The sequence below is a fragment of the Phormidium tenue FACHB-1052 genome (assembly GCF_014696675.1).
Lineage (GTDB): Bacteria > Cyanobacteriota > Cyanobacteriia > Phormidesmidales > Phormidesmidaceae > Nodosilinea > Nodosilinea tenuis_A.
Genome location: NZ_JACJQN010000003.1, coordinates 1 through 57,671, shown reverse-complemented (window position 1 = coordinate 57,671; position 57,671 = coordinate 1). Strand labels below are relative to the sequence as shown.

Here is a 57,671-nt window from a genome sequence, read left to right as displayed (position 1 = left end):
GCCCTATGCGGGGCTAGTGCCCGATCTAGAACTGCCCTGGCCGTTTTTGCTGCTCGGGCCGCTCGGCTCTCCCAAAGCTTAGCGCCCTGGGGTTAAACACCACGGACACAGCCAAAAAACGCAAAAAGAAAGTTGATTATAAAGATGAACGGACTGATGAAACCCTACAGGCGCTAAGCTTTCGACAGATTCATCCTAAGAATTGGCAATGCCTCAGTTCCACTGCCCGCTTTTCAATAGCTTCAATTAACACCCCTCTTTTGCTCGGCTTAAAGTGATAAAAAAGGGGTATTTTGTAACCGGCATGCACCGGCATTTTTACCATGGTCGCCAAACGCATTTTGATTATTGACGACGAAGCCGACGTGCGAGAGATTGCCAAAGCGAGCCTAGAAATTACCAAAAACTGGGAGGTCAAAACTGCCGCCTCGGGAGAAGAAGGGGCAGCTTTGGCGGCCACTTACCATCCCGATGCCATTTTGCTCGATGTGATCATGCCTAAGGTTGACGGTCTAGCCACCCTGCTCAAACTCAGTGAAAATGCCGAAACTCGCCAAATCCCAGTGATTTTACTGACGGCTACCCTGCGACTGGCCACGCAGCAGTCCTTCGTGGCGGCGGGGGCGAGAGCAGTGCTGATCAAGCCTTTCGACCCCGGCCTACTGGGGGGACAAATTGAGTCTGTTCTGGGCTGGCAGTAGGGCCACAGTCATCGGTGCAGGGTGTTCACATAGCTGTCACTTTTGTTTTCTATTCTAAAGAAGACGTCTTGCCAGCAGCCCCGCTATGCTCCCCCTGATTGTGGTCGAGGAATTTATCTCGTCCTTTAAATTTTGGAATCAGGGCATCCACGACGGCATGTTCTACCGAAATGACTTTTACGTTAGCTTGCAGCAACTCCCCCTAGCTGACCGGCTCCAGGCCTATCGCCAAGCTACTCAGGAAAGTAATAAAGGATTTAAGGTCTGCATCACCGTGTCAAAGACCCACTACACAATCTGGGTTGAGCTGCGATCGCAACTCGCCTAGCCCCCGCCCCGTTTGCTCCACTGGCCTAGCCCCCAATGCCCTACCCCACTACCCTTTCTAAACCGCTAAGCATCTTCCATGGCGTATTCCAACTCGGCCCGGCCCAGTGAGGATTTGTGTTCGATTGCCGACTGCTCAACCCACCCCTTTGACGACATTTCGCTGCTCATTTGTCATGAGCTGCGCACTCCCCTCGCCTCGATTCAGGGGGCGCTCAAGCTCTTGGGGTATCAGCAGTCGGGGTCGCTCTCCGACGATGGTCAACGGCTGCTGGCGATCGCCATCAACAACGCCGATCGCCTCAACCGGCTAGCCAACGCCTTAGAGAACCAGCCCACCCCCCTGCTGACGCTGCTGTCGGGTGCCGAGCTAGAGCTGCTTCAGCTCGAAAACGACCTGCACCAGGCGGTGGATCAGCAGGAACTCTATCTGGCCTACCAGCCAATTGTGTCGATTGAGCACAACCAGATCATCGGCTTTGAGGCCCTGGCTCGCTGGCGGCACGGCCAGCGGGGCATCATCTCGCCAGAGGTCTTCATTCCCCTGGCCGAAAAGGCTGGTCTAATCGACAGCCTAGGGCTGTTTTTGCTCGACCAGGCCTGCGGCCAACTGCGCCAGTGGCAGATCCAGTTTCCGGCGGTGACGCCCCTCAGCGTTAGCGTCAATCTCTCAGCGGTGCAGCTGCGCCATCCCCAGCTGGTGGAAAACATTCGCCACATCCTTGAGCGCCACCACATTGCCCCCCACAGCCTCAAGCTCGAAGTCACCGAGAGCGCGCTGATTGAGAACAAAGATCTGGCTCTTAAGGCCCTAGTCGAACTGCACCAGCTAGGCATACAGCTCTACATCGACGATTTTGGCACCGGCTATTCGTCCCTGGGGCGGCTGCAAGATCTGCCCTTCGACACCCTCAAGATCGATCGCTCGTTTATTCGCAACAAAAACTGGGCCATGAGCGAGGCCATCTTTATGCTGGCCGAGCGGCTGCGGCTCGATGTGATTGTCGAAGGGGTGGAAACCCTCGACGACCTAGTCGTGCTTAAGGATCTGGGCTATAAAAAAATGCAGGGCTACTACTTCTCAAGACCAATCGACAGCGCGGGAATTGCCTGCCTGCTGATGCGCCAGCTGCTAGACGGCCAGCTGCGGTTTGCCCCAGAGCCATCGTCAGAGCTATCGTCGGTGTCCTAGGGCCTGCCTGCCCTCCTCACCCGGCCAGGAAACGCAGTCTATCACTGGTGCCCTACGTCATGATGACCCATACCCATGAGCCTCAATGCCAGGGGCGGGAGGACGATTCTCCTCACCTGGCTCTGTTAATTCAAGACGGCCAGCGCCGCCAGATTATGCCGTTGGGCAAACCGTTTTACTCAATCGGTCGCGATCGCACCAAAGATATTCGCCTGGTGTCGGAGGGCGTCTCTGGCCACCACGCCAGCCTGGTGTGGCTTGACCACGGCTATATCATTCACAGCGACGATGGGGCTGACGGCCTCAGCTATCAGCGGCTGACGATCAACGGCACCCCAGTGCAAGATAGCCCCCTCCGCCCCGGCGACGCCATTGGCTTTTGCCAGGGGGTGCGCGCCCGGCTGATCACCGTGCGATCGATCGCTGGGGCGGCTCCGCCCCGCTGTCTGCTGCCGACGGTGCCGGCGCTTGCCCCTGGTATCGGCCTGCTGAGGCACTTTCCTGACCTGATGGTTCAATTTGATGCCGATGGCTCCATTCTCGATGTCAAGCCCTCTGTGGATCCTGACCTCAGCCCGCTGTCCCTTGGCGCAGCGGGTCAGTCGATTGTGGACTGCTTTGGGTCGAGTTTTGCTGCCAAGCTATTTAGCTACGGTCAGATGGCCAGCCGCACCCAGTCGCTGCAATGCTTTGAGGCTGAGGTAACCGTAGGGCAGCGGCAGATTTTTTGCGAAGCCCGGCTGCTGCCCAATGAACACGGCCACCCGATCGCCATTATTCGCAATGTCACCGAGCGCAAGCAGATAGAGCTGGAGCTGCGATCGGGGGCGATTCACGACCCCCTGACTAGCCTGCCCAATCGCCGCTTTTTTATGGAAAAGGCGGCCCAGGCGATCGCCCTCAAAGGCACCAGCATTGCCTATAGTTTTGCGGTGCTATTTATTGATCTAGACGACTTTAAAGTAGTCAACGACAGCCTGGGTCACCGGGTGGGCGACCAGCTACTGGTGGAAATTGCCCTTCAGCTCAAAGCCTGCCTGCGCCCCCAAGACACCGTGGCCCGTCTAGGGGGCGACGAGTTTGCCATTTTGCTGCACGAGATGGCGTCGATCGACGCTGCCGTGGCGGTAGCCAACCGGATTCAGCAGGCCCTAGCCCTGCCGCTGCTGCCCGACCATCCCGAGGTGTCTTCGAGCGCCAGCATTGGCATCACCCTGGGCACCGAGGGCGATGACAGCGTAGAGGTTCTGCTCAACCATGCTGACCGGGCGATGTATCGGGCCAAAGCCCTAGGCGGGTCGAGGTACGCAGTGTTTGATGCGGCTGTTGATCCCACTTGATGGCGGTCAGTCGCAGCCCTAGCAAAAGAAAAAAATAAATGGTTCCTTGGATGCTTTTTTAGAACCCACTAATGCCGTATTAAAAACAGAGAGACCTCATCAATACGCAATTCATAGCAGAGATAAATCATGACCACGAATGTACTTGGCTACGCCGCAAAGTCTGCTACAGAAGACCTAGCCCCCTATCGCTTCACCCGACGCGAGCCTCGCGCAGACGATGTAGCGATCGAAATTCTCTACTGTGGCGTCTGTCACTCCGATTTGCATACGGCCCGCAACGACTGGGGCGGCACTGAATATCCGGTGGTGCCCGGCCATGAAATTATTGGTCGCGTGGTCAGCGTAGGGGCAGAGGTGACACGCTTTAAACTGGGCGATCATGTCGGAGTCGGCTGTATGGTCGATTCTTGCCAGCACTGTGCCGCCTGCGGCGACGGCTTAGAACAATATTGCCAAGAGTCACCAGTCTTTACCTATAACAGTAAAGACCGCCACGATCAGATGCCCACCTTCGGCGGTTACTCCGAAAACATCGTCGCATCGGAGAAATTTGTGCTGAGCATTCCCGACGGGCTGGATCTCAAAGGAGCCGCGCCGCTGCTGTGCGCTGGCATCACCACCTGGTCGCCCCTGCGTCACTGGCAGGTGGGTGAGGGCAGTCGGGTAGCGGTTGTGGGTCTCGGCGGTTTAGGGCACATGGCGCTGAAATTGGCCAAGGGGCTGGGTGCGAACGTCACGCTGTTTACCCGTTCCCCCGGCAAGGATGAGGATGCTCGGCGGCTCGGCGCAGACAACATCGTGATCTCTACCGACGATGCACAAATGGAAGCCGTAAAGGGAGAGTTTGACCTGATCATTGATACCGTACCCACTGAGCACGATCTCAACCCCTATCTGCCTACCCTGGCGCTGGACGGCACGCTGGTGCTGGTCGGGTTTCTGGGGAATTTGATGCCTACGCTGAATACGGTGCCGCTGATTATGGGGCGTAAATCGGTGGCCGGGTCGCTGATTGGCGGCATTGCTGAAACCCAGGAGATGCTCGATTTTTGTGGTGAACAGGGCATCACGTCAGATGTTGAAGTGATCAACATCCAGAATATTAATGAAGCCTATGGACGCATGTTAAAAAGCGATGTGAAATATCGCTTCGTGATTGATATGGCTTCTCTGAAGGATTGAGCAGTTTCCAACATCATGGGCTCAAGAATCGGCAGCCGTCTGACGACAGGCTGCCATGGGCAGCTCAGCCTAGCCAATGAGCCTGGAGCTGAGCGCCTTTTTGGGCCGCACTAAAAACTTCAGCTCCGGCAGAGTTTGGGCTATTTTGCCCCAGCACTGGCGGCAGCCAAAATTTGGGGTAGGCCAATTTCGCTACACACTTCGTAGAACGAGGTTACGGGTGGGGTCTCAAACAGGTGGGCAATTTTGCCCAAGGTCTTTTGATAGACTTCGCTTTGGTTATCGCCCATATCCTCAATGCTGTCCCAGAGAATGATAGCGATGCCGCGATCGCTGCCCGGTTCTTGCAGCAGATAGGCTCCTTGGAAGCCCTTGGTGTAGGTCGATACCGCCTTTTCGTAGAGCTGGCGGGCTTCGCTAAAACAGCCGGGTTTAAATTCCCCGATAGCTACGTAAGCGTATTTGTGGCGCAAAAAATCGTCAAAGTCAGTCATAGATGGAATCAATCCTCGGTCTCATCGTAGATCTAGTGTCGATCAGATGTTGACACCCAACCCTTTTTCTTACCTAGGCTTTAGATTCTGTTACCGATCTTCTAACAGACGCTGCCCCCACGCTTTGAGCGCTAGCCCTAGCTCTACCCGAGCCCGTTGCCAGCTCTGCATTAGCCGCTGCCCCCAGCCCTTAGCTTTGGGCAACGTCACCACGATCGCTCCGCCTTGATAGGCTACCTGCACCTGGCGATCGAGCACTCGCTCGGGCAGTGGCACCGTTTGCTGAAAATAGTTGATCCCCAGGCTTTGGATTAACGGGCTGCGATAGCCCGACTGCCGCTGGCCAGAAAAGGTGAGCGACTTGCTGGTAGCCCGCACCTGTACAGCCTGGGGCTCTACCCCCGGCAAAAAGGCGGTTACCACCAGAGCGTTGGCGGTGTCTTCAATCTCGATGGAGGGGAGCTGGACTCGACCCGAGGCAGAAAGCCCCAGGGGCATCAGGGCGGCGGCGATCGCCTGCATTTGGGCTTGGGCCGCACCCAGGCTCCACATGGCCTGCGCGTTTGGGGGTTGAGACGATGATTGCCAAGTGACCATAGCCCTAACTCTCTGTTTTCTATACTTAAATCATCGCGGCCAGCCCGCTATTCCGCAGGGAGGAAAGCCCCCTGTCTGAAGGTGGTATAACCGCCATGCTCTGCTACTCAATGTCCGCGATCGCCACCGTCCCGATGCGCAAAATTATCCACGTTGACATGGACGCCTTCTACGCCTTCGTAGAACAGCGAGACTTTCCCCAGTATCGAGGTAAGCCCCTGGTGGTGGGTGGTCGTCCTGAGCAGCGGGGGGCCGTTGCGGCGGCCAGCTACGAGGCCCGCCAGTACGGCATTCACTCGGCCATGCCCGCCCGCATCGCCCAGCAGCGCTGCCCAGAGCTGATCTTTGCCTGCCCCCGCTTTGACGTTTACAAAGCGGTTTCTCAGCAAATTCAAGCTATCTTTCGCCACTACACCGACCTGGTCGAGCCGCTGTCCCTCGACGAAGCTTATTTAGATGTCACCATCAACGCCCTAGCGGAACCCTCGGCCCTGGTGCTGGCCCGCGCCATCAAAGCCGACATCCAGACCACCACCCAGCTCACGGCTTCCGCTGGAGTATCGGTCAACAAGTTTCTCGCCAAAATGGCCAGCGGCCAAAACAAACCCGACGGTCTGACGCTGATTTTGCCCGACCAGGCCGCAGCCTTTGTTGCCGCGCTGCCCATCGAAAAGTTTCACGGCATTGGCTCTGTCACCGCCCGCAAGATGCACACTCTAGGCATTGCCACCGGGGCTGACCTGTGCCAGTGGGCCGAGGCCGACCTGGTGCAGCACTTTGGCAAGGTGGGGCGTTTTTACTACCGCGTCGCCCAGGGCGAGGACGATCGCCCCGTCAACCCCAACCGCATTCGCAAATCGATCGGGGCCGAGCGATCGTTTTCGCCCGACCTGACCAATCTGGCAGATATGACCGCAGCGCTAGAGCGCATTGCCACCGAGGTAATCAGCCGCCTGCAAGAACAGCGCCGCCGAGGCCACACCCTCACCCTCAAGGTCAAGTACGCCAACTACCGGCAGATTACTCGCAGCCGCACCTTTGTTGCCGCCATTGGCGCTGAGTCACCCCTTTTTTCCTGGGCAGAAGAGATGCTGTTGGCCCACTGCGATCGCGATCGGCCCGTGCGCCTGCTGGGGCTGACTCTTTCTAACCTGGAGCTGATGGATGAACCCACCCACGTACAGTTGTCGTTGGAGGTTTGAAAAAGTAGGGAGTTGCACCAACCGTACTTTCCCACTCGTTGCTGAAATGAGAGATGAATGGACTTATGAAACCCTATTGGGGTTTAGCTTTCGACAATAGATTCATCCCGCCATGGGGACAGTTACACATTGCCACTTAAAATTGACGATCGGCATAAAAAATCACTCTTTCGTTGTAGTTAAGACTAGCCAACCGATCGCAAAACTTTTTGCGTGCCATAGTTTTGCCAAGACTGGGCAGAGAACTTCGAAATTTCCCCCAGGTTTTCATATTAAAGGTAACTAGACGATCAGGATGGGGCATGGGAACTACTGTTAAGCCAGTCAGCCCCGCTTGACGGGCTATCTCATCGATTTCTTCAAGCACAACATCACGCTCAATCCAACTGGGATCATGAGCTTTTTGCTGTTTGAGAAAGGCAATGGTGTCGGCTGATTTGCTATGTTTGGCACCCGGTTCTACAAAAATAGCACGCCCTCCTGGGGCAAGGATACGAAAAAATTCCTCAAAAACTTTAGGATAACTATGCATATGGTGCAGGGTGTCATAGCATAGCAGGTTGCTAAAGCTGCAATCATCAAATGGCATCTGATGGCCGTCACCATGCTCAAAACCAATCTGGTGACTGGTTAGGCGTTGGTCGGCGGCAATGCGCATCCTCAAGCAGGATTCTAAATCGCCATGAATATCAAACGCGACAACTTTTTTGCCCATGCGCGCCAAAAACTCTGTGATCCATCCTGATCCAGCCCCAAAATCTAGTACAGGCAAGTCAGGACAATTGGGAGTTATACAAGCTGCAAGAACAGCAAAGTCAAATATCATTCGAGGCAGAGAGCGCGGCGCTCCAAAGGGTTCGGTAACGGCGGGATTAGTTATGGCACTGATGTCTGCTTCGGCAGCAAAATGTCGCGGTTCAAGCCACTGAATCATAGGATGACCTAGTTCCCAGTTGGTGATTTTGAAATGTTGAAATTAGCATTGAAGTCTAAGCTTAATGCTTCCGTTTTTTCTATTTCAGTCTACAGTGCCGTAGTTGGCAGACTCCATAATGCTTAACACAGCATTTCAACCACTGTAGAACTGCCCTTTTGCTACGCGATAAAGTCATTTCTTAGGTCTAACGCTCCGTGTAAAAAACCACCCTATCGTTGTAGTTTAGGTGGGCTAAATGGTCACAGAACCTTTCACGCGCCATAGTTTTTTCAGGGCTAGGTGTAACCCCCCGAAATTGACTCCAGGTTTCTATATCAAAGGTGACTAGGTTATCGGGGTGGGGAATGGGCACTATCGTTAGACCAGTCAGGCCAGCTTGGCGGGCTATCTCGTCGATTTCTTCGAGCACGACATCACGCTCAATCCAAGTAGGGTCGTGGGCTTTTTGCTGTTCGAGAAAGGCAATAGTATCGGGGGATTGGCTATGTCTGGCACCTGGCTCTACAAAAATAGCCCGCCCTCCTGGAGCAAGAACGCGGAAAAATTCTCCAAAAACCTTAGGATAACTGTGCATGTGGTGCAGGGTGTCGTAGCACAGCAGGTTGCTAAAACTGCGATCGGCAAACGGCATTTGGTGACCATCTCCCTGTTCAAAGCCAATATGCTGACTAATCAAGCGTCGATCCGCATCGATTCGATTGCGCAGGCAAATCTCTAAGTTACTATGAATATCAAAAGCGACGACTCGCTTACCCATACGCCCCAAAAGTTCGGTGATCCATCCTGTTCCAGCACCAAAGTCTAGCAAGGGTAATTCGGGGTTTTTGGGAGTTATGCAAGCGGTGAGAATAGCAAAGTCAAAAAGCATTCGAGGCAGAGAGCGGGGCGCTCCAAAGGGCTCTATGACAGAGGGGGCTGCCATGGTCTTACTTTCGGCCTCGGTGGCAAATGTTCGTTCTTCAAACCACTGAATCATAGGATGGCTTTACCCAAGTTATCTACGTTTAAGTCTGAGTTCAATTTATCCTACTTGAACTCAAGGATCGGACGGCAAGCAAAGTTAGATGAAGGATTGAGTCACTGCTGCGGTAGATGATACAGCACTAATAGTACTGTCTACAGGAATATTTTTCTATAAAATGTAACCAAGGGCTGAAAGCACTAGTATAAAATCTAAGGTGACTCATTGCTCTATCTTGTTATGCCTAGCTCAAGCTTATGTCGCACTAATTCTGCTGCCCATGCCTAGATAGCTGATGCTTAGCTGTAGCTGACAGGGATTTTATTCAACTTAACACTGTGCCGATATACAGTTGTGAAGTAAAGTCTTGTGGGGGTTACTCGATAGCGATCAGATGCTGCTTTTGACGGTTACAGCAATGAGTAGTGGCAATAAAACAAGCCTGCGGCTTAAGCCACAGGCTGTGAAGAAGAGACACTTCGCTTTAGGCAATGTGCACAATTAGGGCGATCGCTAATCGCGCTGGTCGCGGTTGTAGTTAATTAGTTCGCCGATGGTGACCATGCCATCACCATTGCGATCGGCGGCAAGGTCGTTGAGGTGGGTCTGACCGGCATGGGCTGCCGAAACCATGGCTAGGGTGGACAGCACAATCATCAAACCAGATAGGTAGCGTTTCATAGGGTTCTCCTTAGCAAAGGGGTTAGCTTTGCTTGCTTGTGGTCTACGGCTTCTATAGTGCCGAGGCCAGCTGAGAGCCAAATAAATGTCGCCTAAAATACTCTTAGTGCCGCCTGAGAAAGAAATTAAACGGCTTTCACTGGCTAGTCTTTTTGCCCTAAACCCTGCCAGAGCACAGCTTCGCTGGGTATTACCAAACTTTGGCCTGAGGTCTCGGCCTGCTCGATCGCAACCAGGGTCGTGGCGGTGCCGACAAAGACAGACGCCGCGAGGACGGCGGCCACGGTGGTAAGCACCTCTAAACGGTGAAGGGCGATCGCAGCTTGAGGATCTTGAAATCTCATCAGAGGGCACGGCAAGGAAATTATTTGATCTAATTCTACTGTTTTTGCCGTCTTTTGTATCTGAATATACAGAAAAATATCGGAAGTCTTTCTTTGGAGTCGTTCTGCGCGGTTGCAATAACTGCATTGCGGCAGCGCGGAAAAGCCATCAGCGCGGGTGTTTTGTAAGCACTTACACAGAGCATCTATAGGTTCACGATTAATCTTTGCCTATGAAAAAGATTTATTTGTCGGCAACCCTTTTCTCGGTGATTTCAGCTTGCTGAGCTTAGGCTTGCCCGCGTTTAAGTTTTTCCAATGCCGACGAAAGTTCCCAGCTTTTTTACCCGTTAGCGCGTTTGTGAATAGATCTTTGGCCATGGGGCTGAGTCTGCGATCGCGCTCGTTTGCCGCTGACTCAATGCGGTCAAATCGGGTTTCTGGGGCAATCATCTATCTGGAGTTAAGTAGTTATGGCTGGATTGTGGTCCTTTAGCGGCAGGTACAAAATCCTGCACATGACGTGGTTCGCATTCTTTTTGACCTTTGTGGTTTGGTTTAACTTTGCGCCCTTGGCTACGGCCATCAAGGCCGACCTGGGGCTGAGCGACCCACAAATGCGCACCATCGCCATCTGCAACGTGGCGCTGACGGTGCCCGCCCGCATCATCGTCGGCATGGTGCTCGATCGCTTTGGGCCACGCATCACCTACTCCTGTCTGCTGATCTATACGGCGATTCCCTGCCTGGCCTTTGCCCTGGCTCAAACCTTTGAGCAGATGGTCTACTCCCGCCTGGCGCTGAGCATTGTCGGCTGCGGCTTTGTGATCGGCATTCGCATGGTAGCCGAGTGGTTTGAAGACAACGAAATTGGCCTGGCCGAGGGCATCTACGGCGGCTGGGGCAACTTTGGCTCGGCAGGGGCGGCTTTTACGCTACCGTCGATTGCGGCGGCGCTGGGCTTTTTAACCGCTGGCCAGGTGAACTGGCGACTGGCGATCGCCCTCACGGGCATCGCCGCTGCCTGCTATGGCGTGGTCTACTACTTCAATGTCACCGATACGCCGCCGGGCAAGGTCTACCAACGCCCCTCCAGCAGCGCCGGGATGGAAGTCACCAGCCAGCGCGATTTTTGGCTTTTGCTAGCGACGAATATTCCGTTGGTGGGGGTGCTGGGACTGATTGCCTGGCGTCTGACCAAGGTTGACTTTATTGGCAGTCAGGCGCTGGTGGTAATTGGGGTGCTTTTAGTTGGGCTGTACCTGTTTCAGGCTTACAACATTTGGCAGGCCAACAAGCCCTTGATGACCGGTGCAAAGCGCTACCCTCCCGAAGCACGCTACAAGTTTTCCCAGGTGTTTAACCTTGAAATGGCCTATGTGGCCTGCTTTGGCTCTGAGCTAGCGGTAGTGTCGATGCTGCCCACCTACTTTGAGCGCGGCTTTGGGCTCACCGTCGCCGTCGCTGGTGCGGTCGCTGGCATGTACGCCTTTATGAACCTGGTAGCGAGACCGGGCGGCGGTTTGATTTCCGACAAACTGGGCAGCCGCAAGCTGACTCTGGTGGTGACCATCGCCGGTACGGGCGTGGGCTACCTGCTGTTCAGCATGTTTGGTCAGGGCGTGCCAATCCTCTTTGTGGTGCTGATGACCATGGTGGCGTCGTTCTTTGTGATGGCCGCTGAGGGGGCCACCTTTGCCATTGTGCCGCTGGTGAAACCCCGCATTACGGGGCAGATTGCGGGCAACGTAGGAGCCTATGGCAACGTCGGGGCAGTGGTCTATCTGACGGTGTACAGCCTTTTGCCCCAGGGGGTGGCGGGCGACAAGCTGTTCTTTCAGATGCTGGGCTGTGTGGCACTGATCGTCGCCTTTTTGAATGCCTTCACCCTAAAGGAGGTGGTCGGCTCCCACGCCGAGCAGGGAGTACCGATGCCCGCAGGCGTGCCGGTGGAGCAGGGCGATTTCCCTCTAGGGACGCTGCGCGATCGCCTGTAGTTTCTACGAAGGAAAATCGCACCCCGTCCCATATTCGTGAGGTCAGGCCATGACGACATCTATGAATTTTGAGGGCGCGACTGCTGAAGAAACCGCCCCCCGCGACCTCGACTACGCCCAAACCATGCTGGCTGCCGCCGCCATCGGCATTGTCGGTGGCATGGTGGCTACCACGTACTACCTGGTGCTAGAGGGGTTTATGCACCTGGTGTGGCACACCCTGCCCGATCAGCTTGAACCCTTTTTTACCGAGAGCTTCCCCGCCACCAACTACGTGTGGATTGTGGCCAGCGTGGGCGGTCTGCTGGTGGGGCTGACGTTGTATCTGATGGGCCTGCCCGGTGAGGTTTCCTTTGTAGTCGAGAAGGTGCATGACCCCGGTCGTATTGACATCAAGCAGAGTCCGGCAATGGTGGTGGCCTCGCTGTTTTCGATAGTGGCGGGGGGCAGTGCCGGGCCAGAGGCTCCGCTGGTGCAGGTCAACGGCAGCGTTGGCGGCTGGATGGCCCAAAAGCTGGGGTTAACGCTGCGCACCACGCGGATCTTCACCTTTTGCGGCATGGCGGCGGCGCTGGGAGCTTTCTTTGGCGCACCCCTGGGCGGGGCGCTGTTCGCGCTAGAAATTCCCCATCGGCGGGGGCTAGAGTATTACGAGGCGCTGATTCCGGCGACTCTGGCGGCGATTCTCAGCTTTGTGGTATTTCGCCTGACCACAGGGCTTTCCATCGGCGGCATGTATCATTTCACCTCGATACCACCGCTGACGCTGATCAATTTGGCGGAGGGGGCGGTGTTGGGGGCGATCGGGGCGGCGGTAGCGGCGCTGTTTGTGCTGGTGTTTCGCGCGGTGGGCTGGCTGACGCGCCCTCTGGAGCACCGCACGATTTTGCTAGCTACCCTGGGGGCCTTTCCATTGGTCTAATTGCCCTGGTGTTTCCCCAAACTTTGTTCTTTGGCGAGCGCGAAATCGAAACCATTATTGAAACCGGCTCGACCTTTGGCATTACCATGCTGCTGCTGATTGGCCTGGCGAAGATGCTGGCGATTAGCTGCACGCTGCACTCAGGGTTTCGCGGTGGGTTTATCTTTCCGCTGTTTTACATCGGGGCGGCGGTGGGGCTGGCGATCGCCCTCGGCTTTCCGCAGGTGCACCCCACCATTGGCATGGTCTGCATGATGGCGGCGGTGAATGTGGCAATCACCAAAACCCCGATCAGCACCACCGTCATTCTCAGCGTGCTGTCGGATACGGCGATGGTGCCGGTGATTGTGATCGCCAGCCTGACCAGCTTTTTGCTGACGATTAATTTGAATATGATCAAGACCCAGCGGGCTCGCCCTTTGGCTGACGGGGGCGATCGCGATCCAGAGAGGGCCGCGCCGCAGCTCCAGCCCCAGACATGACCGGCTAGCTGTAGGGGCTAGTTCGCTAGTTCAAAGAAGCAATAAGTTCCTCAAATCTCGACTCAACTGGAGTCGAATCCCTTTCATAAATGCCCGATCAGCCTTGAGCGAGCCGTTGCAAGCCAGGACGCCATAGGGTCGGCAATTCTCAGGATGCTCGTGCCGATCTCAGCTCAACAGCTCATACTTACCGCCCCGGTTCAGCGCATTTTGGTAGGCAGGGCGGGCATGGATGCGCTCTAGGAAGGCCATGAGTTTAGGCCGACTGGCATTTAGCCCCGCCCGCGTCGCGGCGGCTTCGAGCGGGAAGCTGATCTGAATATCGGCGGCGGTGAAGTCTGCCCCGGCAAACCAGGGGCTTTTGCCCAGCTCTGCCTCCATAAAATCGAGGTGCTGGGTGATCTGGGGGAGAATGAACGAGTCTTTGACCCGGCCAACGATGCCTCGGGCAATCGGCTTGGCAAAGAAGGGCATCGGGCTTTGCTCAATGCGATCGAAGATCAGCTTGAGCAGCAGCGGCGGCATGGCTGACCCCTCGGCGTAGTGCAGCCAGTAGGTGTAGCGCAGTCGCTCTGGGCTGCCCAGGGGGGGGATCAGCCGCCCATCCCCGTAGCGATCGACCAAATATTCGACGATCGCCCCCGACTCGGCCAGGGTCAAGTCGCCATCGGTGAGCACTGGCGATTTGCCCAGCGGATGCACCTGCCGCAGCGAGTCTGGGGCCAGCATGGTCTTTGGGTCACGCTCGTAGCGCTTCACATCGTAGGGCAGGCCCAGTTCTTCGAGCAGCCAGAGCACCCGCTGCGATCGCGAGTTATTTAAGTGGTGGACGGTAATCATTATGCTCTCCTGGGGTGAATCCTCAAGCCATCGTATCTAGGCCCTTGATTTTAGCGACCTGTCTATTTATAGCTAAGCCAGCGATCGCTCTGCTAAGCGCTACAAAACTGGTTTTCAATCAAACAAACCCTCGACGGTCTGGCGAAAGACAATCAGGGCGTGGGTCTCTTGATAGGGCTTTAGCTCGTCTAGCAGCTGGTCAGAAAGAGCCGAGCTGACGATGGTTTTGATTTCGATATTGGTGTTGTAGCCCGCAATATCGCCCATGCGTCTGCCGTGGCTGCCCGCCCCTTTGGCCGGCACAATCGTGTAACCCGACACCTCAAGTTGACTGAGCAGGTGAATCAGGCGCTCTTGCAGAACCGCCTCGCCAATCATGGTGACGAGGGTGCCTTTGGCTAGAGAAGATGACATAGAGACCTCCAAGGAATTGATCAAAAAGCTAAAAAAAGACTTGAGCATGCTGGTCGGTTGGAGAGAGCAACCGTGGCCTCCAATCGACGAATCAGTGGGGCACGAAGCCGTTGGCCTCGACCGGAGTGGCCTGCACCTGGTCGAGCAGATGGTGCAGGGTTTGGCCTTCGATCGCCTCAGTTTCCAGCAGTTGCAGGGTGATTGTCTCCATCAGCTCGCGGTTGTGACGAATCACCGCCAAGGCCTGCTGGTGGGCGGTTTCGACAATGGCTTTGACCTCGCGATCGATCGCCTGGGCGGTTTCTTCGCTGATCGGGCGGCGGCCACTGGCCATGCCCCCGTCGAGAAACATCGGGCGCGCCCCCTGCTGGTAGGCCAATGGCCCCAGCACCTGGCTCATGCCAAAGGCCGTGACCATTTGCTCCGCCAGATCGGTGGCCCGCTGTAAATCGTTAGAGGCCCCAGTGGTAATGCTGTTAAAGACAATTTCCTCCGCCGATCGCCCCCCCAGCAGCGTGGCAATCTGTCCCCGCAATTCCGCTTCATCCATCAAAAAGCGGTCTTCAGTGGGCAACTGTAGGGTGTAGCCCAGGGCCGCCATCCCCCGCGACACAATGGAGATTTTTTCGACCTTGCCGCTGCCCGGCATGAGGGAACCCACCAAGGCGTGGCCGACCTCGTGGTAAGCAACGATCTTTTTCTCTTTGTCGTTGAGCACCCGGCTTTTTTTCTCTAGCCCCGCGACGACGCGCTCGATCGCCTCGGCAAAGTCGGTCTGGGCGACCGCGTCACGATAGTTGCGGGCGGCCAGCAATGCCGCTTCGTTGACCAGGTTGGCCAGGTCGGCTCCAGCAAAGCCGGGGGTGCGGGTGGCGATCGCCTTCAAATCCACATCATCCCCCAGCTTCACCGTCTGGGCGTGGATATTGAGAATGGCCTCGCGCCCCGATAGGGCGGGGCGATCGACTAGCACCTGCCGATCAAACCGACCGGGGCGCAACAGCGCCGGGTCAAGGATCTCAGGCCGGTTGGTGGCCGCCAGCACAATCACCGTGGCATCCTCGGCGGCAAAGCCGTCCATCTCAGAGAGCAATTGATTCAGGGTCTGTTCGCGCTCATCGTTGCCGCCGTACATGCCGTTGCTGCTGCGCGACTTGCCGATCGCATCCAATTCATCGATAAACACAATGCAGGGGGCCTGTTGCTTCGCCTGCTCAAACAGGTCGCGCACCCGCGATGAGCCCACCCCCACAAACATTTCCACAAACTCAGAGCCCGAGATGCTAAAGAAGGGCACCCCCGCCTCGCCAGCAACGGCCTTGGCTAGCAGCGTCTTGCCCGTGCCTGGTGGCCCCACCAGCAGCACCCCCTTGGGAATGCGCGCCCCAATCTGGGTATAGCGTCCCGGCGTTTTGAGAAAGTCGACGATCTCTACCAGCTCGGTTTTGGCCTCGTCTACCCCGGCCACATCGGCAAAGGTGATTTTGGCGGCTTCGCCTTCGACGTAGACCTTGGCCTTGCTCTTGCCGATCGACAGCATGCCCTGGGGGCCACCGCCACCGCTGCCCCGACGGATAAAGAACTGCCAAATACCGACAAAAATCAGCGGCGGAATTACCCAGCTCAACAGGCTGCCCACCCAGCGATTTTTGGAGGGCGGCGTGGCGGCAAACTCGACGCCGTTGTCTTGCAGAGTGGTCGGCAGGCTCAGATCAAAAATTGGGGTGGTGGTGAAGACTTGCCCGGTCTCCTCCTCACCCCCGGGCTTGAGCTGGTACTGAATCTGGTTTTGGCCCACCTGCACCCGCGCTACCTCACCCTCCTGCACCTGGTGAATAAACAGGCTGTAGGGCACCCCCGGAATCTGCGGCCCCAGCAGGGCGGGCAAGATAAAGCTGGCCGCCAAAAACACGACGCCCACAATCAGAAAAATATTGTTGAAGAGCCGAAATTTAGGTTGAGTCGGCTTATCTTTAATCGGCATTGGTATGATTTATCCGTATCAATGGAGAACGTTTTTGAAATCGTGATGGGATGGTTGATTAAAGGATTGAGTTGATGACGTACGACACCAATCTTTAATCGTCAAAAAAAATCTCATCGCCCCAGAGGTTTGAGCAATGAGAAGGTGTGTGCAAGGGTTGTCAGCCGCGTACTATCGGCCTGAATAGTGAGCGACAGGGCCGTCAGAAAGTCAGCGATCGCCGATTGCCCCATTCACTATTTTGCCTGAAGGATTGTCAGCTCTGGCGATCGCAACTTTTCTCGCAACGAAGCATCCACCAAAATAAGAACCCTTTAGCCTGACCAGGCTTAATCGTATTTTTTAGGCTCTTTTTTAGGCTTTTTAGTGCCGTCAGCATCGGCCTTGGGCTTCTTGACTTCTTTATTGCCTTTCTTTTCCTTACCCATGGTTGTACCCCTTTAAGGATCTGCAAAAAATATCTGTTGTTATCAGCAGATTGGCCCAATAGCACTACTCATCGGTTCTAGATGGTGGGCCAACCATCGGCACCGTTCTGGAGTTCTTAATCGTTAAAGCTTTATAGGCATGCCGATTGGCGAGCCTCGCAACGGGTAGCGCTGTCGCTAAGATTACTTCCATTGTAGTGGGGATTGGTCAGCCTTGACCGATTGACCGTCAATCTACAGGTCTGACGGGTTGACCCAAACCGCCATTTCGGTCAAATTTAGCGGCCCATACTGGGTGGCCAGCGCTACGTCAGCAGCATCGCGACCGTAGGCAATGACAATGCGGTTGCCCTTGGGGGTGGTTTGGGTGGCGTCAAAGGTATACCAGCGATCGCCTACGTAGGCCTCAAACCAGGCGTGCAGATCCATCGGCTCGAGCTGGTGCAGATAGCCCACCACCATGCGGGCCGGAATCGTCAAACTGCGGCACAGAGCCAGGCCCAAATGCACAAAATCGCGGCACACCCCCACGCGATGCTTTTCGGTTTCGATCGCCGAGGTCGAGGCATCGCTGGTGTCATAGCGGTACTCAATGTGGGTGTGAATCCAGTGGCGAATCGCCTCGACCTGGTTGTAGCCGGGGGCGCTGTCGGCCACGATGTCGTGGGCTAAATCGGCCATCAGGTCAGACTGGCAGTAGCGGCTGGGCAACAAAAACTGAAGCGCATAGTCGGGCAGGTTTTGCACGGGCACAAACTCGGCACCAAACTGCACATCAATGGCGTCGGCGACCTCGACGGTAGAGGTGCTGCGCACCCGCAGCCGCCCGACCGGGGCGAGCAGCCGTTGACCCAGGTTGCCGTAGCTATCGACGTAGTTGATCACGGGCACATTGGGTTCGAGCTCTAGGTTGTCTTGAATCATGTGCTGGGCGGCCCCACCGCGCGGGCGCAGCATGAGGATGAGTGGCGAAGGCTCAGTGGTCTCGAACAAAAGCTCACATCCGGCGGTTAGTCGCATCAGATTTTCCGGTAGCAGTGCAGTACAGGGCAGTTTGACGCCAGCGAAGGGCTTAGGATCGGGCGATCGCTGGCGGGCTAGCCATAGAGTATGGAGAAGTTTTCCCGTTCTGGCCCACCGGCCCACCGGTTATTCTCTGCATATTCTGGCGAAATCGAGCAGGTATTTAGTTTAGGCTGAGCCGCACGGGAGTGCAGTTGTTACCCTAAATTCAAGCACCCTTAATTCGCTCAGTGGGAGAGTAAGCGCTATTAAACTACAGGCCAGGTTCCGCTCCCAAATCTCTAGTCTCCGTGCTCGCCTAGTGTTGCTGGTGCTTCTGGCCGTAATTCCAGCATTGGGGCTGATTCTCTATACGGCAGCGGTGCAGCGTCGCACTGCCGCCGTAGAGGCGCAGGAAAATTTGTTGCGGCTAACTAAATTTGCGGCGGCCCACCAGCGGCAGACCAGTGAAGGGGCTCGGCAAATGCTGATCGCGCTTTCCCAAATACCTGACCTGCGCGAGGGCGATGCAGAGGCCTGTAATCAGCTCTTGGCCAATTTGCTCGAACAGTACAGAACCTATGTGGCCTTGGCCGTTGCCAACCAGGCAGGCTACACCATCTGTAGTACATCCACGCCAACTCAGCCGGTATATATTGGCGATCGCCCGTACTTTCAGCTCGCCCGCGACACCCGCGACTTTGCCATTGGCAACTATCAGATTGGGCGGATTACAAAACAGGCCGACCTTAGTTTTGGCTATCCCATTCTAGATGCTACTGGGCAGGTGAAGGCGGTGGTAATGGCCGCGCTCGATTTGACCTGGCTCGATCAGCTGGCCGCCACCGTGAACCTGCCGCCGGGTGCAATCATGACTATCACCGATCGCAACGGAACTGTGCTGGGGCGCTACCCAACTTCCTCAAGCTGGGTGGGTGTATCGCTGCCAGATTCGCCCGTGACCCAAATCATGCTGGAGCAACGAGAGGGTACGGCAGTGGCCCGAGGTCTCGATGGCGTCGAGCGGCTCTACGGGTTTACAACCCTAGGCGATAGCGCCGCCGATCAGGCGGTACATATTCGCATTGGGGTGCCCAAAAGCCTTGTTGTGGCCGAAAGCAACCGGCTGCTGGCGCAAAACCTGTTTGCTCTAGCCGGGGTAACGGCGCTAGCCCTGGCCGCCGCCTGGGTTGGAGGCGATGTTTTTCTGACGCGCAAGATCAAGTCTCTGGTGCAGACCGCTCACCAGCTTCAGCAGGGCAACCTGGGGACTCGCACCGAGCTGTCTTACCAGTTTGGGGAGCTGGGGCAGCTGGCGCGGGCGTTTGATGAGATGGCCACAGCCCTTGAGGCGCGAGAACAGGCGATCGCGGCGCTCAACCAAGACCTGCAAACCCTCTTTGAGGTGATTCCGATTGGGGTTTTAATGGCTCAAGACGCCGAGTTTAGGCAGGTTAGAGCTAACCCGGCCTTTGCCCAAATTTTAGGGCTTGACCCCAAGGAAAATGTGTCTTACACCCCCGTTGAGACCCCACCGCCACCCTACAAACTCTTTAGAGAAGACCGCGAACTCGCCCCCAACGAATTTCCTCTGCGCTACGCGGCAATTCACAACACAGAAGTCAAAGGCACTGAAGTCGACATTGTGCGAGGCGACGGCAGCCGGTTTAGTCTATTCGGCTATGCCAAACCCCTGCTCAATCCCCAGGGTCAGGTGCGGGGGTCGGTGGCGGCTTTTTTAGACATTAGCGATCGCAAACAGGCCGAACTTGAACGAGAACAACTCCTGCATCAGCTAGAGGCCAGTCTGGGCCAGCTTGAAGCCGTCATCAACAGCATGACCGAGGGCCTGGCCATCGCCGACCCCGAGGGCCGCATTGTGACGTTTAACCCCACGGCGCTGACCCTGTATGGCTACGACAGCGTCGAGCAGGTGCAGCAGACCCTGCCCGAGTTTGCAGACCTATTTGAGACCCGAGATTTGCAGGGCTGCCCCATTCCCCCAGAGGATTGGCCGATGGCCAGGGCGTTGCAGGGTGAAACCTTTGGCGATTATGAAATTCGGGTGCATCGTCGCGATACCGGCAAGACCTGGATTGGCAGCCACAACGGCACCCCAGTGCAGGATAAGCAAGGCCGCATCATTTTGGCGATTGTCACCGTACGCGACATCACGGCCCAGCGTCAGGCCCAGGTTGAGCTAACCCGCAGCCTGGCCGCCGAGCAAGCCGCTCGGGCCGAGGCGGAGGCGGCCAACCAGATCAAAGACGAGTTTCTGGCGGTGCTCTCCCACGAGCTGAGGTCGCCGCTTAACCCCATCTTGGGCTGGTCAAAAATTCTCCAGCAGCAGCGGCACGACCTGGCCACCCAAACCCGTGCCCTCCAGACCATTGAGCGCAACGCCAAGCTGCAAACCCAGCTGATTGACGACCTGCTCGACATCTCAAAAATTTTGCAGGGTAAACTCAGCCTGGAGGCCGCACCGGTTAATCTGCAATTTGTCATTGAGGCTGCCCTGGAAACGGTGCGGCTAGCGGCTGAAGCTAAAGCGATCGCCATTCAGGTTGACTATAGTCAAGGGGCGCATGTCTTTGGAGATGCCGGTCGCCTACAGCAAGTGGTTGGGAATTTGCTCTCTAACGCGGTGAAGTTTACCCCTAGCGGGGGACGGGTGGCCGTCACCCTACAGCGTGCATCGGCTGCGAGTGCTGAATCTGGCCCCTCAGAAACCCCGACCCCACTTCAGAACTATGCTCAAATTACGGTCACCGATACTGGCAAGGGCCTGACTGACGAGGTGCGGCCCTATATTTTCGAGCGCTTTCGTCAGGCCGATAGCAAAACGACTCGCCAGTTTGGTGGGCTGGGGCTGGGGCTAGCGATCGTGCGTCAGCTGGTCGAACTGCACGGCGGCACTGTGCAGGCCGAAAGCCCCGGCGACGCGCAGGGAGCTACCTTTAGGGTGAAATTGCCGCTGCTGACGACCGGCAGCCGACCGGCGCATCACCCTCGACCTGAGCCCCTGGAGTCCAGCGCTGCACCCCTCACGGGAATTCGAGTTTTAGCGGTGGACGATGACGCCGATTCGCGCGAGATATTGACCTTTATTTTGGAGCAGGCCGGAGCCGTCGTTACAGCCACCGCCTCTGCGGTAGAAGCGCTGCAAGCCCTCAGTCAATCGGCGTTTGACGTGCTGATCAGCGACATTGGCATGCCCGATATGGATGGCTACATGCTGCTACAGCACATCACCGCTCAGGCCGAGTCAGGTGAGCAGGCTGCGGCTTACCCTTGGCCCAAGGCGATCGCCCTGACGGCCTATGCCGGAGAAATCAATCAGCAAAAAGCCCTAGCAGTCGGATTTCAGCGCCACTTTAGCAAGCCGGTGGAGCCCGCTGCATTGGTGGCGGCGATCGCTAGCCTAATGGATTGACGAACCGCTGAAGCAAAAGCAGGAAAACAGAAAAGCGAAACCTAAATGCCCAACAAGTGTGAATCGTGACATTTCGGGCTGTCCTCACCCCAGGCTTCTGTGGCTATAGCACTCTTCAAAGACTTTCGCTAGAGTTGGTTTGAAACAACCATTTCTCGTTCTCGATTGCCCAGCACAAGTAGGGGTTTCAATAAGTAGTCAACATTACAGACCTTATCTAGATAGAGTGGATTAAGCGCGATCGCCTTGGCGGTGGGCTGAGGTCGGGGTGCAGTTAAGCTCTGCCCTACCCCGCACCATCTCGCGGTAGACAAGACCGGGAAGACTAGGAAGAGCATTCAATTTGACTCATCCGATGATTGAGCTGCCTGGATACCAACGCTTAGATCAGCTGCACGTCGGGGTGAAGAGCCTGGTTTACCGTGGGCGGCGGCTGGCCGATGGCCAGACGGTGGTGATCAAGGTGTTGCGCAGCGAGCGGCCAACGCCCGACGAGCTGATGCAGTTTCGGCATCAGTTTGCGATCGCCTGCAGCCTGCATGCGCCCAATATTGTGCAGCCCTACGAGCTATTGCCCTACCACCAGAGCTACGCGCTGATTTTAGAAGACTTCGGCGGCATCTCCCTCAAGCAGTGGATGGATCACCGCCGGGACGAGGGCAAGGGCGAACTGGAGCTGCTGGAGTTTTTCGAAATTGCCCAGCAGCTTACCGCCATTCTGAAGCATCTCAACGACCAGGGCATCATTCACAAAGACATTAAACCCAGCAATCTGCTGATTCATCCCGAAACCCGGCAGGTGAAGCTGACCGACTTTAGCCTCGCCTCTCGCCTGCCGCGCGAGGCGATTTTAGGACAGCGCCACAGCATGTTAGAGGGTACCCTGGCCTACATTTCGCCCGAGCAGACCGGGCGCATCAATCGCGGCGTCGACTACCGCACCGACTACTACTCCCTCGGCATCACCCTCTACGAACTGCTGACCGGACAGGTGCCCTTCACCGCCGACACGCTGATGGGCTTGGTGTATTGCCATATCGCTAAAGCGCCGCCGCCGATCGCGAGCGTAAACCCAAGCGTACCAGCGGTGGTGGCGGCCATAGTTAGCCGGTTGATGGCCAAAAATCCGGAGGATCGCTACCAGAGCGCGGTAGGCCTACACCACGACCTCGAACGGTGCCGCCACCAGCTAGAGCAGACGGGGCAGATTGTTGCCTTTGCGCTCGGGCAGCGCGATCGCAGCCGTCGCTTTTTAATTCCCGAAAAGCTCTATGGCCGGGAGGAAGCGGTGGCGGCGGTGCTGGCCGCCTTTGAGCGTGTCAGCACCGCTGAAGCGATCGGCAGCGAGCTAGTGCTGGTCGCAGGCTACTCGGGGGTGGGCAAAACAGCGGTGGTCAATGAAGTGCAGCGGCCAATCGCCCGCCAGCAGGGCTACTTCATTCGGGGCAAGTTTGATCAGTTTAAGCGCAACACTCCCTTTGCGGGCTTCTTTACCGCCCTGCAAGCCCTGGTGCAGCAGTTGCTCAGCGAATCTGAGGCACAGCTCCAGGCCTGGCGCGCCGACATTTTGGCTGCCCTAGGCCCCAACGGCCAGCTGCTGATTGACGTCATTCCTGAGCTAGAGCAGATCATTGGGCCTCAACCCCCCGTGGTAGAACTCCCCGGCCAGGCGGCGCAGCATCGCTTTAACCGGCTATTTCAAAACTTTGTTCAGGTGTTCGCCGCACCCCAGCACCCTCTAGTGGTGTTTTTAGACGACTTGCAGTGGGCCGATCTGGCCTCGCTCCAGCTAATGAATCTGCTGATCGGCGATCTTCAGTGCCCTCACCTGCTGCTGATTGGGGCCTACCGCGACAACGAGGTCAGCCCGGCCCACCCGCTGATGCTGACCCTAGACACCCTGCGCCAGGGCGGGGCCACCATCAACACCATTACCCTAGAGCCGCTGTCGGCCCTGAGCATCAACCAGCTGGTGGCCGATACCCTGGTCTGCCCAGTGCGGCTGGCCCAGCCTCTGGCCAATTTGGTCTACCAAAAGACCGGCGGCAACCCGTTTTTTGCTACCCAGTTTTTGCGGGTTCTGCACCAGGAGGGCACCATCGTCTTTGACCCGGCGCAGGGAGCCTGGCAGTGCGATCTGGGGCAGGCCCGCCGCGCGGCCATCAACGAGGATGTGGTGGTGTTTATGGCCCAGCAGCTGCAAAAGCTGGGGCCGTCTACCCAGGCCATGCTGAAGCTAGCGGCCTGCATTGGCAACCCGTTTAATTTGGGGACGCTGGCGCTGGTGTCGGAGCAGCCCGAAACGGACGTGGCGATCGCCCTCTGGAGCGCCCTAGAACTGGGCCTAGTGCTGCCCCAAAGCGAGCTGTATACCCTGCTGGAGCCTGAGGGGAATCTAGAGCCAGCCCTGCTGCCCTTAGACAGGCCAGAGCTGAGCTACCGATTTTTGCACGATCGCATTCAGCAGGCCGCCTATTCGCTGATTCCGGCTGACCAGCGCTCCCAGACCCATCTCACCATCGGTCGGCTGCTCTGGCACAAATCGTCCCCAGCCCAGCGCGACGAGCAGCTATTTACCATCGTCAACCACCTCAACGAGGGGCAAGCGCTGCTGATCGCCCTCGCCGAGCGGGAACAGCTAGCCCAGCTCAATTTGCAGGCGGGTCGCCGGGCCAAAATGGCCACCGCTTACCCAGCCGCGCTCGACTATTTACGCCAGGGCATTGCCCTGCTGCCAGTCAATTCCTGGGGGCAGCAGTACGACCTGACCCTGGCTTTGCACCAAGAGATTACCGAAGTCGCCTACCTCTGCACCGATTTCGAGCAGATGGAGCAGTGGGCTGACGTCGCCATTCGCCACGCCCACAACCTGCTCGATCAGCTGCCCGTCTATGAAGTGCGGCTGCTGGCTGACCGAGCCCAGGGCAATTACCTGGCTGCGGTGCGCACCGGGCTACAGGTACTGCGCATTTTGGACGTTGATTTTGCAGAACAGCCCACTCCAGCTGAGGTGCAGCAGGCCCTGGCTGATGCGCGCCAGCTCTGGGCCGGGCAAGACCCCCTCAGCCTGCTGGCCCTGCCCAAGATGGCGGCGGGCCAGCATCTGGCGGCCATGCAGATTATGACCAAGCTCACCGCCCCGACCTACCGGGCGCTACCGGCCCTAATGCCCCTGCTGATGGCCAAGCAGGTCGAGTTTTCCATTCGCTATGGCAACAGCCCGATCTCGATTTTTGCCTACGCGGGCTACGGCATGGCGCTATGCGGCATGGGCAACATTGACGCGGGCTATGGGTTTGGTCAGCTGGCGCTGGGGTTGCTAAAGCAGCTAGGGGCCACCGCCTGCGAGAGCCGGGCCGGGTATCTGGTGCACAACTTCATCTGCCACTGGCGTGACCCCCTGCGGCAAAGCCTGCCCGCCTTTGTGCAGGCCTACCAGAGTGGGCTAGCAACGGGCGATCTGGAATGTGTTGTGCTCAACGCCCAGGCCTATGGCCACTATGCCTATTTTGCCGGGCAGCCCCTGGAGGATTTGGCGGCGGAGATGGCCGCCTACCGCCAAACCCTGCGTCAGCTCAAGCAGGTGTCGCTGAAGTGTTTAGAAATTGTGCAGCAGACGGTGCTCAACTTGCTGGGGGAAGGGGATCCCTGGTGCTTGAGTGGGTCGGTATACGATGCGGAAGCGTCGGTGCGGTTTCACCTAGAGCACGGCGATCGCACCTCCCTGTTCCACTACCACTTCAACCAGACGGTGCTCTACTACCTGTTTGGGCAGATTGAGTCGGCGGCCCAGGAGTCCGAGCAGGTAGCCGCTTATCTGGACGGAGGGCGGGCTCAGTTTCCCTTTGCTCTCTACGCCTTCTACGACGCCCTGATTCAGCTAGCGCTCTGTAATCAGACCGCTGATGACCAGCCCGCCCGGTGGCAGTGCATTCAGCAGCAGCAGGAAAAGCTGACCCAGTGGGCCGACTCTGCCCCCAGCAACCACCGCCACCGCTGGCAGCTGGTTGAGGCTGAAATTGCCCGAGTCGAAGGGCGCTACCTAGAGGCGATGGAGGCCTACGATGGGGCGATCGCCACCGCCAAAACCCATGGGTTTATTCAGGATGAAGGGCTAGCGAACGAATTGGCGGCTCGGTTTTACCTGGCCTGGGGGCGAGCCAACCTAGCCCAGCCCTACCTGCGTGCGGCCTACCACGCCTACGCCCACTGGGGGGCAAAGGCCAAAACTCAGCAGCTCGAAGCCCTCTACCCCGAGGCGTTGCAGGCGACGGCGGGGCTGCCCACGCCGGGGGTGCTCAGCGCCAGCGATGAGATCAGCAGTTGCACTAGCGATACCGCCGCCCTTGATTTGGCCGCCGTGGTTCAGGCGTCCCAAGCTATTTCCCAGGAGCTACGGCCCGATCAGCTGATCGTCACCCTGATGCAGCTGGTGCTAGAAAATGCCGGGGCCGAGCGCGGGGCCTTGATTTTGCGCCAGGCCGACCAGCTTGTGGTGGTGGCCCAGTGCCTCAGCGGCGAAACCTGCCGGGTGGATCTGGTGCCCCTGCAAACCAGCCGTCGCCTGCCGGTGAGCCTGATTCACTTTGTCGATCGCACCGCTGCCCCTCTGGTGGTTGACGACATGCGAGTCGAGCCGCGCTTTGCCGCCGACCCTTACCTGGTGCACCATTCACCCAAATCGGTGTTGGGGCTGCCGCTCATTCAAAAAAACCAGGCGATGGGCGTGCTCTACCTGGAAAATAGTCTGACCACGGGAGCGTTCACCCGCGATCGCATCCAGGTGTTAGACATTCTCTGTGCCCAGGCCGCGATTTCCTTTGAGAATGCCAATCTCTACCAAAACCTGGAGCTGAGCAACCGCACGCTACAGCAGTCGCTCGAGAATTTGCAAAAAACCCAGGCGCAGCTGATCCAGGCCACCGATAAGCTCCAGCACGACGCCCTCTACGATGGCCTCACCAACCTGCCCAACCGTGCCTGCTTCCTCAATCTGCTCAACCACGCTATTCAGATGAGCGCCCAACACCCCAAGCGGCTCTACGCGGTGCTGTTTATGGATCTCGATCGGTTCAAAAACATCAACGACAGCCTGGGCCATTTGGTCGGCGACGAGTTTCTCAAGCTGGCCAGTCAACGGCTGCAACACTGTGTAGGTGCCGCCGATGTGGTAGCGCGGTTTGGCGGCGACGAATTTGCCATCTTGCTCGAAGATTTGCCGCACCCTGACGATGCCCTGGCGATCGCCCAGCGCATTCAAGACCAGTTTTCGCTGGCCTTTCGGGTGAGCGATTACGAGGTCTTTTCCACCGCCAGCACGGGCATTACCTACAGCACCCTCAACTATCAGGTGGCCACCCACGTGCTGCGCGATGCCGACATTGCCCTTTACCAAGCCAAAGCCAAGGGCAGAAACCAGTACGTGGTGTTTGACCCCGCTATGCAAACCCAGATCACCCAGCGGCTCCAGCTAGAGAGCGATCTGCGGCGAGCCATTGAGGCCCAAGAATTTTGTCTCCACTACCAGCCGATCATTTCTCTGGCTACCGGTCAGGTGCGCGGATTTGAAGCCCTAGTGCGCTGGCAACACCCCACCCGAGGGCTAATTTCTCCCCTAGAGTTTATCCCGGTGGCCGAAGAAACCGGGCTGATTGGCCCCATCGGCTGGTGGGTGTTAAAAACCGCCTGTCAGCAGCTCAAGCATTGGCAGGCGGCATCCCATGCGGTGCCGCTAACCATGAATGTCAACCTGTCCGCCATGCAGCTGAAGCAGCCTGAGCTGATCGAGCGTCTTGGGGCGGTGCTCCAGGCCACCCAAATTCCCCGCCATTGTCTCAAATTAGAGATTACCGAAAGCTGCATCCTCGACACCTTCACCTCCGAGGCTCAGTCGCTCAAGCACCTCAAGGCTCTGGGCGTGCGGCTCTGCATCGACGACTTTGGCACGGGCTACTCGTCCCTCAGCCGCCTGCATGAATTTCCCATCGACACCCTCAAAATTGACCGCTCCTTTGTGCAACGCCTGAGCCCTGTAGGGCCAGACCCCCAAACCTCCCTGGAGACGGTGCAGATGATTCTCACCCTGGCCCACAGCCTGGGTATGGACGTGGTTGCTGAGGGTATTGAAACCGCCGCCGAACTCGACATTCTCAAAGCTCTGGGTTGTGAGTCTGGCCAAGGCTATTGGTTTGCTCCGCCCCTGGCTACGGCGTCTGCGGCACAGTGGTTGCACCTCGGCTGAGGGAGGGTAGTAGTTTGCCAAGCTAGAGGTGACCGGTTAGAAGGGGTTCAAGGTTCAGGGTTTCAGGTGCAAGGCAGACCGTGAACCCGACACCCGATACCCTGAACCCTGGCTGTTAGAGCCTGTCACAATCAGCTTGGTCAAGACTTGGGGGCATAGTTAAGGTGATAGCGGCCTAGGGCCATTAGCGGAAAATGGTGGCGGTAAAGGTGATAGCGAATATAGAAATGGCGGGGAAAGCCGGTGCCGGTAAACTCCTGCTCGTCCCACGTGCCCTCAGGGGTCTGAGTTTGAATCAAGTAGCGAATGCCTTTGTGAATGGCCGACTCGGCGGCGGCACTAGAACTATCGGCGTCGATTAACCCCAGCAGCGCCCAGGCCGTTTGAGAGGGTGTGCTCGGCCCCTGGCCCTTGAGAGCGGGGTCATCGTAGCTGCGGCAGGTTTCGCCCCAGCCGCCGTCGGGGTTTTGGCAGCTAATCAGCCAATTGACTCCGCGCGCGATCGCCCCCTGACCCTGTTCTGGCGCAAGTAACGCCAGGGCCGATAGCGCCCCGCTGGTGCCGTAGAGGTAGTTGACACCCCAGCGGCCAAACCAGCTGCCGTCGGCCTCCTGTTCGTTGAGCAGAAAGGCTAGGCCTCGTTCGAGCCGCTGGGCGGTGAGGTCGCTGGCGTAACGGCTGGCAAGGTTGGGTTCACGGCAGAGGCGACCGTGCATCTCCAGCACTCGGGCGGTAATGTCGGCGGTGCTGGGATCGATCATGGCCTTGAGGTCGCCGTAGGGAACGGCGTTGATCCAATCCTGATCGTTGTCGATGTCGAAAGCGGCCCAGCCCCCGGTTTTACACTGCATGGTGGCTACCCAGCGCACGGCGCGGGCGATCGCCTCGCGCTTCAGCGCCTCATCGGGCAGGGTGACGTCTTGCAGGGCCATGGCGACCACCGCTGTGTCGTCCACATCGGGGTAGAAGCGGTTCTCAAACTCAAAGGCCCAGCCCCCCGGCTTGCCCTGGGGATTTTTGACGATCCAGTCGCCGTAGTCGAGAATTTGCTTTTCCAGCAGCCATTCGCCCGCCCGCACCAGGCTGGGATGGTCGGGGGCGAGGCCCGAGTCGGTGAGCGATCGCATTCCCAGGGCCGTGTCCCACACGGGGGAGACGCAGGCCTGCACCCAGTAGGTGTCGTCAGTCTCCACAGCAAAGTTGTCGATCGCCCGCAGGCCGCGCCGCACCACTGGGTCATCCTTGTCGTAGCCGAGGCAGCGCAGAGCCAGCATCGAATTCAGCATGGCGGGGATGATGCCGCCCCAGTCGCCCGTGGCTTCCTGCCGTTCTAGAATCCACTGCTCGGCTTTGCGAAGGCCCTCGTCGCGAAAAGGGGTGAAGTTGATGGATTCTGCAAACTTAAACGCGCCATCCAGCCAAACAAAAATATCGCTCCAGTCGCCAGCTTTGGGCAGTTCCCAGCGCACGTTGGCGATGCCCTCAGCGTAGAGTTCGTCCACAGAAACGGCGGGCTCAAGTTTGTAGACCGGCTTTTGGTCAAAGACGACCAGCAGCGGCACGGTGCTGCCCCGCGCCCAGCTCGACAGTTCGTAGATGGTGAAGGGCGAGGGTGATTCTAAGAGCATCACCCAGGCGGGCAGCGAGGGCAGGCCCCGCCAGTCGTAGCAGCCGATCAGGGCCAGGTGCAGCTTGGTAAAAATGCGCGTTTTGCTGATGCCGCCGCGCTTGAGAATAAAATCTTTTGCCTTTAGCAGGGCCGGATCGCTGGCGGGCACGCCCAGCACCCGCAGCGCCGTATAGGCTTCGACGGAGGTGCTGAGGTCGCCGCCGTCGCCGTAGAACAGTTCCCACCCGCCGTGGTCGCGCTGATGCGATCGCAAATAGTGCTCCGCCTTGGCTAGGGGGCGATCGCCATCGGTGCCCCAAATCTTGTGCAGCAGAATGATTTCGGTGGTAATGGTGACGTTAGACTCGAGTTCGGCCCACCAGTAGCCGTCGGGGTGCTGTAGGGCCAGCAGGTAGTTTTGCGCGGCAGCGATTCTCCCAGGGATCGCGTCGCGAATCGCCGAATCAAGCCCGGTTAGCTGCTGCGGTTCTTGCGTCTGCATTCACACCCCTCACGTTAGAAATCTGCGGTCAAAACGCTATGGTCACTGGGGCAGCATAATGCAAATGCTTCCATCAAGGAAAGGTAGCTGACGTGGACGGCATGGGCTATGACCGAATTCGGCGACAGGTCCACGTTTAGCAACTGATTTATGATGCGGAAGACCAATTGTGTACATAAAGCCGATGGCAATCTTAGCGTTGAGCTTGACGAGTCTGGCGCTCCTGATTTGGATTGGGATGCTGCTGTTTTGGGGTCAGTTTTGGCGCGCTGACCAGCGGCTTGATGGTGATCTGGTGTCACTGGCTGCTTGGCCCACGATCGCGGTGGTGATTCCAGCCCGCAACGAGGCGGAGCTGATTGGGGTGGCGGTGCGATCGCACCTCGCACAAACCTACCCCGGCAGCCTGCAAATCGTGTTGGTGGATGACCAGAGTTCCGACGGCACGGCGGCGGTAGCGCGGGAAAGTGCGATTGCGGTAAACCAATGCGATCGCCTCACGGTGCTTGCGGGTGCAGCCCTGCCCGCTGGTTGGGCTGGCAAGCTTTGGGCGATGGAACAGGGGTTTCGCTACCTGGCGTCGCAGCCTACCCCACCCGACTACGTGCTGTTTACCGATGCTGACATTGAGCACGATGCTGCCAGTCTGCAACAGCTGGTGACAAAAGCCGAATGCGATCGGCTCGACCTAGTGTCGCTGATGGTGCAGCTCCGCTGTGAGAGCTTCTGGGAACGGCTGCTGATTCCGGCGTTTATCTTCTTTTTTCAGCTGCTCTACCCCTTCCCCTGGGTGAACAATCCTCAGAAACAGACCGCAGCGGCAGCGGGAGGTTGTGCCCTGATCCGCTTCAGCGCCCTTCAGCAGATCAACGGGCTTCAGTCCATTCGCCAGGCGCTGATTGACGACTGCGCTCTGGGGGCGGCGGTCAAGGCCAACGGCCCCATCTGGCTTGGCCTCAGCACCACTATCCACAGCTTGCGCCCCTACCCCAATCTGCACAGCATCTGGACGATGATCACGCGCAGCGCCTACACCCAGCTCAACTACTCTCCATGGCTGCTGATTGGTACGGTCTTTGGCATGCTGTTGGTCTATCTGGTCGCTCCTCTAGGGGCAATTTTGGGAGTGATTTGGGGTGACCCCGCTCTAGCTCTGACGGGATTGGCGGGGTGGCTGCTGATGGCTCTAGCCTACTGGCCAACGCTAAAACTCTATGGCGGCCAGCGATCGCTGGCGCTGGCGCTGCCGTTGATTGCGCTGCTCTACACGTTGATGACCTTGGATTCAGCACGGCGGCACTGGGCTGGGCAGGGCGGGGCTTGGAAGGGGCGGGTTTATAGCGATCTAGGGTAGGGGTTAGCCTCGGTAGTGCATGAAGGGCGATGATCGAAACTACTTTCGTCTTGAGAGTGCTAGCTCGGCAGTATAGACGTTGACAACAACCATCTTTAAATCCTTGACCTCAGGAGCAGTCTTCAGTGTTGAAATAGGATCAGGGTGATCTGCTCCAGGGTTTTGAGCGCCTGGAGTGAGCCGCTAATGAATTTTAAAGCTGCAACCGGGCGTTTCAAAAAGCTGCGGGCAAGGGTGTCAGCGCGAAGTTTGCCGTCTGGGCCGATCGCACCCGAAATATCCGGCAAATCGTGGCTACAGTCGTCGCTGATCACCCGCAGAATGGCGACTCTGGCCTGGGGCAGGGCCTCCAGCAGTACGGCGCTTTCCATATCGACCACATCGGCCTGGTAGCGATCGCCCAGCTGCTGTTTTTCTTTGACTGTGGTGATGACGCGATCGCACGTCACCCCCGTTCCCACAGGAACTCCAAGGCGTCGGGCCAACTCGTCGGTAAGGGCGCGATCGCAGGGGTAGCCCTTCGAATCATCCCCCCCAGCAGCGTCCCAAACCTGCTCGAGCAAAATCCCATCTCCCACCGAATGCTGGGGTGACAGGCTGCCGCCTAGGCCGATCAACAGAATCTCCTGGTCTCTAAAGCGCGATCGCTCTTCCCAGGTTTCTAAAAATGCTCGGAACGCCGCTGGCCCCGCCGGAATGGCAACCACCGGGGGCGCATGGGGAACCGTCTTCAGGCCCCGCACCACCGCCTGATATTCGGCTCCTGCTGGTACGAGAATCACTTGAGTTGGCATCAGGCTGACCGCTTGGTGAGTCGGAGCCAGCCATCTTCGAGCAGGATGTAGAGCACCGGCACCACCACCAGACTCAGCAGGGTTGAGGTCAGCAGCCCACCAATAATGGCCACGGCCATGGGCTGCCGCAGCTCGGCCCCCGCCCCAAACCCGAGGGCGATCGGCACCATGCCCAGCACTGACGAGGCGGTGGTCATGACGATGGGGCGCAGCCGCACCAAGCCTGTTTTCTTAATGGCGTCGGTGCGCTCAAGCCCGGCCCGGCGCAGCTGGTTGATGTAATCCAGCAGCAAAATCGCGTTTTTGCTGAGCAAGCCCAGCAAAAACAGCAGGCCTAACAGCGAGACAATGCCAAAGTCGCTGCGGGTAATCCATAGGGCCAGCGTCGCTCCAACCACCGAGAGCGGCAGCGACAGCCCCACTACCGCCGGTTCTAGCAGCCGCCCAAAGGGCACCAACAGCACCAGTAGCATGCAAATTACGGCCAAAATTAAGATGCGGCCAAAACTGCCCAGCACTTCCCCAGCCCGGGCTGAGTCGCCCGCCAGGTCAATGCGCACACCGGGGGGTACTACCGATTCCGCAATGTCTACCACCTGGGCAGTGGCGTCGCCCAGGGCATTGCCGTCACTCAGGTTGGCGCTGACGATCGCAACCCGCTCCCCATTCTGCCGGTTGATCTCCACGATCGCATCGGCAGTGTTCTCGGCCCCTGAAATGCGCACATCGGCAAAACCGGGCAGCGCTTTCACTTGGGCCTGAATCTCAGCGGCGGCGGCTTGCAGCGCCGTCAGATCGTCGCCCACTAGGGCTACCTGGAGGGGTTTTTCGCCGCCGGTATCAACAAACTGAAGGTCTTCAACGCTGGTCTCCAGGCCCGCCCGGGTAGGCAAATCCTGACGGAGCTGGGCCTGCACGGCGGCGGTGTCGCGATCGCGCCCCTCCCGCAGCTGGATGTATAGGCTACCCTCGTTGGGTCTCCCTCGACCGCCTACGGTGGTCAGTACCGACTCGACCTCGGGCAGCTGAGCCACCGCCGCCTCTAGGTCGTCGGCCTGCTGCAGGGTCCGCTGCAAGAGCTGCGATCGCCCTGCTGCCTCTGCCTCTGCTGCTGCTGCCGCCGCCTGTGGTGCACTCAGACCCGTCGGCAGCTGTCCCGGCGGTGGTAGCTGGGCTCCATCGGGGCGCTGGGGCAGGGGCACCCGGTAGTTCAGCAAAAACTGCCCCTGGTCGAGCTGGGGAATAAACCCCTGGGGAATTAGCGGAATGATCGCAATGCCTGCGACCAGGCTGGCGATCGCCAACCCGATGACAATCCAGGGATGGCGCAGCGACCAGGCGAGCACTTGGCTGTACCGCCGCTCTAGCCAAGTGCTCCTCCCCGTCTCCGCCAGGAGTGCGGCGACTGCGGGGTTTGAGGGCTCGGGGCCAGTGGGCTCAGGGGTAGCGGGGGCAGTGGCCTGGGGTGAGCCAGAGGCCTTTAGCCAATATACCGCCAGCACTGGGTTCAGGGTGCGCGCCACCAGCAGCGAGAACAGCACTGCCGCCGACACCGTCAGGCCAAAGGGCTTAAAAAACTGTCCTACGGTGCCGCCCATCAGGGCCACGGGCAAAAATACGGCTACGATGGTCAGCGTTGAGACCGTCACCGTTAGGGCAATTTCGTCCGTTGCCTGCAAGACCGCCTGTTGCGGAGTCGCCCCTGCTTCCAGGTGGCGCATGATGTTTTCGACCTCAACGATCGCATCGTCGACAATGATGCCAATCACGATCGCCAGTGCCAGCAGCGTAATGGTCTCCAGGTTAAAGCCATAAATGGCCATCACAATCGCCGTGCCCAGCAGCGATAGCGGAATCGACAGCGCCGTAATCACCGTGGCCCGCCAGCTGCGCAAAAAGGCCAAAATTACCAGCACCGCCAGCACGATCGCCTCCACCAGCGCGTCGATAGTGGCTTCGGTTGACGCGCGAATGAATTCAACCTGGGTAGCAGCCAGAGCAATCTCGACCTGAGGCTGCTGCTCGCGGATTTGTGCGATCGCCGCCTCGACGCGATCGACCACCTCCAGGGTGTTGGCCTCGCCCTGCTTCACCACCTGCACTGCCAGTGCCGCTTCCCCGTTAAACCGAATTAGCGTCGGCGGGTTTTGTAGCTCCGCCAAAAAACTGTCCTCACCGCTGGCGGTGGCGCGGCTGCCAGTGCCGCGCAAGTCTACCCGCAGCACCCCAGGAATATCGCGCAGCGTCGGCAAGATTTCAGTTTCTACCAGTGCCGCCAGCTCAGCCGGGGGCAGCTCTTCACTGGTCAGGGCATAGCTAATCGCCGTCGCCTCATTCAGGTTGAGCGGAATAATCTCATAGTCAAACCCGGCCGCCAGATCGGTCTGGCCAATGGCCTGCTCGACTGCAGCCGTGGTCTCCTCCAGCGCAGCGTTCACCTCAAAATTTAGCCGCAGAATCGCCCGCCCCGGCGAGGTGGTTGAGTCGAGGCGAGACAACCCGGCCAGCGGTTGTAGCTGCGCCTCTAAGGGCAAGGTGAGCTCGGCTTCTGTCTCAGCTGCCGTCTCAATGGGGGCAGTGGCGTTAACGAGCACTACCGGAAAGGTGATGTCGGGAAACAAGGCATACTTCAGAGAGCTAAACGCAAACAGCCCAGCCACCCCAATCACAATCCAGCAGAAGAGCGTCAGCCCCTTGTTGCGCAGGGCAAATCGAGAGAGATTTAATCGTTCTCGCAGCTGGTTGAGGTTGAGGCGGGGCATCGCTTTATATCGGAGAGAAACGCAGATATCATAGCTTGTTCAACCGGTTGATCAGCCCGGGCTTGGGCCTGTCGCCCGCAGCGCCGATCGCCGTTTAGGCTCCCAGACTTTGGGTGCACCACCATTTGCGAGATCGCCATGAGCTTAGTTCTATTTCTCTTGCAGACCTCTGGGCCAGCCCTAGGGATTGCCCTAGTTACCGGCTTGGTGAGCGGCGGCTGTAGTGCGGCGCTGATTGCGCTGATTAGCTACACCATTGCCCAGGGGGTGACCGGGGGGGTGGTAGCGGCGGCGTTTGTGGGGTTGGGGGCGATCGCCCTGACTACGGCGATGGTGTCACGCATTTTGCTGGTGCGGTTTTCCCAGGCGGCGGTGGTAGAGCTTCAGCTCCAGCTCTGCCGTCAGATTTTAGCGGCGGAGCTGAAGTCCTTAGAAAGCCTCGGGTTGCCCAGCCTGCTGGTATTGCTCACGGAGGATATTCAGGCGATCGCCGCTGCCGCCGGGGTCTTGCCCGTGTTAATGATCAATATTGCGGGCACCGTCGGCTGCATGGTCTATGTGTCGTGGCTGTCGTGGCAGGTGTTGGCCCTGGTGCTGCTGATTACCCTGGTAGCTTCGTTTAGCTGCCGCTGGTTTTTGGTGGCGGGGCGGCGCGGTCTAGCCGCTGCCCGCGACCACCAGGAGCGGCTGTTTCAGCATTTCCGCAGTCTGATTGAGGGTATCAAGGAACTGAAATTGCACTACCTGGGCCGCCAAGACTTTTTTGCGATCGATCTCCGACCTACCGCGATTCAAGTCAAGCGCTACAACCAGCAGGGGTTGAGCCTGTTTGCCGTGCTCGACAGCTGGGGCAAGTTTATCTACTTCTTTGCGGTGGGGCTGGTGCTGTTTGCCCTGCCCAATTGGGTGGGCATTAGCCCCAACACTCGGATCGCCTACGTGCTCACCTTTACCTACCTGCTGGGGCCGATGGAAAACCTGGTAAATAAGCTGCCGCTGCTAGGCCAGGCTAGCGTGGCCCTCGATAAGCTCAAAGCCCTGGGTCTGAGCATCGATGCCGCGATCGCTGCCGCTACCGTGCCACCGATCGATCCAGGCTGGCAGCGGTTAGAACTCAAGGGCGTGACCCACAGCTATCGCACCGATCAAGAGGGTACCGAATTCACCCTAGGGCCGGTGAATCTAACTGTTCACCCCGGCGAGCTGATTTTTATTATTGGCGGCAACGGCAGCGGCAAATCGACCCTGGCGAAGGTGCTCACTGGCCTCTATCGTCCGCAAGCGGGGACAATCTGGCTCGATCAGCAGCCCATTGATGAGCAGAATCAGGAGTGGTATCGGCAGTATTTTTCGGCGGTGTTTGCCGATTTTTACCTGTTTGATCGGCTGCTGGGGCTGAGTGGCGAGGCTGACGACAGCAAAGCCCAAGACTATCTAAAAAAGCTACAGCTCAGCCACAAGGTGAGCATCGACCAGGGCCGATTTTCGACGGTGAATTTATCTCAGGGGCAGCGCAAACGCCTGGCCCTGCTCAGCGCTTACATGGAAAACCGTCCTATTTATCTATTTGATGAATGGGCTGCCGATCAGGATCCGGCCTTTAAGCAGGTGTTTTATACCCAGTTTTTGCCCGACCTCAAGGCCCAGGGGAAGACGGTTTTTGTGATTAGCCATGACGATCACTATTTCTATGTGGGCGATCGCATCCTCAAGCTCAACTACGGTCAGATCGAGTTTGAGCAGAGCCCCGCATCCTTTAAGTCATAGCCCCAGCGCTGAAGATAAGCCTGCCAATGGTGTTCAACCTTGCTAACTGTTTCGGGCTCTAGAGAATATTGGTTTTGCTGGTAGTCGTCTAAACCCGCTAAATAGGTCTCAAAATAGGGGCGCGCCGCCTCAAAATCGGGCAGCTCTAGATGCTCAAATAGATGCTTTAGCACCGAAAGCGGCTCGCTCTGCAAATCCTCAAAGCGCACCTCGGCAAACTGCTCCGAAGGTAGATCCGCCGTATCGGTTTTGAGCGCATCTAAAAGAAACGGGTAGCTCTCTAACACCAGCGACTCAATCGGTAACTCGCCGTAGTCTTGCAGCGCCAGTTCGGGCAGCAACCGCGTAAAATAGTGTCGCGCCGAGGGAAACACCCGGTAGGGGTTGCGGTAGATGTGAATGAACTTCGCCCCCGGCCACAGCTCCCGCAGATGGCGAATGTAGCCCGTATAGACCGGGTTTTTAATCAGCAGCGGGCGGTGCCCCTGGTGCACTGAAACCTTCCGCAGCAGGTGGCGATGCAGGCGTTTCCACCGTTCCACATTGGCTTCTTCGACCTCCCCAAATACATCCCGGCGAAAGTGAGCTTCAAACTGCCGGGGAAAATACATGCCGTGGTAGTACGAGGCCGCCCCCATCGTCGCCAAGGGAATGGAATCTTCCTGGGGCGAGGTGGGCGTGACCGCCACGTTATCGACGTAGCGATCTTGGGGTAGGGCTTGCTCCAGTAGGGGTTCCAGCGATCGCACTATCCCCAAAATATCCCACGGCATCCCCGTTGCCAGCGGGGTAATGTAGCCAAACGCTGGGCACTGAGCCATGACGTTGTGCAGGTGGGTGGTGCCCGATCGCCAGTAGCCGACAATAAAGACGGGGTCGGGCATTGGCTGCTTGGGAGACAGGGCAAACGCCACCTGTTCTGCGGTCGAAAAGGGCCAGCGGGCCAGGGCCACCGCCAGGGCCAGAGCCACCTGGGGGCAGCGGTTAGCCGCAGGCAATCCATTTTGCAGCAGCAGCCTGAGCAGGGTCGGTGGGTTGCTGCCGCACAGCGGATGAAACAGGCTAGCCATGGCTGGGGCTACCGGGCTCCGGCTTTGGTTTTCATCGCCTGGGTGGCCAGAGTTTTGCCAAATTCCCAGGCGGCCCCCGGCACCCGGTGGGCATCGGCCACTACATCGGTAACGGCCTCGACAATCCAGCGGCGATCGCTCTCTTGCAGAGTCAAAGGCGGAATGAACTTGACCACGTTCATGCCGTAGCCCGCCACCTGCGACAAAACTCGGTGGCGGGTAAAAAGCGGCACCGTAATGATCTGTGAGAACAGACCCCGGTTAGCGGCCTCCAGCATCTTCCACGACATTTTTAGCTTCAGGCTCTTGGGTTCGCCAAACTCCAGCGCCATCATCATGCCCAAGCCCCGCACCGCCTTCAGACACTCGTACTGGCCGACCAAAGGCTGCAAATCGGCCACAATCTGTCGTCCCATCTGGGCCGCGTGGTCGATCCAGCCCTCGGTTTCAAGCACGTCGAGGGTGGCCAGCCCAGCCGCCATGGCGAGGTTGTTTTTGCCAAAGGTGCTGCCGTGGACGACAGCGCGATCCATGCGGTTAAACACCTTGTCAAAGATCCACGACCGACAGGCGACCGCCCCTACCGGCACAAACCCGCCTGAGAGGGCTTTGGCCATGCAGAGCAGATCGGGCTCGACGCCAAAGTGCTCGATCGCCCACCATTTGCCCGTGCGACCCAGCCCGGTCTGCACCTCATCGGCAATGAACAGGCTGCCGTATTTGCGGCAGAGCGCCGCCGCCCCCGGTAGGTAACTGGCTTCTGGGATCCACACGCCGTGCCCCTGGATGGGCTCGGTGATAAAGGCAGCCACGTCTTTGCGAGACAGGGCTTTTTCCAGAGCAGCCAAGTCCCCAAACGGCACTTCGATAAAGTCGGGTAGAAAGGGGCCGAAACCCTCCCGAAAATGGGGATCCCCCGTGGCCGATAGGGATCCTAGCGTGAGGCCGTGATAGCCCCCTTCGCAGTAGACAATCTTGCTGCGCCCGGTGGCGTAGCGGCTGAACTTAATCGCCGCCTCGACGCTTTCGGTGCCCGAGTTGGCAAAAAAGATCCGATCCAGCCCCGGCGGTGTGATCTGCTGAAGCTTTTCGGCCAGCAGCCCCGACAGAACCGACACATCCAGCTGCACCAGGTTGGGCAGTTCTGCCGTCAGCACATCCTGCAACGCCTGGACGATCTTGGGATGGTTGCGCCCTAAGGCAAAGACGCCAAAGCCGCTGAGCAGGTCGAGGTAGCGATCGCCCCGATCGTCAAACAGATAAGGCCCCTCGGCGCGCACGTAGTGGCGATCGAACCCGATCGTCTTGAGCACGTTGACCATCTGCGGGTTGAGGTACTGCGCGTGCAGCGAGAAATTGTCTCGCTGCCGCTCGGCGATGCGATCGAGAATGTTCATTCACTAGTGAGGTAAGAGAGGCAACCGGTCTAACTAGACTTTAGTCATAAGTTCGATCGATTTGCCAACGCCGAGCAGCGGCGTCACGATCGCCATCACATCGGCCCGGCTGAGTTTCTCTCGGCCCTGGGCTAGGGCATCGATGGTAGCCGTCGCCAGCGCCAAGGGAATGCGGCAAAACAGCAGGGCTGGCCCCGTGGGCAGGGCTTGGGTATAGGCATCGGCCATTTTGAGGTTGCGGCGGGCGTAACGCTGCATGTCGTCCGCCGTCCAGCCCTCCGGGAAAAAGTCGACGCCGCGATCTTTGTCCTCCAGGTGGTTGCGCAAAATATTCACCGATTGCAGGCCGCGCCCAAAGCCAATTGCTTCCATGCGGCTGGTTTCGGTGCCGTCGTACCAGGCCCAGAGGTCAGAGAGCATCAGCCCCACGGCCCCGGCCACGCTAAAGGTGTAGCGATCGAGATCGGCTTCGGTTTTGATCCGCCAGTTTTGCTCGGCCCAGTAGGCCATGCGATCGGCCATGGCGGCGGTGGCATCCCAGATGCGGGGGGCGATCGTATCGGGGGCCAGCAAGGCCCATTCGCCAATGCGCTGGGTCACCTCGTCAAGTTGTTCGCTGTGGCCCTCTAACCCCACCGCAAAATCGGTCACCGCTGAGGATTCTGTGCCCGCTTGCAGGTTGAGGCTAATTTGGCGCAGCAGCTTGGTTTTGGTGTTGCCGTCTAGGGTCGGATGGTCTTCAATCTGGTCGATCGCCCGCATGCACAGGTACGCAGATGCCACCGCTTCCTGAAGCCCAGGAGGGAGTAAGCTGATCGGAATAAAGAATGTTCGGCTGGTCTCCTTCAGCAGGTCCAACGCAGATTTAATCGACGGCATTGAGCGCTCTCCTCACGTTGCTTTGGCTTTCAACCATACTGGTTGACTTTCATTCTGTAAGCTTTAACAGAGCATTAACGGTGAATCAACTTGGATGAATGGTATCTGGGGCTACTAAGCATCTAGGGTACCTGTAGGCGGCTACTTGGCCACGGGCAGAATTAACCGCATCTTACACCGTCAGTCCCAGAGGCGTGGCTTGGGCCAAAACTCCCAGCGGCGATCGCAGGCTAGGTGGGCAAGGGATGGGGGCGGAGACAACCGTTTTTGCCAAAATGAATTACGGTAGTTGGGTATCACCATCAGGGTTCGACGCATCAGCTGCCGCCGTGACCTAGGCTGCTGGCCCGGTTAGCGGTTATGCTGACGAATCCTCCCCAATCGAGGAGTGAAGAGACATGGCAATCAGTTTGCAGCAGGCCCTGGGCGTGGGGCAGTATCTTGTCACTCAGCGCCTCAAAGGGCGCAAGCAATATCCTCTGGTGTTGATGCTAGAACCGTTGTTTCGCTGCAACCTGGCCTGCTCGGGCTGCGGCAAAATCCAGCATCCTAAAGAAATTTTGAAGCAGAACCTGTCGCCCGAAGCCTGCTTTGCGGCGGCGGAAGAATGCGGTGCCCCGGTGGTTTCGATTCCCGGTGGGGAGCCGCTGCTGCACCCGCAAATTGACGAGATTGTACAGGGCCTAGTGGCGCGCAAGAAGTTTGTCTACCTCTGCACCAACGGCCTGCTGCTCGAAAAAAGTCTCGACAAATTCACGCCCTCGCCCTACCTCTCGTTTAGCGTGCACTTAGACGGCATGAAGGACCTGCACGATCGCTGCGTCGATCGCAATGGCGTCTTTGATATTGCCATCAGCGCCATCCGGGCCGCCAAAGCGCGAGGCTTCCGGGTCACCACCAACACCACCGTGTTTGAGGGTACCGACCCCCAGGAAATCCAGTCTCTGTTTGACTATCTCACCGAATTGAAAGTAGACGGCATGATGGTGTCGCCGGGCTACAGCTACGATTGGGCCCCCAACCAGGAGCACTTCCTTAAGCGCGACCAGACCAAAGCGCTGTTTCGAGAAATCTTGGCTCCGTTTACGGCAGGCAAAAAAAAGTGGGAATTTAACCACAACCCGCTCTTTTTAGACTTCTTGACCGGGCAAAAAGACTACGACTGCACCCCCTGGGGCAGCCCCAGCTACAGCGTGCTGGGGTGGCAAAAACCCTGCTACTTGCTAAACGAAGGCCACTACGAAACCTTCCAAGAATTGCTCGACAACACCGACTGGGAGAAGTACGGCCACAAGAGCGGCAACCCCGAGTGTGCCGACTGCATGGTGCACTGCGGCTACGAGCCGACGGCAGCAGAGGCAGCCCTACAACCGCAGAATATGCTGCGGGCGATGGGCAGTTTGTTCTAGCTAACCCCACTACCAACGCTGGGATGGCTGGATATAGGTACACACCCAAAAAACGTTCCTTTTAGGGGCAAACGGTCGTTTGTCCCTGCTCAAATCTATGCCGCCATTTAGCAAAGCCCCAACGTTTTAAGCGTTGGACAGGGAGTTCAAATCATGACGTTTAGAGCGAGGGTGTTACCTTTAGAAAGACCGCAGCATGAGCAACACAAAGCCTGTGCCGTAGAGCCACGGCAAGGCCACCAGGCCATAGATCACCCCTAGCGGCATGCGGTCGTACGCGATCGCCACACCGACCCCCGACACGACAAACATGACCGGAACCAGCAGCGCGGCGACCAAGAGCAAGTTGACCCAGGGCACCTTCATATTCGCGATGCTAATCAGGCTCGCCCCGGCAAACAGAATGCCCAGCAGGGTGCCTGCTACGCATACAAGGCCGTTAACGAGGACAGGTAGGGGCATCTCAGACTCTCCGGGTGATTGTAACCTGTGGTGAAATTTTGCAATGCCCAGTCGAGAACGTCCGCTCAGGATTTGTAGATTAAGTCCAGGCTGGTTGCATTTACCTGGCTAGTGGGTCGATCAAGCACTAATTTTCCCGCCTGAATGCCGAGGATGCGATCGCCATAGGTCAGCGCCAGCTCGACCTGGTGTAGGTTGCACACCACGGTCAGCCCTTCGTTGCGACAGAGCGATCGCAGCAGCCCCAGCACCGTGTGGGCCGTCTCGGGGTCGAGGCTGGCTACAGGTTCATCGGCCAAAATCAGGCTGGCTCGCTGGGTGAGGGCGCGGGCGATCGCCACTCGCTGCTGCTGTCCGCCCGAGAGCCGATCCGCCCGCTGAAAGGCCGCATCCAAGAGCTGCACCCGCTCCAGAGCCGCCATGCCCTCCCGCAGCAACTCTGGCGGAAACTGGTTGAGCCAGCAGCGCCAGAGGGGCAGATCTTGTAAGCGCCCGCCCAGGCAGTTTTCCAGCGCGGTGCGGCGGCGCACCAGGTTGAACTGCTGGGCAATGGTGGCCATTTGGGTGCGGGCCTGCCGCAGTTCCCGAGCGGAGCAGGTGGTCAGGTTCTGGCCCTGAAACCACACTTGGCCCCCCGTTGGCTTGATCAGCTGAAGGATGCAGCGCATCAGCGTCGTTTTACCCGCCCCGCTCGGCCCCAAAATGGCGGTGAAGGTGTGCGGCTCAATCTGAAAGCTAATGTCGTCCAGGGCGGTGCGGTTGCGGTCGTAGACATTAGACAGGTGTTCAATACTCAGCATGGTTTCATCCTAACCGCTGCCGCAGCCGAGCGCTGAGGGCGTCGATCAGCGTCACCATGGCCAAAATCAGCAGCAAAATGGTGCAGAGCCGAGGAAAATCCAGCAGCTTGAGGCTGACCAGCAGTTCGTAGCCAATGCCGCCCGCGCCGACGATGCCCAAAATTATCGACGATCGCACGTTAAATTCCCACAGGTAGAGGCTGATGCCGATCAGTCCGGGCAAAGCTTCGGGCAAGACGGCAAAGGTAAAGGTGCGCATGCGATCGCACCCAGTCGCTTCCACCGCTTCGATCGGCTCAGGCGGCAGGGTTTCTAACACCTCGGCGTAGAGCTTGGCCATCGACCCAGTGGTGTGCAGCGCTACCCCCAGCGCTCCAGCAAAGGGGCCAAGGCCCACAATCGAGACAAAGAACAGGGCAAAAATGGCCGTGTCAATGCCCCGCAGCAGGTTGAGGAAGCTCCGTAAGGGCAGCGATAGCGGCCTAAACGGGGTGACGTTACGGGCCACCACCACCGCCAGGGGCAGCGCCGCCACCATGGCCGCGCCCGTGCCGATGATGGCGATCGCCAGCGTCTCCCAGATCGCTCCTAAGAAGCTGGGCAGCTCTGAGAAGTCGGGGGGGAACAGCCGCACCAACCATTCACCTAGCTGGGGCAGCCGCGACCAAAACTGCTGGGGATCGACCTCGGCCCCGTGGGCACTGGCGACGACCACCGCCACCGCCAGCACCCCCCAAAAGCCCTGCTGGAGGATTCGCCAAACTCCACCCTGTCGCTGCCACTCGCGCTGTAAGAGCGCATCGAAATCGGTGACCGGATGGCTACCGTTACTGGAGGGTGGCTCCATCACTCCAGCTTGCCTACGGATTTGCCAGCCGTCTCGATCGGGCTATAGTTGCTGCCGTCGGAGACCTCAAAGCCGGTGTAGTTCTTGGGCAACAGAATTTGGGTTTGCTCTGGGGTGAGGTTGACCAGCGCATCTTGCAGCCTGGTTTTCAGTTCGGCGGGAAAGTCACCCCGCACGACGATCGGGTCATTGGGTAGCGGCTCAGATTGCCAGATGATCTTGAGCTGGCTTTTGTCGATTTTGCCCTGCTCGGTCAGCACGTCGAGGTTGCGATCGTAGTCCGAGGCAATGTCGGTCTGGTCGCTCAGCACCGCGATCGCCTGGGCGGCGTGGCTGGCCCCTTCGCTGTAGTCAAACACCGTTTCGGGGTCTAGCCCCCGCCGCTTAAACTCCGCCTGGGGAATCAGCCAGCCCGAGGTTGACCCTACGTCGGCCAGGCTGAGCTTGAGCTTTTGCCCCTGCTGACTCAGGGCGATCGCCTCGTCCAGCGTGTCAAAGGGCGCGTCGGCTTTGGCCATCAGCACTGAGTAGTAGGTGGGTTTGTCTTTATATTTAACGGTGGCGATCGCCTCCAGGGCAGGCTCGTTGTGGTGGGCCAGCACATAGCCCCAGGGGCCTAACCAGGCGACATCCAGCGTGCCCGATCGCAGCGCCTCAGAGATACCAATCCAGTCGTCGGCCACGGTCACATCGGCAGGCAAATCTAGCTGCTGGGCCACGGCCTCAAACAGCGGCTCAAACTGCTTGCGGTTCTCATTGGGGGTGGGGAAATAAGGCCCAACCCCAAACTTGAGCTCCGTCAACGCCTCAGGAGAGGCGGCTGAATCCGCAGCCGTTGGATTGTCGGATTGGGGCGCACAGGCCACGACCACAACCAGAGCTAGCAATCCAACCAGCCAGGCGCTCAGCCAGCCTTTGAGGCGAAATCTATTTGTGCCCATCTTCTTTTGAAACATTTTTAGCTTGCAGAGACTATTAAATCGCCTCAGCGGCTGCTTTTAGTTAAAAGAAAATGAGTAAGTTGAGCGCCACACAGTCTACTCCTGGCTCAGAACGGATCAGTGGTAAATTAACGGTCGCTTGCAGGGGAGACACCCTAGTCAACCAACGCTAGGCGCGATCGCGACCCTGCACCACAGCCGGGGGCGTAGTCACCTCAACGGCGGTAAAGGGTTCCAAAATTTTGTAGGTGTGCGATGCCCCCTCAGGAACGACCCAGGAGTTACCGGGTTCTAGCACGACGGTCTGACCTTCGAGCTGTAGCTCAGCTCGCCCATTAATCACGTAGCCGATCGCCTCGTAGGGGCGCTGGGTTTCGGGCTTGGCCTCGCCGGGCTGCTCGTTTTCCCATAGCCGCATGGCCAGCTTTTTGCCGAGGGCCAGATGCTTTTGCCCCATGGCACCGATCGGTGCCGCTTCAGAGGTGACTTTTATGACGGTGGTATCGCTCATCGTTCTAATACTCGCGCGCGCGGGCGTAGGAGGCAAAGGCCGCAGGGGCAGCGCTGGCAACCACCTAGCCCGATGGTTTACAACCGCATAGTAAAAAACTCAGGGCCAGGCAGCATCTTGCTAATGAGGGAGCCTGGGTCGTACAACCTCAGTGGATCGCATCTACTGCCCCTCCCTGGAGGGCAAGATCGTCCCTGTCTCCTTGAGATAGACGCGGCTAAAGGGCTCACCGCTACCCAGCCGGTATTGCTCAATTAGCCCCTGGCGGCGAATCGAGACATTGCTGCCCTCGCGCACCACCACGGTCGAGTGGGGCAAGATATCGCGGGTTAGCAGCGTCTCGGTTTCGGTTGGGTTGTCCAAAACGACCATGTCGCTGCCCGAGTAAAACATGCCGTCTTGCTCAAAGATGTCGCCGCGATATTCGGCAATCAACATGTCAAGTCTGGGGTTGCGCAGCAGGTTGCGCACGTTGACGTTGTAGTTAGGGCTCAGGGCCTTTTCAGAGCGGTTGATTAGCACGCCCTCCCGACACACTGCCCCAATCACCCAGTTGGGATATTGCAAGAGCAGATGGTCGATCAGCTCTTGCAAATCGCGCATCGAAACCCGATTGAAAGTGATGGTGGGAATGCGGATGTTGGTGTCTTCAGGAAAGAAGGTTTCGAGAATGGGGGAGGTGACATCGACGCGATCGCCCACCGACGGGTTGAGGTGCATCGAAATCCCCGGCGCAGAGTTGATTTCTAGAATGCCAAAATTGCCGTCCTTCCACGATCGCGACAGGTCACGGGTAATCACATCAATGCCCAAACAAGTCAGGCGAAAATGTTGGGCAATATCCTGGGCCAAAACCACATTGTCAGGGTGAATAGTGGGTGTGGCGTCGATGCTCACCCCCCCGGCAGATAAGTTCGCTACCTTGCGCAGATAGACGGTTTGATCGGCCTCGAGCACGCTCTCCAGGCTAAACCCCTGCTCCGCCAAATACATCTCCATCGCCCCATCGGTTTTGATCTTGCCCAGGGGAGAGGTTGGGGTGTCGCTGCGATGGGCGGCTCGGTTAGCGTCACGAATCAGTTCGCTGATAGTGGATTCGCCATCCCCAGTGACGGAGGCGGGGCGGCGCTCCATAGCGGCCACAAATCGACCGTTGACACACAAGATCCGAAAATCGGAGCCCGCAATGCTCTTCTCGACAATCACTTCTACCGGCTGGTCTTCAGGAATGGCTGCTACGGCGCGATCGAAGGCGACTTCCAGTTCCTCATCGTCGCGCACGTCTGCGGTTACACCTTCCCCCTTGTGCCCCGTCACCGGTTTTACTGCGATCGCATAGCCAACGCGATCGGCGGCGGCTAGAGCCTCCTTACGGGTCGTGACGATTTCGCCGTTGGGCACCGGAAACCCCAGGGTGCTGAGAAAGGCTTTGCAGTCGTCTTTGCGGGTGGTGAAGTCTGAGTCTAGGTGGCTGTCGGTATCAAAGGTGGTCGCCACGCCGCGCACCAGCTTTTTGCCATAGCCATACTGCATCAACCCCTCATCCCACAGATAAAAGGCGGGAATGCCCTTTTCGTGGGCGGTTCGCAGCAGCGCATAGACCGTGGGGCCACCGTAGACCGACTGCCGAAACAGCCGCTGAAAGACTTCAACCTGGTCTTCAATATAAAACTGATGGTCTTGGGTGATGGCCTCAAACCAGTCCCACACGGCGTAGACCACCGATCGCGTCGTGCGACCGTGCAGCGCTTCGATGGCAATGCAGCAGCGCTCACCTCGGTGGGTCACGCTCCAGCGGTGCAGATATAGGCCGATGTCGAGCCGGTTGACCTCTGCCGCCACCTGGGCAAAGAGATGGGCAAAGGAGTCGTAGGTGTGCTCTTTGAGGTGAGGGTAGCGATCGCCCACCGCCTCGACATAGGCCGCCATCGGCAGCGGGTCGCTGTTTCCCGAGAGGGCAAAGTCGAAAACGAACGCCGCCGTATTGAGGTAGGGGTTGCTGCCCTCACAAAACCGACTGTTGTGAATATCAAAGGCATCGGTGCTGCGAGCGTTCACGCGGGATACCGGAAGTTGATCGAGAATCACCTGCTCCTCCAAAGCAAATACGCTCCATTTTAGGCAGGTATTCCCTTCCTAGGCCTGTACCGCAAGCATGAGAAAGCCTTAGTCGTTGCTCTACTGCTGGTCACGTCCAAACTATCAGCGGCTGCCCAAAAAAATACTGAGCAAAAGCTTTTGCTCAGTATTTTCTGATCCAATAGCTTGTCTTTGGCGCTAACATCAGCCTCCGGCTACGGCAGGGACGATGCTGACTTCGTCGCCATCGTTGAGAGCGGTCTCTTTGCCGTCGAGAAAGCGAATATCTTCGCTGTTGACGTAGAAGTTAACAAAGCGGCGCAGCTCACCAGAGTCGTCGCAAAGCCGGGCTTTGATGCCAGGGCAGTTGCTCTCCAAATCATTGAGCAGATCTACGATATTGCCACCACTGCATTCCAGAGCAGCCTGGTTGTTGGTAAACTTTTGCAGCGGAGTCGGGATTAGTACTTTTACAGCCATGGGTGTAGTAAATGAATCGGGAAAATTAAATCGATTGATCAAAAGGGCATAGGGAATAGAGTTCAAGGTTTGAGCAGAAAATGGGCTGCTTAAACCTTAAACCTCATACCCTAAACCAGCACTTGCTGCCATTCCAGCCGGTCGAGGGTGCGGGAACGCTCCAGGGCACGCTCGAAACTGTCGAGCTTAGGCTCAATGGTAAAGGGCTCACCAATATAACCCTGCACAGCTTCTTGGGTCTTCAGGCCGTTGCCGGTGATGTAGACGACTGTAGACTCATCAGGGTCAATTTTACCGGCTTCTACCAGCTTTTTGAGCACTGCAATAGTAGTGCCTCCAGCGGTCTCGGTAAAAATACCTTCGGTTTCGGCCAATAGCTTCATGCCTTCAATAACTTCAGCATCGGTGACTGACTCGATGTTGCCGTTGGTCTTGCGAGCTATGTCGAGAGCATAGATACCGTCGGCGGGGTTGCCGATGGCAATAGACTTGGCGATCGTATTGGGTTTGACCGGAGTCACAAAATCGCGGCCTTCTTTAAAGGCTTGGGCAATGGGAGAGCAACCCTCGGCCTGGGCACCGCTAAAGCGAACGGGCTTATCGTCAACGAGGCCGACCTTAACGAATTCTTGGAAACCTTTGTAGATTTTGGTGAACAGTGACCCAGAGGCCAGCGGCGCTACGATGTGGTCGGGCAAGCGCCAACCCAACTGTTCAGCTACCTCATAGCCGAGGGTTTTAGACCCTTCGGAGTAGTAGGGGCGCAGGTTGATATTGACGAACCCCCAGCCTTGGGTGTTGGCCACTTCAGAGCACAGACGATTCACTTGGTCGTAGTTGCCCTGCACGGCCATGACGGTGGGGTTGTAAATGAGAGTGCCCAGTACCTTACCAGCTTCTAGGTCGGCAGGAATGAACACGCAGCAGTCAAGGCCAGCATGGGCGGCGATCGCCGCTGTAGAGTTTGCCAAGTTGCCCGTGCTGGCACAAGACACCGTGGTGAACCCCAGCTCGCGCGCTCGAGTTAGCGCCACTGACACCACCCGATCCTTAAAACTAAGGGTGGGCATATTGACAGCGTCATTCTTTATATAGAGTTCTTTTAGCCCTAGCTGCCGCGCTAGCCGATTGGCCCGTACTAGGGGCGTCATGCCAGTGCCCACATCAATGGGGTTATCGGTGCTAACGGGCAAAAAATCTTTGTAGCGCCAGATTGACAGTGGCCCTGCCTGAATGGTGCTGCGAGTGACCCGCCGACGAATCTCATCGTAGTCGTAGGCAACCTCTAGGGGGCCAAAGCAGACGTCTTCGCATACATGCTTGGCACCCAGGTCGTAGGTTTCCCCACACTCTCGGCATTTCAGTGCTGAAAAGGTAGGCTTGGTGGCGATCGCTTGCTCGATAGACTGCGTCATGGCATTTCCCTAGGTTCTCGGAGGAGCGGTGATTAACTTCGCTAAGTTGATCAGAACGTAACACTGGTGACAATACTTGGTCAAACATACCCGACCAAAAAAGTCGGGTATAAGCAATTCTGTGTAACTGCTTGTGTTTTACGCCAGTAGGCGCTAGTTCCCGACTAGAAGCAACGGGTCGGCTGTTCTTTGTTCCGACTGCCAGCCACCTCATTTGTGGTTGTTTAGACCCTTAAAGATTTTGCTGGAACCCCTGAAAGGGTTCTAAAATCAGCCTTGAGAGCAATAAAGTAACTTGTTATACAAACGCTTGCCTTGCAGTTAAGGTTAAGTGATCTAAAGTCATGGAACGTTTGCATTGGTCGGTGTGCCAGACCAGTCAGACTGCTTTATGCTTTATGCCCAAGGTGGTCTGTGCTACGAGTTTGACTGTCACCACGACAGCCAAACAATACATTTAGTGCAGATGCCCTCTGTGATGCTCTTAGCAGAACGTTATGGTAGTGACCCAAGATAAGCCCCTTGCCAATGTTTTTCGTCAGCTATCCGGAGGAGCGTTTCCCCCCGTAGTCGAATCCTATGAGCGGGGGAAGACAATTTTCTTCCCTGGAGACCCAGCTGAACGGGTATATTTTTTGCTGAAAGGGGCAGTTAAGCTGTCGCGGGTGTACGAGGCGGGTGAAGAAATCACAGTTGCCCTGCTGCGAGAGAACAGCGTGTTTGGGGTTCTGTCGCTAATCACCGGTAATCGTTCTGATCGCTTCTATCACTCTGTGGCCTTTACTCCGGTAGAGCTTTTATCGGTGCCGATTGAGCAAGTTGAGCAGGCGTTAGAAGAAAATCCTGAACTGGCCTTGCTGATGTTGAGGGGGTTGTCCTCTCGTATCTTGCAAACCGAGATGATGATTGAAACTTTGGCCCATCGAGACATGGGCTCGCGGCTGGTCAGTTTCTTACTCATTCTCTGCCGCGATTTTGGGGTGCCAAGCCAGGACGGCATCACCATCGATTTGAAGCTATCTCATCAGGCTATTGCTGAGGCAATTGGCTCTACGCGGGTAACGGTGACTCGTCTCCTGGGAGATTTGCGCCAGGAAGGCATGATCTCTATTTATAAAAAGAAGATCACTGTTCATGATCCGGTCAATCTGAGTCAGCAGTTTACTTAGTTTAGGCTTGGCTAGATGTGGTGGCTCTGGTAGCCGAACTAGCTATTGACAATATTGGGGCGTACGAGGCCTCAACCCATGCAGTAGAGTAAGTGCAAACTCCCCTGTGGCTGGTGCATGGTTTCTGGTTACGTCTTGATTTTGGCGGTTTTAATTCTGGGAGGCTTTATTGCTACCCTTGGCGATCGCGTTGGCACGCGGGTAGGCAAAGCACGGCTAAGCCTGTTCAATCTACGCCCTCGACAAACGGCTACCTTAGTCAGCATTGCTACTGGCAGCGTCATTTCAGCCTCTACGCTGGCCCTGCTGTTTGGGGTGAGCAGCCAGCTGCGCACTGGGGTGTTTGAGCTGGGTAAAATTCAGGCTGATCTGGCCAGCGCCGAGGCTGATCTAGCCCAGGCTCAATCTACTCAAGAGAATGTAGAGGCTGATCTAGAGTCGGCTACTGACGAACGGCAGCGGGCGCTAGCCCGGCTACAGGAAATTAACCAATCGCTCAACCAGGCGGTAGCTCAGCAGGAAGCGACTGAGAGTGAACTCCGCCAAACTCTGGGCCAGCTAGATGCGGTATCGCAGCAGGCTGCTGCGCTGCGACAGTCGACCGATGCGCTGCGGGTACAGCGCGATAATCTGCTGGCGCAGCAGGCCACAATTGGCAAACAGATCGCCGATCGCGATCGGGCGATCGCCGCCCTAGACGAGCAAATTGCCGATCGCGATCAGGCGATCGCCCAGCGCGAGCAGCGCCTGACTAGCCTAGAGGCCGAGCAAGACTTTTTAGAACAGCAAGTAGCGGTGCTGCAAACCCAGTACCAAGGGCTATTTCGGGGCAACATTGCGCTCAACCGCAACCAGGAAATTTTAGTCGGCCAAGGGCGCGCCGAAAATCGAGCGCAGGCAGAGGAGTTTGTCACGGGCTTTTTACTCGAGGCCAACCGTCTGGTATCTCGGGCGATCGCCCCTGGAGCTGTGATTGACCAGCAAATTTTGTTGATTGGCAACCGCGAGGTCGAGGCGCTGATTGACCGTCTGGCCACCGGCGAAGACTACGTGGTGCGCCTGCTGTCTGCGGCTAACTACATTACGGGTGAGCCCTGCGTGGTGCAGCAGGGTGAACCCTGTGTGCAGGTCTTCATTGATGCTACCCCCAATCAGCAGGTCTATGCTCTGGGCGAGCGATTGGCAACGGTGACGCTAGACCCCCCTCCCCTGGGCGATCGCCAGCTAGTCGAGCGCCTCAACCTGTTACTGGCAGCCGCCCAATTTCGAGCTCGGCAAGACGGCGTCGTCAGTGACACGCTACAGGTAGCCGATAACCGGCCTGAAACGGTGCTCAACTTCCTAGAGACTGTTCAGCAGTCGGGGCAGGTGGCCGAACTTCAGGCCATTACTGCCACTGATATCTTCACGGTAGGGCCGGTTCAAATTCATCTAGCAGCCGTGCGCGATGGCCGCATTCTATTTCAGACCAATGGATCTATTAATCCTTTGAACAATAGCCGTAACCTGCAAAGCGAATAGCCTTAGCGCAATGTGTTCTAGGAAAAGTTCAAGTCAAAGGATCCAAATTAAAATTCTTTGGTGGCGAATATTTAATAATGTCTAAAAAAATTTGCAGATAGTTACCATCTGCCCCCACTTCGATACTGTGGGGATCACCTGTGCTTAGAATTAACCTACAAATCTGTCGGCTGCTAATAGGTTGCTTTTAACTCTGGCTTGTCCTAGGGCAGGCAAACTTTAAATATACCTGGAGCGATCCCATGAAATTTGAGGATATTTATCAGTTCTTCGAGGATCCACCGCCAATTTATCTCAATAAAGAGCTTGCCGTTTGCTACGTGTTGTCGATATTGCTCCAGCAAGATTCCTACGGCACCGAATTGATCCAGCGGTTGACTCACCAGTATCCCCACTACCGTCTGTCAGATACCGTGCTCTACGGAGCACTTAAGTTTTTGGAAGACGAAAACGCCATTGACGGCTACTGGAAAAAGGTAGAAGGCCGGGGTCGTCCTCGCCGCATGTACCGACTTAACCCTGACTGGCGGCTTCAGGCCGAGGAACTGGCTGAGTTTTGGAAAACTTACATGGGTGACCCAATTCGTCCCGCCTGCGCCCAAAGCCCAGCCTACTCCGCGCCCCATCGATGAATCAGTGACGCAAGGCCTACCTGAATGATCCAACATTCCGTACCCTAGAGAGGTAGCTTTGCATGGCCCAGCGTGACTGACACTGTTCTCTATTCGACTCTGTTTCTAACCCTGCTAATGATAGTGGGGTTAGTTTTTTTTATTCGTGCTTCTACCAAAGACCGCATCGAAACCCTGACTTTAACGCGTCCCGTTGAGCCACTAACGTTACTGCAAAACCTGACGACCTACTTTGAGGCGCGGGCCTACGCTGTGATCGCGGCCGAAGCAGAGTCTCAGCGCATTACCCTACAGGGAAGAGTCCGTCCAAGCCTGTTTCTGGCCGGATTCTTAACTCTGCTTGCCGCTGTGGGCGCTCTCTGTTTTGCCTTGGTACTGGCCAATCTATGGCCAGCCTATGGCGCTACCTTTCTGGGCTTGCTAGTGTTAAGTCCACTAGCCGGTTGGTTCTACTGGCGTGGCGCCGATCGCGATGAGAAAATTTGCTTAGAAATCCCGCCCGACGCTACGGTCAATGACCAATCAGAGGGAGCGCTTGCTAAGGTTATGGTTACTGCCCACCGCGATGAGCTGATTGCTCTAGAGCAAGGTTTTGACCGCTGAAACAAAAAAAAGCTAGCCCTTGGGCTAGCTTTTTCTATGGGTAGGGCGATTCTGACGGCGGCATCGTTAGAGCAGACATCCGCGATCAAAATCCTTACCTTAGTGAGTCAGGGTCTCTAAAACCGAGGCATTCTCTTCATCATCTTCTTCGCCGAGCAGCACCCGCAGACTGGGGAAAAGAAAATGATTCTCTTCTACATACTGGGCACCAAACAAACCTTTCTCGGCCCAAAAGTATCGGTCGGTGGTGTGCTCGTTCCGCTTAACCAGCAGCAGGGCTGGGGGGGCAATGCCCTCGGAATGAATAAAATTCCGAGCTGCGGTTACGGGTTTTTCGTTGCCGCTCTCAATACTATACTGAGGAACAGCTTCCAAAATGCGACGGCCTTCTAAGCGACGACGACTCTTACGCTTGCGTCTCCTTGCCAAGTTGCCTACCTCCCTCTCAGTGGATATTTGGATGTAGTTTCGGTTACAAAATTTGTTAACCAGGCCAAGTATATAGGCTCAAAATAAGAATTTCAACTTCTCTTAAAAATCGGCCTAAAACCCCTGAACACTAAGAGCTATAAAGGATACAAGGGTGTCTGAGGGGGCTAGGCCTGAACAGAATTGTTAAAAAATTGACAAAACTTTAATTTTTCTTCCGTCAAACTCTTATGTTGCGCTGCCATGATTGGCTCTCCCAGCTCTGAATTCATCACTCTGTGCCAGTCTCAGGTACTCCTATTGACCCAGGCGCTAGGAGCTGCTTCCACGGTGGTGTACCTGGTCGAAGCTAAGGTTGAGACGATAAATCCTAACCTGATACCGCTGGTGGCCTATCCAGAAACCGCCGAACTGTGGCAGAACCTGCGGGAAGGGTTAGCGGCAGTATTTGATGAAGGCAATGAAGGTAATGGCGGCAAGCAATTCCCAATCGCTCCATCAGAATCCTGGCTTCATCAATCCGCTGGCTCAGATCGAGACTTAGCTGGGATACCGCCCAACACCCATATCTATTTAGAGAAGGGGCCGCTTTCGACGCCGTTTAGAATGGAGCCGGCATCAAGTCTGGAAGGAGTGGAGACTGATGCGACGGCCTATCCCCTAATATTGCCGCTGGCCCATGATGGTGTGGTACTGGGCATGATTGTCAGTACCCGCGAAGCACTGCCCTGGACATCGGACGATTATCGACGGGCTGAGCAGGTTGCCAACACATTGGCGATCGCCTATGTGCTAGATCAGCGCAATCAATGGCTTCAGCGTCAGCTTCACCAACGTCAGCTAACCCAAGCCGATCAGTCTGAAACCTTCCACGATCTGCTGCATCAGTTTCGCAATCCGCTCACAGCGCTACAGACCTTTGGCAAACTGATGGTCAAACGACTACCCCCCGAGGACACCAACCGGCCAATTGCCGAAGGCATCGTACGTGAGAGCCGACGATTGCAAGATCTAGCCCAGCATTTTGACACCGCCGTTGCCGAAGGGGATAAAACCTTAGAGCAGGCTGCTACCCCCCCAGCGGGTAAGTTGCTGCTACCGAGTTCACCTAGTGAATGGAGCGATCGCCCTCAGGTCGTTATCGATAGCGGAGACACTTTAAACAGTGGGTTGGCAGCGACCCAGGGGCAGCCCCTCGAAGCTTTGACATCAACGATCGGGCATGGCCTGGGACGATCGCTGAATGTGCGGCCCGGCGCGATCGCCGAGATTGCCATTCCCCTAGTGCAGTCCATTGCCCCCCTGGCCCATGAACGGGGCCTGCACTTGGTGCACCATATCCCCACCCCTTTACCCAAGGTTTGGCTTGATGCAGCCGCTCTAGGAGAAGTGCTCCACAACCTGCTCGACAACGCCTTAAAATATGCGCCTGTCGGGTCTCTAATTTGGGTTGCCGCAGGACTAGTGCAGCGATTTGGCCAGCAGATGTTCCAGGGAGTTGCCGTAGGCGATACCGGTGCAGGTATTCCTCTAAGCGATCAGCCCCAGTTGTTTACCCGTCACTTTCGCGGTGTGCGGGCCCAAGGCGATATTCCAGGTACGGGGCTAGGTCTTGCCATCGTGCAAGATCTGGTGCAGGGCATGGGCGGGCATATCGATCTAGTCAGCCCCGTTCAGGGTACGCCTTGGCTGCCGCCAGAGGCTATTGCTTACCCCCAAAATCCTGGCGTTGTATTTGTGGTGTGGCTAAAAGCTTTAGACAGTGAGATGTAGACCTGTTTAGACTGGTGGACTAAAGGGCCACCGTTGTGCTTCACACTACGGAATGTCGCATCCATAGGAGAATGGGTTCAGTCTGTTCATTCGGTTCAGCAACCCATCGTCTTCGGTGTTACCCATGGCAACTATCCTATTCCCCAATCCCTCTGCCCGGCTGGCACCGCCAGCCCCTCTACCTCCCCTAACGGTACCCGAGCGGTTGTTGTTAGGCCCTGGGCCAAGCAACGCTGACCCCCGTGTCATTGCCGCTATGAATCAGCAGCCCATTGGCCACCTTGATGCCGCCTACCTCGCGATGATGGATGAGGTTCAAGAGCTGCTGCGCTATACCTGGCAAACTAGTAATCCCCTTACCTATGCTGTGGCCGGTACCGGCTCGGCAGCGATGGAAGCGACGATCGCCAATGCCGTCGAACCGGGCGATCGCGTCCTCGTTGCCGTCAAAGGCTACTTTGGTCACCGCTTAGTCGATATGGCCCAGCGCTATGGAGCCGACGTGGTCACCATTCACCGACCCTGGGGCGAAGCCTTTACCCTAGAAGAATTGACCGCTGCCCTAGATGAGCATCGGCCCGCAGTGCTAGCGATTGTCCACGCCGAGACCTCCACCGGAGTTCGCCAGCCTCTCGAAGGATTAGGAGCAGCCTGCGCCGAGCACGACTGTTTGCTGCTGGTTGATACCGTTACTAGCCTAGGCGGCGTGCCAATTTTTCTCGATGAATGGCAGGTTGATCTGGCTTATAGCTGTAGCCAAAAAGGGCTGAGCTGTGCCCCCGGTATTTCCCCCTTCACCATGAGCCCTCGAGCCGTCGCCAAGCTAGAGCGCCGTCGCCAGCCCGTGGCAAATTGGTATCTCGATGCAGCCCTGCTGCGAAAATACTGGGGACCAGAGCGGGTTTATCACCACACCGCACCGGTCAACCTCACCTATGCTCTGCGCGAAGCTCTGCGTCTCCTAGCCGAAGAAGGTCTAGAAACTCGTTGGCAACGCCATCAACAAACCGCCACCTACTTCTGGCAAGGGTTAGCGGATCTCGGCCTCACCTGCCACGTTGAAGAATCCCTTCGTCTACCGACCCTAACCACCGTGCGCGTACCCGATGGCATTGATGCCAAAGCTGTCGGTCGTCAACTCATGACCGACTACAACATTGAAGTCGGCGGTGGGCTCGGAGAACTGGGAGGTAGGGTTTGGCGGATTGGCCTCATGGGCTACAACAGCCAACCAGAGCACGTCGATACCCTGCTGCACGCACTTGAGACAGTGCTGCATCAATCCGCTTAACGCGTCAAATCGCTGACTACCTGTGGTAAACGAAGAAGGCGTCTCTATAGATAACGGAGACGCCTTCTTCGTTAAAGCTATTGTCTAGGCCACAACCCGCTGCTCGCCTGCCAACAGAGGAAATCCTAGCTTCTCCCGTTGTTCTAAATAAAGCTGCGCCACTCGCCTGGCTAATCCGCGTACCTGGCGAATGTATCGAGTGCGCTCGGTTACCGAAATTACGCCTCGCGCATCCAACAGGTTAAACGTGTGCGAGCACTTCAGCACATAGTCATAACTTGGCAGCACTAGACCTCGGTCCATCAGCTGCTCTGCTTCCTGCTGGTACAGATCAAACAGCGTGAACAGCAGTTCTGGATTTGAGGCCTCAAAATTGTACGTCGAGTTCTCAACCTCCGCCTGCATATAGATATCGCCATAGGTGAGCTGATCGTTCCACTGAATCTTGGCGATCGCATCCACCTCCTGCAAATACATCGTCAACCGCTCCAGCCCATAGGTCAGCTCAATCGACACCGGGCGGCAGTCAATCCCCCCACACTGCTGAAAATACGTGAACTGAGTAATCTCCATCCCGTCCAGCCACACCTCCCAGCCCACGCCCCAGGCACCCACCGCCGCATCCTCCCAGTTGTCTTCCACAAATCGAATGTCGTGGTCTTCTGGCTTAATGCCCAGAGCCCGCAGCGAATCTATATACGTCTCCTGGATATTCTCAGGCGATGGCTTAATCAACACCTGATACTGAAAATAATGCTGATAGCGGTTCGGGTTCTCCCCGTAGCGCCCATCTGCCGGCCTCCGACAGGGTTCCGCATAGGCCACCGACCAAGGTTCTGGCCCCAACGCCCTTAAAAACGTATGGGGGCTCTTCGTCCCCGCCCCCTTCTCCGTGTCATAGGGCTGCATAATCACGCAGCCCTGCTTAGCCCAAAAATCATTCAGCGTTGCAATCACAGCTTGAAAATGCACAGCTCTCCCCCAGTTAATAACCCAGACTCATACTCATAACCTCTAATAGTATTTAACAGACTTGACCCCAGCGCCGAGAGATTCCCCACCGATAGACCGAGATAGCCGCTTGCAGCCCATCACCATAAAGCCCAAAAAGATTTTTCTAGCTTGTCCGTATCTCTAATGACAAAGCTAGCTTAGCGCCGCCTCAAGCCCTATAACCCTTACCCAAAAGGAATTCCACAACGCTAGGGGTGCCGTTCTTTTCCCTCTACCCCGCGCTAGATACAGCGCCAACGAAAAGATTTTGTCCAAGAAAAAATCAACAAAGCCCGCCTTTGAGGCCCCTTTAAACTATAAAAACCCTTGCACCGCAAGGGTTTTAGGCCACGGGAACAAAATAGTCCCAAGTAGTTGACACTCCAGGGAATCCGCCTTATATTGATAAAGCGCCTGAGGGAAACGCGCTGAACTGCGCGACTGACCGAGGGCTTAGCGAACCTCGACAACTACATAGTCTAGAAACAAAGCCAAGGTT

At 57.2% G+C, this 57,671-nt stretch carries 45 protein-coding genes and 1 pseudogene (1 of these 46 running past the window's edge); 20 read left to right on the top strand and 26 right to left on the bottom strand.

The genetic code is table 11. The features are described from left to right. The 6 genes from H6G07_RS06280 to H6G07_RS06255 all read left to right on the top strand — a co-directional run. Positions 1–82: the end of an SDR family NAD(P)-dependent oxidoreductase gene (locus tag H6G07_RS06280; protein ID WP_073607539.1), read on the top strand. The gene continues 902 nt to the left of window position 1, outside the view; only the last 82 of its 984 coding nucleotides appear in the window; the start codon falls outside the window, past its left edge; its stop codon occupies positions 80–82. A gap of 241 nt (positions 83–323) precedes the next feature. After that, on the top strand, positions 324–701 hold the full coding sequence (locus tag H6G07_RS06275; RefSeq protein WP_073607538.1) for a response regulator: 378 nt from the start codon (positions 324–326) through the stop codon (positions 699–701). A gap of 85 nt (positions 702–786) precedes the next feature. Next, positions 787–1,029, top strand: a complete 243-nt coding sequence (locus tag H6G07_RS06270) for a hypothetical protein (RefSeq protein ID WP_073607537.1) — start codon at positions 787–789, stop codon at positions 1,027–1,029. Between the two features lie 78 nt (positions 1,030–1,107). Further along, positions 1,108–2,220, top strand: a complete 1,113-nt coding sequence (locus H6G07_RS06265; RefSeq protein ID WP_073607536.1) for an EAL domain-containing protein — start codon at positions 1,108–1,110, stop codon at positions 2,218–2,220. Between the two features lie 62 nt (positions 2,221–2,282). Then, on the top strand, positions 2,283–3,560 hold the full coding sequence (locus tag H6G07_RS06260; protein ID WP_073607535.1) for a GGDEF domain-containing protein: 1,278 nt from the start codon (positions 2,283–2,285) through the stop codon (positions 3,558–3,560). Between the two features lie 129 nt (positions 3,561–3,689). Further along, positions 3,690–4,745 (top strand): NAD(P)-dependent alcohol dehydrogenase, encoded by a 1,056-nt coding sequence (locus H6G07_RS06255; protein ID WP_073607534.1) that lies wholly within the window; start codon positions 3,690–3,692, stop codon positions 4,743–4,745. 140 nt (positions 4,746–4,885) lie between these two features. On the opposite strand, the gene H6G07_RS06250 is transcribed toward H6G07_RS06255, so the two are convergent. Both H6G07_RS06250 and H6G07_RS06245 read right to left on the bottom strand, forming a co-directional pair. Continuing rightward, positions 4,886–5,239: an antibiotic biosynthesis monooxygenase gene (locus tag H6G07_RS06250; RefSeq protein WP_073607533.1), complete on the bottom strand. Its 354-nt coding sequence runs from the start codon at positions 5,237–5,239 to the stop codon at positions 4,886–4,888. A 90-nt stretch (positions 5,240–5,329) separates the two neighbouring features. After that, on the bottom strand, positions 5,330–5,836 hold the full coding sequence (locus H6G07_RS06245; protein ID WP_084172945.1) for an Hsp20/alpha crystallin family protein: 507 nt from the start codon (positions 5,834–5,836) through the stop codon (positions 5,330–5,332). Positions 5,837–5,931: 95 nt separating this feature from the next. On the opposite strand from H6G07_RS06245, the gene dinB reads away from it, so the two are divergent. After that, positions 5,932–7,038 carry a DNA polymerase IV gene (dinB, locus tag H6G07_RS06240; RefSeq protein WP_199311945.1) on the top strand — a complete coding sequence of 369 codons (1,107 nt, stop codon included), beginning with the start codon at positions 5,932–5,934 and terminating at the stop codon, positions 7,036–7,038. Positions 7,039–7,174: 136 nt separating this feature from the next. Here dinB and H6G07_RS06235 read toward each other — a convergent pair whose 3' ends face one another. The 4 genes from H6G07_RS06235 to H6G07_RS06220 all read right to left on the bottom strand — a co-directional run bounded on the left by H6G07_RS06235 (position 7,175) and on the right by H6G07_RS06220 (position 9,961). Next, positions 7,175–7,972: a class I SAM-dependent methyltransferase gene (locus H6G07_RS06235; protein ID WP_073607531.1), complete on the bottom strand. Its 798-nt coding sequence runs from the start codon at positions 7,970–7,972 to the stop codon at positions 7,175–7,177. Between the two features lie 187 nt (positions 7,973–8,159). After that, positions 8,160–8,951 (bottom strand): class I SAM-dependent methyltransferase, encoded by a 792-nt coding sequence (locus H6G07_RS06230; RefSeq protein ID WP_073607530.1) that lies wholly within the window; start codon positions 8,949–8,951, stop codon positions 8,160–8,162. Positions 8,952–9,449: 498 nt separating this feature from the next. Continuing rightward, on the bottom strand, positions 9,450–9,617 hold the full coding sequence (locus H6G07_RS06225; RefSeq protein WP_171972972.1) for a hypothetical protein: 168 nt from the start codon (positions 9,615–9,617) through the stop codon (positions 9,450–9,452). A gap of 143 nt (positions 9,618–9,760) precedes the next feature. Beyond that, a complete protein-coding gene (locus H6G07_RS06220) occupies positions 9,761–9,961 on the bottom strand; it encodes a hypothetical protein (protein ID WP_073607529.1) in 201 nt (66 codons plus the stop codon). A 497-nt stretch (positions 9,962–10,458) separates the two neighbouring features. Between H6G07_RS06220 and H6G07_RS06215 the strand changes: the two genes are divergently transcribed. Both H6G07_RS06215 and H6G07_RS27020 read left to right on the top strand, forming a co-directional pair. Beyond that, entirely contained in the window at positions 10,459–11,937 is a 1,479-nt protein-coding gene (locus H6G07_RS06215; protein ID WP_216277854.1) for a NarK family nitrate/nitrite MFS transporter, read from the top strand. Between the two features lie 49 nt (positions 11,938–11,986). After that, positions 11,987–13,341 (top strand): annotated as a pseudogene (locus H6G07_RS27020) (chloride channel protein). Between the two features lie 168 nt (positions 13,342–13,509). Here the strand turns inward: H6G07_RS27020 and H6G07_RS06205 are convergent. The 4 genes from H6G07_RS06205 to H6G07_RS06190 form a co-directional block, all read right to left on the bottom strand. Then, complete coding sequence (locus H6G07_RS06205) at positions 13,510–14,181, bottom strand: glutathione S-transferase family protein (RefSeq protein ID WP_073607528.1); 672 nt, start codon at positions 14,179–14,181, stop codon at positions 13,510–13,512. A 114-nt stretch (positions 14,182–14,295) separates the two neighbouring features. Continuing rightward, on the bottom strand, positions 14,296–14,595 hold the full coding sequence (locus H6G07_RS06200) for a DUF3240 family protein (protein ID WP_073607743.1): 300 nt from the start codon (positions 14,593–14,595) through the stop codon (positions 14,296–14,298). Between the two features lie 91 nt (positions 14,596–14,686). Continuing rightward, on the bottom strand, positions 14,687–16,579 hold the full coding sequence (gene ftsH / locus H6G07_RS06195) for an ATP-dependent zinc metalloprotease FtsH (protein ID WP_073607527.1): 1,893 nt from the start codon (positions 16,577–16,579) through the stop codon (positions 14,687–14,689). 662 nt (positions 16,580–17,241) lie between these two features. After that, positions 17,242–18,027, bottom strand: coding sequence for a transglutaminase-like domain-containing protein (locus H6G07_RS06190; protein WP_073607526.1), 786 nt, complete (start codon positions 18,025–18,027; stop codon positions 17,242–17,244). A gap of 304 nt (positions 18,028–18,331) precedes the next feature. Here H6G07_RS06190 and H6G07_RS06185 point away from each other — a divergent pair, with 304 nt between their 5' ends. Both H6G07_RS06185 and H6G07_RS06180 read left to right on the top strand, forming a co-directional pair. After that, the gene (locus tag H6G07_RS06185) at positions 18,332–21,442 is read left to right on the top strand and encodes an ATP-binding protein (RefSeq protein WP_073607525.1); all 3,111 of its coding nucleotides are present in this window, start codon (positions 18,332–18,334) and stop codon (positions 21,440–21,442) included. Between the two features lie 355 nt (positions 21,443–21,797). After that, positions 21,798–27,683, top strand: a complete 5,886-nt coding sequence (locus H6G07_RS06180) for an EAL domain-containing protein (RefSeq protein WP_073607524.1) — start codon at positions 21,798–21,800, stop codon at positions 27,681–27,683. Between the two features lie 140 nt (positions 27,684–27,823). Here H6G07_RS06180 and shc read toward each other — a convergent pair whose 3' ends face one another. Further along, positions 27,824–29,794, bottom strand: a complete 1,971-nt coding sequence (shc, locus tag H6G07_RS06175) for a squalene--hopene cyclase (protein WP_073607523.1) — start codon at positions 29,792–29,794, stop codon at positions 27,824–27,826. A 184-nt stretch (positions 29,795–29,978) separates the two neighbouring features. Here shc and H6G07_RS06170 point away from each other — a divergent pair, with 184 nt between their 5' ends. Next, positions 29,979–31,148 (top strand): glycosyltransferase, encoded by a 1,170-nt coding sequence (locus H6G07_RS06170; protein ID WP_073607522.1) that lies wholly within the window; start codon positions 29,979–29,981, stop codon positions 31,146–31,148. A gap of 122 nt (positions 31,149–31,270) precedes the next feature. On the opposite strand, the gene H6G07_RS06165 is transcribed toward H6G07_RS06170, so the two are convergent. Together H6G07_RS06165 and H6G07_RS06160 are read right to left on the bottom strand one after the other, a co-directional pair. Further along, a complete protein-coding gene (locus H6G07_RS06165) occupies positions 31,271–31,942 on the bottom strand; it encodes a phosphorylase family protein (protein WP_073607521.1) in 672 nt (223 codons plus the stop codon). Then, positions 31,942–34,704, bottom strand: coding sequence for an efflux RND transporter permease subunit (locus H6G07_RS06160; RefSeq protein WP_073607520.1), 2,763 nt, complete (start codon positions 34,702–34,704; stop codon positions 31,942–31,944). Before H6G07_RS06160 ends, H6G07_RS06165 begins: the two co-directional genes overlap by 1 nt. Positions 34,705–34,842: 138 nt before the next feature. On the opposite strand from H6G07_RS06160, the gene H6G07_RS06155 reads away from it, so the two are divergent. Continuing rightward, positions 34,843–36,471: a cyclic peptide export ABC transporter gene (locus H6G07_RS06155; RefSeq protein ID WP_073607519.1), complete on the top strand. Its 1,629-nt coding sequence runs from the start codon at positions 34,843–34,845 to the stop codon at positions 36,469–36,471. Here H6G07_RS06155 and H6G07_RS06150 read toward each other — a convergent pair. From H6G07_RS06150 to H6G07_RS06140, 3 genes are read right to left on the bottom strand one after another with little or no spacing between them, the layout of a single operon-like run. After that, entirely contained in the window at positions 36,429–37,541 is a 1,113-nt protein-coding gene (locus tag H6G07_RS06150; RefSeq protein ID WP_073607518.1) for a sulfotransferase family protein, read from the bottom strand. The genes H6G07_RS06155 and H6G07_RS06150 overlap by 43 nt on opposite strands. Positions 37,542–37,549: 8 nt before the next feature. Further along, a complete protein-coding gene (locus H6G07_RS06145; RefSeq protein WP_073607517.1) occupies positions 37,550–38,938 on the bottom strand; it encodes an aspartate aminotransferase family protein in 1,389 nt (462 codons plus the stop codon). A gap of 33 nt (positions 38,939–38,971) precedes the next feature. Further along, positions 38,972–39,817 (bottom strand): squalene/phytoene synthase family protein, encoded by an 846-nt coding sequence (locus H6G07_RS06140; RefSeq protein ID WP_073607516.1) that lies wholly within the window; start codon positions 39,815–39,817, stop codon positions 38,972–38,974. Positions 39,818–40,215: 398 nt separating this feature from the next. Here H6G07_RS06140 and hpnH point away from each other — a divergent pair, with 398 nt between their 5' ends. Continuing rightward, on the top strand, positions 40,216–41,226 hold the full coding sequence (hpnH, locus tag H6G07_RS06135; protein ID WP_073607515.1) for an adenosyl-hopene transferase HpnH: 1,011 nt from the start codon (positions 40,216–40,218) through the stop codon (positions 41,224–41,226). A 180-nt stretch (positions 41,227–41,406) separates the two neighbouring features. On the opposite strand, the gene H6G07_RS06130 is transcribed toward hpnH, so the two are convergent. From H6G07_RS06130 to thrC, 8 genes are all read right to left on the bottom strand, one after another. Next, positions 41,407–41,688 (bottom strand): hypothetical protein, encoded by a 282-nt coding sequence (locus H6G07_RS06130; protein WP_073607514.1) that lies wholly within the window; start codon positions 41,686–41,688, stop codon positions 41,407–41,409. A gap of 65 nt (positions 41,689–41,753) precedes the next feature. Beyond that, complete coding sequence (gene phnC, locus H6G07_RS06125) at positions 41,754–42,488, bottom strand: phosphonate ABC transporter ATP-binding protein (RefSeq protein WP_073607513.1); 735 nt, start codon at positions 42,486–42,488, stop codon at positions 41,754–41,756. A 4-nt stretch (positions 42,489–42,492) separates the two neighbouring features. Continuing rightward, complete coding sequence (phnE, locus tag H6G07_RS06120; protein WP_073607512.1) at positions 42,493–43,335, bottom strand: phosphonate ABC transporter, permease protein PhnE; 843 nt, start codon at positions 43,333–43,335, stop codon at positions 42,493–42,495. Then, complete coding sequence (locus tag H6G07_RS06115) at positions 43,335–44,276, bottom strand: phosphate/phosphite/phosphonate ABC transporter substrate-binding protein (protein ID WP_139296953.1); 942 nt, start codon at positions 44,274–44,276, stop codon at positions 43,335–43,337. Before H6G07_RS06115 ends, phnE begins: the two co-directional genes overlap by 1 nt. A 169-nt stretch (positions 44,277–44,445) precedes the next feature. Continuing rightward, on the bottom strand, positions 44,446–44,787 hold the full coding sequence (locus tag H6G07_RS06110; RefSeq protein WP_073607510.1) for a cupin domain-containing protein: 342 nt from the start codon (positions 44,785–44,787) through the stop codon (positions 44,446–44,448). A 162-nt stretch (positions 44,788–44,949) separates the two neighbouring features. Then, a complete protein-coding gene (locus H6G07_RS06105; RefSeq protein WP_199311942.1) occupies positions 44,950–46,887 on the bottom strand; it encodes an ATP-grasp domain-containing protein in 1,938 nt (645 codons plus the stop codon). Between the two features lie 183 nt (positions 46,888–47,070). After that, positions 47,071–47,346 carry a MoaD/ThiS family protein gene (locus tag H6G07_RS06100; RefSeq protein WP_073607741.1) on the bottom strand — a complete coding sequence of 92 codons (276 nt, stop codon included), beginning with the start codon at positions 47,344–47,346 and terminating at the stop codon, positions 47,071–47,073. Between the two features lie 110 nt (positions 47,347–47,456). Further along, positions 47,457–48,761, bottom strand: a complete 1,305-nt coding sequence (thrC, locus tag H6G07_RS06095; RefSeq protein WP_073607509.1) for a threonine synthase — start codon at positions 48,759–48,761, stop codon at positions 47,457–47,459. A 497-nt stretch (positions 48,762–49,258) separates the two neighbouring features. On the opposite strand from thrC, the gene ntcA reads away from it, so the two are divergent. The 4 genes from ntcA (at position 49,259) to H6G07_RS06075 (ending at position 52,686) form a co-directional block, all read left to right on the top strand. Then, the gene (gene ntcA / locus H6G07_RS06090; protein WP_073607508.1) at positions 49,259–49,930 is read left to right on the top strand and encodes a global nitrogen regulator NtcA; all 672 of its coding nucleotides are present in this window, start codon (positions 49,259–49,261) and stop codon (positions 49,928–49,930) included. Between the two features lie 117 nt (positions 49,931–50,047). Beyond that, complete coding sequence (locus H6G07_RS06085) at positions 50,048–51,451, top strand: DUF3084 family protein (RefSeq protein WP_073607507.1); 1,404 nt, start codon at positions 50,048–50,050, stop codon at positions 51,449–51,451. Between the two features lie 242 nt (positions 51,452–51,693). Then, complete coding sequence (locus H6G07_RS06080; protein WP_073607506.1) at positions 51,694–52,083, top strand: PadR family transcriptional regulator; 390 nt, start codon at positions 51,694–51,696, stop codon at positions 52,081–52,083. Between the two features lie 72 nt (positions 52,084–52,155). Beyond that, complete coding sequence (locus tag H6G07_RS06075) at positions 52,156–52,686, top strand: cofactor assembly of complex C subunit B (protein WP_073607505.1); 531 nt, start codon at positions 52,156–52,158, stop codon at positions 52,684–52,686. A gap of 99 nt (positions 52,687–52,785) precedes the next feature. Here H6G07_RS06075 and H6G07_RS06070 read toward each other — a convergent pair whose 3' ends face one another. Beyond that, positions 52,786–53,115 (bottom strand): DUF3155 domain-containing protein, encoded by a 330-nt coding sequence (locus H6G07_RS06070; protein WP_073607504.1) that lies wholly within the window; start codon positions 53,113–53,115, stop codon positions 52,786–52,788. Positions 53,116–53,358: 243 nt separating this feature from the next. Here H6G07_RS06070 and H6G07_RS06065 point away from each other — a divergent pair, with 243 nt between their 5' ends. Together H6G07_RS06065 and H6G07_RS06060 are read left to right on the top strand one after the other, a co-directional pair. Then, positions 53,359–54,888, top strand: a complete 1,530-nt coding sequence (locus H6G07_RS06065; RefSeq protein ID WP_073607503.1) for a sensor histidine kinase — start codon at positions 53,359–53,361, stop codon at positions 54,886–54,888. Positions 54,889–55,012: 124 nt separating this feature from the next. Next, positions 55,013–56,179 carry a pyridoxal-phosphate-dependent aminotransferase family protein gene (locus tag H6G07_RS06060; protein WP_073607502.1) on the top strand — a complete coding sequence of 389 codons (1,167 nt, stop codon included), beginning with the start codon at positions 55,013–55,015 and terminating at the stop codon, positions 56,177–56,179. An 84-nt stretch (positions 56,180–56,263) separates the two neighbouring features. On the opposite strand, the gene glyQ is transcribed toward H6G07_RS06060, so the two are convergent. Next, complete coding sequence (glyQ, locus tag H6G07_RS06055; protein WP_073607501.1) at positions 56,264–57,151, bottom strand: glycine--tRNA ligase subunit alpha; 888 nt, start codon at positions 57,149–57,151, stop codon at positions 56,264–56,266. Positions 57,152–57,671: the final 520 nt, after the last annotated feature.

Bases quoted from the DNA above. Each gene is read 5' to 3' on its own strand.
- H6G07_RS06065 (WP_073607503.1), top strand. From the start codon at position 53,359: ATGATTGGCTCTCCCAGCTCTGAATTCATCACTCTGTGCCAGTCTCAG.
- H6G07_RS06115 (WP_139296953.1), bottom strand. From the start codon at position 44,276: ATGGGCACAAATAGATTTCGCCTCAAAGGCTGGCTGAGCGCCTGGCTG.
- H6G07_RS06170 (WP_073607522.1), top strand. From the start codon at position 29,979: ATGGCAATCTTAGCGTTGAGCTTGACGAGTCTGGCGCTCCTGATTTGG.
- H6G07_RS06270 (WP_073607537.1), top strand. From the start codon at position 787: ATGCTCCCCCTGATTGTGGTCGAGGAATTTATCTCGTCCTTTAAATTT.
- H6G07_RS06100 (WP_073607741.1), bottom strand. From the start codon at position 47,346: ATGGCTGTAAAAGTACTAATCCCGACTCCGCTGCAAAAGTTTACCAAC.
- H6G07_RS06220 (WP_073607529.1), bottom strand. From the start codon at position 9,961: ATGAGATTTCAAGATCCTCAAGCTGCGATCGCCCTTCACCGTTTAGAG.
- H6G07_RS06230 (WP_073607530.1), bottom strand. From the start codon at position 8,951: ATGATTCAGTGGTTTGAAGAACGAACATTTGCCACCGAGGCCGAAAGT.
- H6G07_RS06225 (WP_171972972.1), bottom strand. From the start codon at position 9,617: ATGAAACGCTACCTATCTGGTTTGATGATTGTGCTGTCCACCCTAGCC.
- H6G07_RS06130 (WP_073607514.1), bottom strand. From the start codon at position 41,688: ATGCCCCTACCTGTCCTCGTTAACGGCCTTGTATGCGTAGCAGGCACC.
- ntcA (WP_073607508.1), top strand. From the start codon at position 49,259: ATGGTAGTGACCCAAGATAAGCCCCTTGCCAATGTTTTTCGTCAGCTA.
- H6G07_RS06165 (WP_073607521.1), bottom strand. From the start codon at position 31,942: ATGCCAACTCAAGTGATTCTCGTACCAGCAGGAGCCGAATATCAGGCG.
- phnE (WP_073607512.1), bottom strand. From the start codon at position 43,335: ATGGAGCCACCCTCCAGTAACGGTAGCCATCCGGTCACCGATTTCGAT.
- H6G07_RS06085 (WP_073607507.1), top strand. From the start codon at position 50,048: ATGGTTTCTGGTTACGTCTTGATTTTGGCGGTTTTAATTCTGGGAGGC.
- H6G07_RS06200 (WP_073607743.1), bottom strand. From the start codon at position 14,595: ATGTCATCTTCTCTAGCCAAAGGCACCCTCGTCACCATGATTGGCGAG.
- shc (WP_073607523.1), bottom strand. From the start codon at position 29,794: ATGCAGACGCAAGAACCGCAGCAGCTAACCGGGCTTGATTCGGCGATT.
- phnC (WP_073607513.1), bottom strand. From the start codon at position 42,488: ATGCTGAGTATTGAACACCTGTCTAATGTCTACGACCGCAACCGCACC.
- H6G07_RS06110 (WP_073607510.1), bottom strand. From the start codon at position 44,787: ATGAGCGATACCACCGTCATAAAAGTCACCTCTGAAGCGGCACCGATC.
- H6G07_RS06180 (WP_073607524.1), top strand. From the start codon at position 21,798: ATGATTGAGCTGCCTGGATACCAACGCTTAGATCAGCTGCACGTCGGG.
- H6G07_RS06140 (WP_073607516.1), bottom strand. From the start codon at position 39,817: ATGCCGTCGATTAAATCTGCGTTGGACCTGCTGAAGGAGACCAGCCGA.
- H6G07_RS06160 (WP_073607520.1), bottom strand. From the start codon at position 34,704: ATGCCCCGCCTCAACCTCAACCAGCTGCGAGAACGATTAAATCTCTCT.
- H6G07_RS06250 (WP_073607533.1), bottom strand. From the start codon at position 5,239: ATGACTGACTTTGACGATTTTTTGCGCCACAAATACGCTTACGTAGCT.
- H6G07_RS06275 (WP_073607538.1), top strand. From the start codon at position 324: ATGGTCGCCAAACGCATTTTGATTATTGACGACGAAGCCGACGTGCGA.
- H6G07_RS06235 (WP_073607531.1), bottom strand. From the start codon at position 7,972: ATGATTCAGTGGCTTGAACCGCGACATTTTGCTGCCGAAGCAGACATC.
- H6G07_RS06080 (WP_073607506.1), top strand. From the start codon at position 51,694: ATGAAATTTGAGGATATTTATCAGTTCTTCGAGGATCCACCGCCAATT.
- thrC (WP_073607509.1), bottom strand. From the start codon at position 48,761: ATGACGCAGTCTATCGAGCAAGCGATCGCCACCAAGCCTACCTTTTCA.
- H6G07_RS06245 (WP_084172945.1), bottom strand. From the start codon at position 5,836: ATGGTCACTTGGCAATCATCGTCTCAACCCCCAAACGCGCAGGCCATG.
- H6G07_RS06205 (WP_073607528.1), bottom strand. From the start codon at position 14,181: ATGATTACCGTCCACCACTTAAATAACTCGCGATCGCAGCGGGTGCTC.
- H6G07_RS06145 (WP_073607517.1), bottom strand. From the start codon at position 38,938: ATGAACATTCTCGATCGCATCGCCGAGCGGCAGCGAGACAATTTCTCG.
- H6G07_RS06265 (WP_073607536.1), top strand. From the start codon at position 1,108: ATGGCGTATTCCAACTCGGCCCGGCCCAGTGAGGATTTGTGTTCGATT.
- H6G07_RS06150 (WP_073607518.1), bottom strand. From the start codon at position 37,541: ATGGCTAGCCTGTTTCATCCGCTGTGCGGCAGCAACCCACCGACCCTG.
- hpnH (WP_073607515.1), top strand. From the start codon at position 40,216: ATGGCAATCAGTTTGCAGCAGGCCCTGGGCGTGGGGCAGTATCTTGTC.
- H6G07_RS06190 (WP_073607526.1), bottom strand. From the start codon at position 18,027: ATGCGACTAACCGCCGGATGTGAGCTTTTGTTCGAGACCACTGAGCCT.
- H6G07_RS06215 (WP_216277854.1), top strand. From the start codon at position 10,459: ATGACGTGGTTCGCATTCTTTTTGACCTTTGTGGTTTGGTTTAACTTT.
- H6G07_RS06255 (WP_073607534.1), top strand. From the start codon at position 3,690: ATGACCACGAATGTACTTGGCTACGCCGCAAAGTCTGCTACAGAAGAC.
- H6G07_RS06155 (WP_073607519.1), top strand. From the start codon at position 34,843: ATGAGCTTAGTTCTATTTCTCTTGCAGACCTCTGGGCCAGCCCTAGGG.
- dinB (WP_199311945.1), top strand. From the start codon at position 5,932: ATGCTCTGCTACTCAATGTCCGCGATCGCCACCGTCCCGATGCGCAAA.
- H6G07_RS06260 (WP_073607535.1), top strand. From the start codon at position 2,283: ATGACCCATACCCATGAGCCTCAATGCCAGGGGCGGGAGGACGATTCT.
- H6G07_RS06060 (WP_073607502.1), top strand. From the start codon at position 55,013: ATGGCAACTATCCTATTCCCCAATCCCTCTGCCCGGCTGGCACCGCCA.
- ftsH (WP_073607527.1), bottom strand. From the start codon at position 16,579: ATGCCGATTAAAGATAAGCCGACTCAACCTAAATTTCGGCTCTTCAAC.